Source organism: Kitasatospora sp. NPDC059146 (assembly GCF_042786665.1).
Taxonomy (GTDB): Bacteria; Actinomycetota; Actinomycetes; order Streptomycetales; family Streptomycetaceae; genus Kitasatospora.
This window is the reverse complement of record NZ_JBHZCY010000044.1, coordinates 13,904-64,506: the sequence shown is the minus strand read 5'-3', so window position 1 is coordinate 64,506 and position 50,603 is coordinate 13,904. Positions and strand designations below refer to the sequence as shown.

Genomic DNA, 50,603 nt, shown 5'->3' with positions numbered 1-50,603 from the left:
GCGGCGGGGAGTCCGGGCTCCGGGGGTCCGGCCTTCCGGGCCAGTTCGGCGTCCACGCCGTCCGCGCGGGCGGCGGGCGCGGCGGCGGCGGGCTCCGGCGCCTCGCGGCGGCCGCGGGCCCACATCAGCACCGAGAGGGTCAGGGCGACCGCCGTGGCGAGGGCGGCGGTGAGGGTGACGGCCCGGGCGTCGTAGCCGAGGTCGATGGTCGCGCCGCCGAGCCAGGCGCCGAGCCCGTTGCCCAGGTTGAACGCGGAGACGTTGGCCGAGAGGGCGAGGGCGGGCGCGGCGGCGGCCACCGCGAGGATCCGTGCCTGGAGCGCCGGGATGATGGAGAAGCCCGCGGCGCCGAACAGGAACAGCGCGATCGCGGCCGGGACCTGGTGGGGCGCGGCGAGCCAGAACAGCAGCAGGGCGACCAGCAGGGCGCTCTGGGCGCGCAGCACGCCGCGCATCACGTTGGCGTCGGCGGCCCTGCCGCCCAGGATGTTGCCGAGGACGGAGCCGATGCCGAAGACGATCAGCAGGATGCCGACCATGGCGGGCGCGAAGTGGCCGATGTCGCGCAGCAGCGGGGCCAGGTAGGTGGAGGTGGTGAAGACCGCTCCCTGGGCCAACACGGTGATCAGCATGGACAGTTGCAGACTCCCCTTGCGGAACACCTTCATCTGTTCGCGCAGCGACAGGCTCCCCTCCGCGCCCCCCTCGCCCTCGGTGGACAGCGCGCCGGGCACGAACCTGACGATCAGCAGCAGGCACAGCACGGCGAAGCCGGTGACGTAGCCGAAGGTGGCGCGCCAGCCGAAGTGCTGTCCGATGAAGGTGCCGATCGGGGAGCCGAGCACGTTGGCGAAGTTGAAGCCGAGCGCGATCTTGGCCATCGCGGTGGCCTGCTTGTCCGGCGGGGACATCAGGGCGGCGACGTGCCAGGCGACGGCGGCGAAGGTGCCGTGGCTGAGCGAGGTGAAGATGCGCGCGCCCATCAGCGTGGGGTAGTTGGGGGCGAGCACGGCGATGACGTTGCCGACGATGAAGACGCCCATCAGGGTGAGCAGCAGCCCCTTGCGGGACCACTTGGTGGTCAGCAGGGTGATGATCGGCCCCCCGATCGTCACCCCCAGCGCGTAACCGGTGACCAGCAGGCCGGCGGTCGGGATGGTCACGCCCAGATCGGCGGACATCTCGGGCAGGATCCCCGCGATGACGACCTCGGCGGTGCCGACGCAGAACACTCCGAGCATCAGGGCCAGGAGGGGCAGTGGCATGGCGACCCAAGCCTTTCGTAGGGAGCCAGGTTCAAGGATGATGTATGCGATTGCATATAGATAATGGACGAACGTGCCTGGGTGGTCAACTGCCGCAAAGAGTTACGCTGGAAAACAGTGGCGGACGGACAAGCAGAACGTTCCGAAGGACTCAGTGAGGGGCCGCGTCGATGGAGACATGGGGACCGGGGAGCGGGCGGGACGAGATCGCCATCTGGCGACAGCTCACCCGCCTGATGGAGCAGGTCAACGCGACCGCGGGCAGGCGGCTGACCCGCAGCCACGGGGTCTCCATGAACGAGTTGCTGCTCCTGCTCTCGCTCGCCGAGCAGCGCGACGGCACCCTGCGGATGTCGGACCTGGTGAAGACCCTCGGCGCCAACCAGCCCTCGGTCAGCCGGATGACCGCCCGCCTGGAGGACGCCGAGTGGGTGGTGCGGCGCAGCGCCCTGGACGACAAGCGCGGGGTGGACGTGCGGATCACCGAGGCCGGCCGGCGGCTGGCCGGGGAGGCCGAGCAGACCCTGCGCAAGGCCCTCGCCGAGGCACTCGACTCGGCCGCCCTGAGCGACTCCACCGCCTCGCTCGTCGCCCGGCTGCGGTACGCGCCCGCGGTGCCGATCGACTGAGCACCCCCTCCCCGCACCGGCCCCGGTCGCAGGCCACCACCCGCGACCGGGGCCGCTTCATGCCGCTTCACCTCCCCGCAACAGGACTCCATGCGAAGTAATAGTCCAGAAATATGCATTCGAATGCATCTACTGTGACCGCCATCACGTTGCCGTGTATACGGATCGAGCACTAGCGTTCGAGGCCGACAACAGGCGGACGGTCGACTCGTTCCCACCGCCCACTCCCCCGCTCGAGGACGCTCACGGAGGTTTCGTCATGTCCGGTACCCCACTCCCCGGCCCGACCACGCACCACCGCCCGACCGGCCTGAACCCGGTAGCGGATCTCCCCAAGCCGCCCGGCCTGCACTGGAACGTCCGGGCCGAACAGCCCGTCGCCTATAGCGTCAGCATGGTGCGCGGGCTGCTCGACCTCGACGACCCCACCCTCGCCCGCGCCGTCGGCGGCGGCCACGGCAGGCCCTTCCGCTGCCTGCTCGCGATCGACTCCGCCGTCGACGCGCTCTACCACGAGCGCTTCGCCGCGTACTTCGACCGCTGGCTGATCGACGCGACCTGGCAGGTCGTCCAGGGCGACGAGGACGCCAAGTCCCTGGAGCAGGCCGTCCTCGTCACCGAGGCCATGTCCCGGATGGGCATCCTGCGCCGCGCCGAGAAGGTCGTCGCCGTCGGCGGCGGCGTCGTCCTCGACATCGTCGGCTTCGCGGCGAGCATGTACCGCCGCGGCGTGCCCTACATCCGCGTCCCCACCACGCTGGTCGGCCAGATCGACGCCGGCATCGGCGTGAAGACCGGAATCAACCACGGCCACCACAAGAACCGCCTGGGCGCCTACTTCGCCCCCGAACTCGCCCTGATCGAACCGCACTTCCTGCGCACCATCGACCCCCGGCACGTCGCCAACGGCATCGCCGAGGTGATCAAGATGGCGCTGGTCAAGGACGCCGTCCTGTTCGACCTGCTGGAGGCCACCGTCGGCGACATCACCCCCGAGACCCTGGGCGGCTGCGGCTCGGCGGTCAGCGAGGTGCTGTCCCGGGCCATCTCCGGGATGCTCGACGAACTGGAACCCAATCTCTGGGAACAGGTTTTGGAACGTTCCGTCGACTACGGCCACACGTTCAGCCCCTCCCTGGAACTGCGCGCCGACCCGCCCCTGCTGCACGGCGAGGCCGTCGCCGTCGACATGGCCATCTGCCTCGCCCTCGCCCACCTCCGCGGCCACCTCTCCGCGCACGACACCGACCGGGCACTGAGACTCCTCCAGGGCTTCCGACTCCCCGTCGCCCACCCGATCTTCACCCAGGAGCTGCTGGAGGAGGCGCTCGCCGACGCGGTCAAGCACCGGGACGGCCTCCAGCGCGTCCCGCTCACCCGGGGCATCGGCTCCGTCGTCTTCGCCAACGACCTCACCCCGGCGGAGCTCGGCCGGGCCCTGGAGTTCATCGGCGCCTGGACGACGGATGCGCGGGCCGAGCTCGTCGGCGCGGCGGTATGAGCGCGGGCACCGTGCCCCAGGCCTCGCCGGACGCCTCTCCGGACACCTCGCCGGGCGGCGGCCGGGACACTCTGCCGGACGCCTCGCCGGGCGGCCAGGCGCCTGCGGACATCACCGTCTTCGACGTCGGCGGCACCCACATCCGCCGGGCCGTCTGGCAGCGCCGGGGCGGGCTGGGGACCCGCACCACGCACCCCTCCCCCAGCTTCAAGCGCTTCCCCTCGGCCACCGTCGCCGAGCTCCAGGACATGATGGTCCGCCAGCTGTGCGCCGGCGTGCCGCACACCCCGGCCCCCGTCGTCGGCATCTCCTTCGGCGCGGCCCTCGACCACCGCTCCGGGCTCGTCTACGCCTCCGCCCCGCTGTGGGGCGAGCACAGCGAGCCGTACGACCTGCGGGCCGCGCTGACCGCCCGGCGCCCGGACGTCCGGTGGCACATCGTCAACGACGTCACCGCCGCGCTGCTGCACGCCGCCGCGGCCGCCGAGCGCAGTGGCCACCGCAAGGTCCTGCTGGCGACCATCAGTTCCGGCATCGCCTGCCGGGTGCTCGACCAGCGGCAGCGCCGGATCCCGGTCGACGACAGCGGACTGCAGGGCGAGATCGGCCACCTACCGGTGCACGCCGAACTCCTGCGCAGCACAGTCGAGTTGACCTGCGACTGCGGCCGGCCCGGCCACCTCGCCGCCTACGCCTCCGGCCCCGGCATCGCCCGGCTGGCCGACACCCTCGCCCACCGGGAGCCCGCCCGTTGGGCGGCCTCCCGGCTCGGCCGGCTCACCGCTGGCGGCACCGCCTTCGAGACGGCACTGCGCCGGGCCCTGGACGAGCAGGACGAGCAGGACGGGACCGGCGCGCAGCGTGGGCAGGACGGACGCCCCGGGCCGGACACGCTCGCCGCCGACCTGCTCGACGCCGCGACCGCCCCCGTCGCGGCCGTCCTGCGCACCGCGCTCTGCCTCGACCCCGAGCTGGACGAGGTGGTGCTGACCGGCGGCGTCGTCCACGGCCTCGGCCACCACTACCGGCGCGCCCTGCTGGGCCACCTCACCCGCGAGGGCCTCTACCTGACCAGCGACCGCACCCCCGACTGGCTGCACCGGCGGATCACCGTCACCGCCCCCGGCGAGGCCGACAGCCTCGCCGGGGCCGGGATCGCGGCCGGAGCGTCGACGTGACGACGGCCGAACGCGTCCCCAGCCACCGCGCGCTGGTCCGCGAGCCCGGCGGCGTACGGCTGCGGCTGCGTCCCACCCAGGCCCCCGCCCCGGGCGAACTCCTCGTCGCCACCCAGGTCGCCGGGCTGTGCGGGACGGACATCCAGATGCTGCGCGGGCTGCGCGACGACCCGGCGCCGGTGATCGGCCACGAGGGCATCGCCCGGGTGGTCGCCGCCGGCCCGGGCGTCCCCGCCGCCCTGCGCCGCCCGGGCACCCCGGTGGTGGTCAACCCGACCCACCGGACGGACCCGTCCTTCCTGCTCGGGCACAACGTCGACGGCCTGCTCCAGGAACGCACCCTGATCCCGGCGACGGCCGTCCGGGACGGCCTGGTGGTGCCGCTGGCGCAGGAGCCCGACCCGGTGCTCGGCGCCCTGATCGAGCCGTTGGCCGCCGTCCGGTACGCCCTCGGCCTGCTGGCCGCCGGCCGTCCCCGGACCCTGGTGGTGTACGGCGACGGGACGATCGGGCAGCTCGCCGTCCGGGCCGCCCGCCGCCGGCTCGGCGCCGACGTCCGCGTCCTGCTCGTCCACCACACCCCGGACGGGCTGGCCTGGAGCGCTGAACGGGCCTTCCCCGGCGTGGAGTTGACGCTCGACCCGGTGCCCCCGGTGGGCTCCGGGCCGGTCGCGGCCCTGCTCGCGACCCCGCGCGACGGGACCCTCGCCGCGCTCGCCGCCGCCCTGCGGCTCGGCGGCCCCGGACTCTCGGACCACCTCGACGACGACGCGACCGGCGACCTGACCGTCGACCTGTTCGGCGGCCTCCCGCCCGGCGCCGCCGTCACCGAACTGCCCGGCGTCGACCTGGCCGCCGTCCGGGCCGCCAACTGCGCCGGGCACCCCGTCCCGTACGCCTTCACCACCACCCGCACCGCCGACGGCCGACGCGTCCGGCTGACCGGCCACCGCGGCGTGGGCAACGACCACCTCGCCGAGGCCGCCGCCGAGCTGTGCCACCACCCGGAGGCCTACCGCGACCTGGTGACGCACGTCGTCGGGCCGCCGGAGGCCGCCCGGATCATGACCGGGCTCTCGGCCGGCGGCGGACGCAGCGTCGCCGGGAGCCGGCTCGTCAAACTCGCGGTGCGCTTCGCCCCGGCGCCGCCCACACCCCTGGAGGCCCAGTGACCGCGCCCGACCGCACCCGCCGCCGCGCCCTGGTCGTCGGCGGGTCCACCGGCATCGGCCGTGGCGTCGCGGACGCCTGGGCCGAGGCCGGGCTGGACGTCACCGTGCTCAGCCGCTCGCGCCCGGCCGGCCCCGGGGCCGAGCGGCTGCGCTGGGCGGCCACCGACCTGACCGACACCGACCGGGTCGCCGAGAACCTGTCCCTGGCCGGCGCCGAACCGCTGCACGCCGTCTGCTACTCGGCCGTCCACTACGGCGACCGGCGGACCCTCTTCCGCGAGTGCACCGAGGCCGAGTGGCGCCGCCAACTCGACGTCAACCTGCACGGCCTCTGGCTCACCCTCTCCTGGACCGTCCCGGCCCTGCGCCGACCCGACCGTCCCGGGCTGTTCCTCGGCATCTCCTCCGAGGTCGTCTACAACGCCGGGCCGGGCCGCTCCGGCTACGCCGCCACCAAGGCGGGCGCCGCCGCCCTGCTCGACTCCGTCGCCCAGGAGGAGGCCGCCGAACCGCCGGGCACCGAGGCGCTGCGGATCGTCCAGGCCCTGCCCGCCGGCATGGTCGACACCCCCGGGATCCGGCGCCGGCGCCCCGACGGCTTCGACTACACCGCGTACATGCGCCCGGCGAGCTTCGCCCCGCTGGCCCGCGAGCTCGCGGCGACGGCCGGCGCCGGACTGCACGGCGCCCACCTGGTGGTGGACCCCGAGGGCGGCTGGCGCCCGGTCGGCGAGGGGCTGCCGCTCTCCCAGAGCCGCCCCGTCCCGGCCACCGCCACCGCCACCGCGAGGGCCGCGGCCGGCGCCGCCTCGTGACCGCCGCCCCGCTCCTCGGGCTGGCCGGCTGGCGCCTGCCCGGCGACCACCTCGACGCGGTCCGGCTCACCCACCGGGCCGGCGCCGACGGCCTCCAGCTCGACCTCGGCGGCCCCGGCCGTGGGCCGTGGCTCGACGCGCCGGGCACCGTCGAGCGGATCCTGGAGCACTGCGCCCGGCTCCGGGTCCGACCGCTCGCCGTCGCGGGCAACACCCTCAACGACATCGGCCTGCACGCCCCGCCGGGCGGCCGGGACGCGCTGCGCGTCCGACGCGTCCTGATCCGGGTGCTGGACGCCGCCCACGCCCTCGGTGCCCCGCTGGCCTTCGTCCCCAGCTTCCGCCGCAGCGCCGTCACCGACCGCGCGGAACTGGACCGCACGGCCGCCGTACTGGCCTGGGCGGCGGCGGAGGCCCGGGCCCGCGGGCTGCTGCTGGCCAACGAGAACGACCTCGACCCGGCACGCGCCCGCCGCCTGGTCGACCAGGTCGCGGCGGACGGCTTCCGGCTGCTGCTGGACACCTACAACCCGCGGGTCGCCGGGGTCGACGCGGTGGCCCTGGTCGAGGCCGTCCACCCCTGGCTCGCGCCCCACGTCCACCTCAAGGACGGCACCGGCGGCGTGGTGGCGCGAGACCTCCTCGGCGACGGGGACGGCCCGGTCCGGGAGTCCCTCGCCGCCCTCGCCGCGCACGGGTTCCGGCCCGAGGCGCTGGTCCTGGAGAACGACCACCGCGACGGCGACCCCGTCCGCCTCGCCCTCGACCTCGAACGCGCCCGCGACCTCGCCCGCACCCACCAGCCGTCCGCCTCCCACCTGCCGTCCGTCCCCCACGAGCCGTCCGCCTACCGCCCCTGAGGAGCCCCCGTGCCCCAAGCGCCGAACCTCCCGGCCGAGTACGCCACCACCACCCTGCGGGACGGCGTGGTGAGCCTCGGCACCCGCCCCTTCCCCCACGACGCGCTCCGCGCCGACACCGTCCTCATCAAGCCCCACCACCTGGGCATCTGCCGCGCCGACGCCAAGGAGGTCGTCGGCTCGCGCGACGTCCCCGAGGACCGCGGCCCGCTCTTCGGCCACGAACTCGTCGGCACCGTCGCCTTCGCCGGCGCGCGGACCGGCTTCCGGGAGGGCGAACTCGTCACCCTCAACCCCAACATCACCCCCACCCGCACCACCGGCTTCGCCGAGTACGTCTTCGTCCACGGCACCGAGGCGCAGCTGGACCAGGCCGTGGTGCGCGTCCCCGAGGCCGGCATCCGGGACGCCGTCTGGATGCCCGAGCCCTTCGCCTGCATCGTGCACGCGCTCCGCAGACTGCTCGAACTCACCGCTCTCACCGACCTCCGGGGCCGGCGCGTCGCCGTCCTCGGCGCCGGCTGCGCCGGCCTCACCTTCGCCCTGTACGCCCGCCACCTGGGCGCCTCGCCCACCGTCTTCAACCGCGGCGAGGCCCGGCGCGCCTTCGCCGTGCAGCAGGGCCTGCTCGCCGCCGAGGAGATCCACCCGCTGACCGACGCCAAGGCCCCGCAGCACCAGGACCGGTACCACGTGGTGATCGTGGCGACCACCGTATCGACCACCGAACTCCTGGACACCGCCAGCGACTTGGCCGCCGACGGCGCCGTCCTCTTCGTCTACGGCGGCACCCGCCGGGGCGACACCTACCCGCCCGGCCGGGCCGACGTCGACACCATCCGCCGCGCGGAGCTCATCGAGCCGGTCGAGCACCACGGCAAGCGGCTGCACCTCGCCGGCGCCTACGGCTGCCACCGCGAGGACTACGAGGAGGGCTTCCGGCTGCGCGCCGAACACCCGCTCGCCTTCCCCCTGGAGAAGCTGACCTCCCTGCGGATCGGCCTGGACGACTTCCCGCGCCGGGTGACCGACATCGCCGCCGAACGGGAGGACCACCCCGGCAAGGTGATCATCGACCTCGCGCCCTGACCCCGACCGGACGGGCGCGCGCACCGGCTTCGCACCCGGGGCCGGTGTACGCCCGGTGGCGTGACGCGGGGATCCGGCACCGCGTCGGACGGGCGCGGCGGGAAGCCGATCGGACACGATCCTCCCTGTCCCACCAGGCGATCCCGAGGAGCCGGCATGGCGGCGGAGCAGACCGCACCGATGACACCCCGAGTGGCGATGACCCTCGCCGCGATCGCGGCGACCGCCGCCACCCCGCGCCCGTCCGGGGAGACGGTGCCGGAGCAGTTGAACCGGGTGTTCCTGGGCATCACCCGGCAGTTGGCCGACACCGACCTCGCCACCGGCGCCGACTGGAGCCTCCGGTGGCTGGCGCTGGCCCCCGACAACGCCAACCTGGCGTACCTGGCGGCCGACCCCTCCTCCAGCAGCTTCGCCGTGGTCCTCCGCGGCACGGTCGGCAACGTGACCGACCTGCTGGAGGACCTCGACGTCGGCACGGTGGTGCCGTTCACCGCCGTCGGCGCACCGTCCGCCCCGGTGTCCGTGTCCCAGGGCGCGATGGCGGCCTTCACCCAGGTCCTGTCCATGAGCAGCGGGGGCGTGACCCTGGTGCAGGCGCTCACCGAAGCCCTCGCCGGGGCCGCGCAGACCCCCACGGTGTACGTGATCGGCCACAGCCTCGGCGGCTGCATCGCCACCATGGTCGCGCCCTACCTCCAGGCACGGTCCTGGCCCGGCGCCACCCCGCAGTTCGGCCTCTGCACCTTCGCCGCCCCCACCGCCGGCGGCCCGGACTTCGCCGACTACGTCGACTCCCTGCCGTGGATCGTCAACGCGCGCTACTACAACCCCTACGACGTCGTGCCGCTCGCCTGGACCTCGCTCGACGACGCCGAGGGCTGGTACCCGACTCCCTCCGGACCGGCGGCGAACGACGAGGTGGACGCCGTCATCTCGGTGATCGCCGGTCTGCCCGGTCCCCACCCATACGCCCAGCCCGGCCAGGCCGTGCCCCTGGCCATCGACTACGACCGGACCCACGACCCGGACTTCGTCAAGAGCTCACTCGCGGACTTCCTGGGCCAGGTCGCCTTCCAGCACGCCAACTCCACCTACCTGGGCCTGCTCGGCGCCCCCGACGTCCTGGCCGGCCCGGTGGTGCGGGCCCTCTCCACGAACTCCGGGGAGGGCGGCACCGCACTGGCCGTCGTCGGCAGCGGCTTCGGCCCGGGCGCGGCCGTCGACTTCGGCCCCGTCCCCGGCCAGGACCTCGCGGTCAGCGGCGACGGCCTCGCGATCAGCCTCCACGCGCCTCCCGGAGTCGGCGTGGTCGACGTCCGGGTCACCACCGAGCTGGGCACCTCGGCGGCCGTCCCCTTCGGCCGGTTCGCCTACGGCGGCCCCCCACCGGTGATCACCACCGGCCTCTTCCCGGCCACCGGCCCCGAGGGCACCTCGGTGACCGTCACCGGCGTCAACTTCGGCGCCGACGCCCAGGTGTTCTTCGGTACCAACCCCGCGGCGTCGCCGCAGGTCCAGCCGCCCTACGAGATCGTCGTCGACGCGCCCGCCCCGAGCACCGGCTTCGGCAGGCCCAGCACCGTCAACGTGACCGTGGTGTCCAACGGCTACTCGTCCCCGGCCGGGCCGGCCAACGAGTTCACCTACCTGAAATCGTCCCCGGAGTCATGACGGCCGAGTCATGACCGCCGAGTCATGACCGCCGAGCCCTGATCACCCCGCCGGCGGCCTGGTCGCCGGCGGCTGCCCGTCCTCCCGCACCCAGGCGCCGACACCCAGCCGCCCGGTGGTGCCCAGGTCCAGCTCCGGCACGACCGTCACCGGCGCGGCGCCCGGCATCACCCGGACCCGCACGTACGGGGCGTTCACCGCGTCACCCGCGCCCGCCTCGGTGGTGTTGCGCCACGCCAGCGTGGACCGTGCCCCCTCGCCCGGCTTCAACGCGAGCGGCCGCGGCGGGTCGTCCGCCCCGGTGCCGCTCGCGATCTGCGCACCCCCGTGCAGGAGCCGCACGCCGTCGACCGGCCGGTGCCCCACGTCGAGGAGTTGGAGGTCCGGGTAGCCGTTGAGGTTCACCGTGGCCGTCCCGCAGTTGCGCAGGTGCAGCCCCACCACCCGCAACCCCATCGCCGCATCCCCGTCGTCCGCGCTCACCCGCACCCCGGAGGCCGGGCACGGCCCGTCCGGGCGCGAGGCCTCGGCGCTCGGCACGCTCCGCACCTTGACGACCGTCAGCACCGAGCCCTTCCCGTCCAGTTCCACCCGCCCCTTCCCGGTCGCCCCCGGTGCGAGATCCCTGACCGTCCTCGTCTCGTTGCCCAGCACACCCCCGGCCGCCCCCGACCGGCCGAACACCACCGTCACATCGGCCGCCTCCGCGCCCGGGTTGGTCACCTCGTACTCCGCACAGGCCGCACTCGCCGCCGTGATCCGCACCCCGTCCTTCGCCACCGGCCCCGGCGAGGCCGACGCCACCCCGCACGGCCCCGCACTGCCGGAGCCGGCGACCGAAGGCCCCCCGCCCGCCCCGGCCGCCCCGGCCACTTGGCTCCCGCACCCCGCGAGCAGCACCACCGCCGCCGCCACCGCACCCACCGCACCGACCCCGCGCCTCACCGGCACCACCCCACCCGTCCCGAACTCACCCATCCGACCATCCGATCACGAACCACCCCACCCCACCGTGACCGCCGTCACTCCCCCTGCAACAGCCCCGCAACGCCGCCGCCGGTGGAGGATGATCTCCGGATGCCGGAACCCAGCCCTGCCCTCGAACGACTGGTCGCCGACGAGAACAGCTTGAGCGACCTGCTGGCCTTCCTGTTCGAGCGCGATCCCCAGCCCCTGATCGACCTGCTCGGCCTCGCCCCCGGCCCGTACCGGTGTCGACGCGAGGTCAAACAGCCTGCCGGCCGCCTGGACCTCGTGGTGTACCGGCGGTCGGACGACCGTCCCGTGGCCGTGCTGGAGATGAAGGGCGCCTCCGACGAGCACGGCGATCAGTTGAACCGCTACCGGGCCTGGGCCGAAACCCTCGACCCCGTACCGGCCCTGTTCTACTGCACCTTCGACGCCGCCCGGCCCACCGAGCCGTGGCGATCGCTGCGCCTCGTCACGCTCTTCCAGGCGTGGCACTCGGCCGCGGATCCGCACGCCGCGTGGCTCGCGCACGGGATCACCGACGTCCTGCACAGCTGGGAAACGGAGGCCGACGGTGCGATCGGGAGTTCCTCCGGCTGGTACGTGCCGGACGTGGTGAGCCGTCGTACGGCCCTCGCCCTCGACGACGCGCTGCGCCGCGACCATCCGGGCTCAGTCGAAGCGAGGGCCATGAGCACCAGCGGCGGAAACCCGATGGTGATGGCCTGGCGACACCACCCCTCCGGCTCCGACCACGCCTGGATCGCCGTGGACCTGCGCTGCCCCGGCCGTGGGATGCCCAGCCAGCCCTGGCTGTTCCGGCCGTGCGTCGACGTCCTCACCGGTGCCAGGCCGACGGTGGAAGCCGTGCTCGAAGCCCACGACCTGGCCGTGGAGCTGCAACCGGCGATGGCGCTGTCCTCGATCCAGGAGGGCCTTCGCCGGCGGGGCCGTCCGGAACTGGCCGCGGCGCTCCGCGCCGACAAGCACGACGGCCTGAACGGCCCCGCCGATCCCGAGGTCCTGGCCGGCTGGCGCGACCGGCTCGCCAGCGGCGCGAGCACACCCCGGCTGCATCCGGTCTTCTTCCACGACCGGCAGCGGCGCCTGGCGACCCAGTTCCGGCTCGACGTCGGCTCGCTCACGCGGACCGACCTCGCGGACCTCACCCTCGCGGTTCTCGACCACCTCGTGGAACGGGCGGACGCTCTCCGGTCCGACCGGGCCGTCTCGGCCCACGCGACAACAGGGCCGCACGACTCAGGGGCAGGCGACCCAGAGGCGGGCGACCCAGGGGCGGGCGACTCAGGGGCGGGCGAGGATCTGCCGTAGTACGTCGAGGAGTTGGGTCGCTTCGGCGGCCGGGTGCGGGGCCTGCCAGGCGATGTGGCCGTCGGGGCGGACCAGGGTGGCGCCGGTGGGTGGGAGGGTGAGCGGCCGCGTCAGGTCGGTGGGGAGGAGGTGGAGGGTGACGGGGAGGCCGGCGGCCGTGGCGGTGTCGGCGTGGCGCTGCCAGGCGGCGTCGGCGGTGAGGAGGGCGAAGCCCGGGCCGACCAGGTCGAGGGTGGAGCCGGTGGGGAGCGGCAGGTGCGGGAGGCGGGTGCCGGGGGCGGGGTCGGGGTGGGCGCCGTCCGGGTCGAGGGGTGGGCGCGGCGCCGGGGTGGCGGGGAGGACGGCGGTGGAGGTGTAGGCCGCGGTGAGCAGCAGTTCGTCGTCCATCCGGTAGCTGGTGCGGGCACGGGAGTTGGCGAGGGAGATGTCGATGACCTGGCGGGCCACGGGGCGGCGTTCGGCCTCGTAGCTGTCGAGCAGCGCGTCGCCGGCCGTGCCGGCCGTGACGGCGGCCAGCTTCCAGGCCAGGTTGTCGGCGTCGCCGATGCCGGTGTTCATGCCGTGCCCGCCGGTCGGCGGCGTCACGTGGGCCGCGTCGCCGGCCAGGAGCACCCTGGACTTCCGGTAGCTGTCGGCGAGTTGGGCGTCCATCCGCCAGGTGGTGGTGTCCAGGACGGTCACGGCCAGGCCCGGCAGCCCGGCCGCTTCGCGGATCAGCCGGGCCAGCCGCGGGTGGTCGGCCCGCAGGGCGGTGGTGTCGTCGCGGCCGGGGTCGTACGGGTGCTGGTAGATCCAGCGCCGGTCGTTGTCGACGGCGAGGAAGCCGCCCCGGCCGGGCTCGGTGAGGAAGTAGGAGGCGCTGGCCCGGTCGGCGACGACCTCGCCGAGGGGCGCCTCGAAGCGGACGCCGAGGAAGTGGCCGAGGCCGGTCGGCCCGGCCATGGCGATCCCGGCGGCCGCGCGGACGGTGCTCGACGCGCCGTCGCAGCCGATCAGCCGGTCGGCGCGGACGGTGTGCCGCTCACCGCTGCCGCGATCCTCCAGGACGGCTTCCACGCCGTCGGCGTCCTCCGTGTACGCCACGAGCCGGGTCGCGAACCGGACGGCCTGCGGGGCGAGTTCCCGGGCGCGCCGGGCGAGGACGGCCTCCAGGGCGTCCTGGGAGCAGATCAGCCCGGGGGACGGGGTCCGCTCGGGGCCGTCCGGCACGGCGACCCCGGTGCGCACGAAGTCCGGGTCGACCAGGGTGCGGCCGCGGTAGAAGTACACCTGGGAGGGCGGGAGGCCGGCCCGCCGGATCTCCGGCTCCAGGCCGCAGCGCCGGAACACCTCCATCGAACGCGCCGACACGCCACGGGCCTTGGGGTGCCGGGAGGTGTCGGGGTGCGCCTCGACGAGCAGGTGGTCCACGCCGTGGCCGGACAGCAGGAGGGACAGCGTCAGGCCGACGGGGCCCGCGCCGACGATGAGCACGGAGGTCGTTGCCGGGAATCGCATGCCACTCCTTCGTAACGGCTATTCGAGACTTTTGACGTTACCATGGTGGCGGCAGAGAGCACCCAGGAGACGAGGACACCCCGACCCCATGCCCCGGACCCCCGACCCGACACCCGAACCCCCCGGCCCCTCCCGAGGACCCGAGGACAACCCCCGCGGCCTCCACTTCCTCGCCGACCTCGCCAACACCGTCCGCGCGAACCCCGACACGGGCGCCGCCGAACTCCAGGCCCTCCTGGACCGCCACGGCGGCCCGCCGTTCCACCTCACCGAGGCCGACGCCCGGGAACTGTGCGAGGCCACCGCCCCCGTGATCGCCGTCCTCGACACCGACGACCCCGACCACGCCGCCGAGGCGATCAACGCCCTCCTCGACCGCTACCCGCCCCGCCCGCACCTCGTCCGGCTCCCCGGCCGCCCCTGGTCCCTGCACACCCGGGCCCCCGCCGACGCCGGCCTCACCCACTGGCTGCTCTCCACCGCCGCCCTCGCCCTCGGCCTGTGGCTCAGCGAACGCGGCACCTGCGCCTGGGGCCGCTGCGCCGCCCCGGGCTGCGGCCGCCACTACATCGACACCGGCCGCCGCACCCCCCAGCGCTACTGCACCCCCCGCTGCGCCACCCGCGTCCGCGTCGCCACCCACCGGGCCACCCGACGGACCGGCGCCTGAGCCCGCGCATCAGGCCTGCGGGGGCGGGCAGGTATCAGGGGTCGTCCGGCTTCGGGGCGGGACGACCGGGCCCGGCCCCGGAGGCGGCCGGGAGGGCGTGGGAGGGACGGCGGGCATGGGCGAGCTGGACGGCAGGACGGCGCTGGTGACGGGTGGGTCCCGGGGGATCGGGCGGGCGGTCGCACGGCGGCTGGCCGAGGACGGGGCGCTGGTCGCGGTGCACTACGGCGGCAACGAGGAGGCCGCCGCGGAGACCGTGAAGCTGATCGAGGGGGCGGGCGGCCGGGCGTTCGCGGTGCCGGCCCGGTTCGACCGGGGCGACGGGCCGGACCGGCTGTTCGAGGGCCTCACCGCCGGGTTGGCGGAGCACGGCGAGGACGGCCTGGACATCCTGGTCAACAACGCGGGCGTGCACCTGGCCGGTTCGATCGGTGAGATCACCGAGGAGGACTTCGACCGGGTGATGGCGGTCAACGTCCGCGCGCCGCTCTTCGTGATCCAGCGGACCCTGCCGCTGCTGCGGGACGGCGGGCGGATCGTGAACGTGGCCTCGGCGGCCGCCCGGATCGCCTCGCCGCTCCAGATCGGCTACACCGTCAGCAAGACGGCCCTGGAGGCGCTCGCCGCACCGCTCGCCAACGACCTCGGCCGGCGCGGGATCACCGTCAACACCGTCAACCCGGGCGTGATCCTCACCGACATGACCTCCGCGTGGACCAGCGCCCCCGAGGCGATGGCCGGGCTGGAGTCGATCACCGCCCTGGGCCGGATCGGCACGCCCGAGGACGTCGCGGACGTGGTCGGCTTCCTGGCGGGCCCGCGCGGCCGCTGGGTGACCGGCCAGACCGTCGACGCCTCCGGCGGCACCTACCTGGGGCCGATCCCGCCGGGCGCGCCTCGCGCTGCCGAGACGGACGGGCCCGGTCCGGCGGAGGCCTGACGGGCCGCACGGGCCGTACGGGCCGTAAGGGCCCCGGCGAGGCAGGAACGGGGGCGCGGCGGGAACCGGAGGTCGGCCGGACGCGTGATCATGGGGCATGAGCACACATCTCCCCGAGGAGCCGGCGACCCCCGCGCTGGTCGTCGACGCCGATGTCATGGAGCGCAACATCGCCCGGATGAGCGCGGCGGCCCTCGACGGCGGCTTCGCGGTGCGCCCGCACGCCAAGACCCACAAGTGCCCGGAGATCGCGCGGCGCCAGCTCGACGCCGGTGCGGTGGGGCTGAGCGTGGCCACCGTCGGCGAGGCGGAGGTCTTCGCCGCGAACGGCGTGTCCGACCTCTTCATCGCCTACCCCCTGTGGGTCGACGACGCCAAGGCCCGTCGGCTGCGCGCCCTCGCGGACTCGGTCGCCCTGCGGGTGGGGGCGGACTCCGTGGAGGGTGTCCGGCGGCTGGGGCGGGCGCTGCGGGGAGCGGCGGCCCCGGTGCAGGTGATGATCGAGATCGACTCCGGCCACCACCGGACCGGAGTCGTTCCGGCCGACGCGACCGAGATCGGCCTCGCCGCCGTCGACGCCGGGCTGGAGGTGGCGGGCGTCTTCACCTTCCCCGGCCACGGCTACGGCCACGACCCCCGCGCCCGCGAGCACGCGGCCCGCGACGAGGAACGGGCACTCGGCGAGGCCGCGGAGGCGCTGCGGGCCGTGGGCATCGCGGTGCCGGTGGTGAGCGGCGGGTCGACGCCGACGGCCGGGCAGTGGCGGTCCGGCGCGGTGAACGAACTGCGCCCGGGGGTGTACGTCTTCAACGACGCGACCCAGCTGGCCATCGGCAGCTGCACCGCGGACGACCTCGGGCTCTACGCGCTCGCGACCGTGGTGAGCAGCCCGGGCCCCGGTCGTTTCGTACTCGACGCGGGCAGCAAGGTGCTGGGCTCCGACGCCTCGCCCTGGGTCCGCGGTCACGGCTACCTCCCGGACCACCCGGATGCGGTGGTGGCCTCCCTGTCCGAGCACCACGCCACCGTCGTGCTGCCCGAGGGCGGGCCCACTCCCCGCCTGGGCTCCCGGGTCGCCGTCGTCCCGGTCCACGTCTGCACGCCGGTGAACCTGGCCGACACCCTGGAGGTGGTCCGGGCCGGGGAGGTCGTCGACCGCTGGACGGTGGCCGCTCGGGGCGCCAACAGCTGAACGGCGGCTGACCGACGACCGGGCGGGCGGGGTCGGGCGGGGTCGGCACCCTCCCGCCCGAACCCGCCCGACCCCTGCCGACCGGCGCCGGGCCCTGGTCAGAACTCGCCGTGGGCGAGCTGTTCCAGCGCCTCCCGGATCAGCGGTTCGTGCTGGTGCGCCGCGAGCCGGCGGTGGTACTGCCGGGCCAGGCCCGGCGGAAGGGTGCCGGAGACGCCGATGGCGCAGGACGTGGCACGGACGGCCTGCGCCGCCTCGCCGAGGGCGAGGTAGGTGTCGACGACGGACAGCAGCATCCGGCCGGTCAGCGGCGGGGCGAGCACCGGCTCGGGGCCGTCCAGCCAGTCGAGCAGCGCGGCGGCGTGGGGTTCGGCCCGCCGTGGATCGGCCGCGTGGAGCCAGGCGTCGGCCCGTACGGAGGTCAGGAAGCGGTCGTCGACGGTGAACGGGAACCCGGGCCGGTGCCGGTGCTTGTGGTCGGAGGCGACCGAGGTGTCGGCGGCGAGGGTGTCGGCGGCGAGGTCGAGCGCCCGCGCCGTGTCACCGGACCGGCCGAGGCGGGCGAGGGCCAGCGCCTCCCTGGTGTGCAGCACGACGGCCACGGCGGGGGCCGGCTCAGGGTCGGCGGCCCTGGCGGCCCGCACGATCATCCGCGCGTCGGCCGCGTCACCCACGATGAGGTGCCGGGTGGCCAGTTGCGCCATCACGACGCCCGCTGCGGCCCGGTCACCGGTGGCGACGGCGGCACGGAGTGCGGCGAGGTTGTGCCGCTCGGCTCCGGTCTCCTCGCCGAGGGCGCTGCTGAGCCAGGTGCAGAGCAGGGCGGTGCGGGCCGCGAGCGGGAACAGCCGCCGTGGTCCCGGACTTTCGACGCCGCCGCTCGTCCCGGCGCCGGTTTCGGTACTGGTGCGGGCACCGCTGAGCAGGTTGCCGACGACGAGCCGGTGTTCGGCGTACGCCACGCCGTACAGGGCCGCGGCGGGCATCAAGGTGCCGGCCTCCTGCTGTTCGAGAGCAGTGGTGCGGGCCTCGCTCCAGCGCAGGCGGTTCCCGACCAGGCCGGGAACGCACCCGGCGGCCGAGCGGGTGGTCCGGCGGGTCCAGCCGGTCCGGCCCGGGTCGGCGAGCTGTGTCAGGGCAGCACCCAGGTGGGATGCCAACTCACGCCCCCTCAGGGTGAGTTCAGGTGAATGCCGAGCCCCGGAGAGGTCCACGACGGCGCGCAGGGCGAGGACCGCACCGTGGTCCGTGTAGGGCTGGTCGAGCAGGGTGGCGTCCCCGGTGGCCAGGTGGAGCCAGTGCGGCCAGCCGAGTTGGTGGACCTCGCGGGCGGGGATCCCGTGGATGTGCGCCATGGCGAGCTGGGCGGTGTGCTCGGGGACGGAGCGGGCGGCCTCCCAGCGGGAGACCCTCTCCCGGCGGGCCGCCGTGTTCCCGAGCGCGAGCGCGGTGTGGGTGCGCGCGATGAGCTTGGCGTACTCGGACTGGGACAGGCCCATGCCCTCGCGCAGCCGGGTGAGGGGGTGGACGTGGACCATGTCGCCTCCGAAGGGGTCATCGCGTCATCGCCGTTACGGGATCGGCCGGTTGGAGCGGGAGCCCTCGTCCAGGCGCTCCAGGACCTGCCGGACGGCCGGCTCGTTCTCGTGCCGGGCCAGCCGCGCGCGGTACTGGAGGTCGAGTCCGGGCGGGAGCCTCCCGGTGACGTCGACGGCGCGGTGGACGGTGTCGGCGACACGGTCGAGCTCACCGAGCGCGAGGTGCGCGTCGGCCGCGTAGAGGAGCCAGACACCCGTCTGGGGCGACGGGACGGCGCTCTGCGGTGCCAGCAGGGAGTCGGCGAAAAGCTCGAAGTACGGCTTCGCGCCCTGCGGATCCCCGAGGAACAGCGCGGCCTGGGCCCGGCTGACGGTGACGCACCGCTCGACGACCCCGGGACCGACCCCGGCACCCACCCCCGTACCGGCCACTGGACCGGCACCCGCCGTGGCCGCGCTCGCGGCGGCCCGGTCCAGCGCCCTCGCCGCGCCGGTGGCGTTCCCCAGCCGGGCCAGGGCGAGGGCCTCCGCGCAGTGCAGGATGCTCTCCGGACCGTACGAGGACCCGCGCTGTCCGGACTGTCCGGGTTGACCGGACTGACCGGACTGCCCTGAGCGGACGGCGGCGGCTGCCCGGACGAGCGCCAGCGCATCGGCCGGGGAGCCGGCGGTGAGGTGGCGACGGGCGAGGTGGGCCATGGCCGCCGAGGCCGTCCCGGGCGCGGCAGCAGCGGCGGCGGCCCGGATCGCGGTGAGGTTGTGGCGCTCCGCCCGGGTCTCCTCGCCGACGGCGCTGCTCAACCAGGTGCAGAGCAGCGCCGTGCGGGCAGCGAGCCGGAAGAGCGGGCGGGCGGCCGGGGCGTCGCGGTCACGGCCGTTGAACAGGCCGACGACCAGCCGGTGTTCGGCGTGCGCCGCCCGGTAGAGGGCCTCGGCGGGTATCAGCGAGCCGTCCTCGTGCCGTTCGAGCGCGCCGGTGCGGGCCTCGATCCAGTGCAGCTGCTCGGCGAGGGCCTGGGACCGGCCCGGCACGTCACCCCGGCCGGGGCGGGCGTCCCGGCCGGCGCGGGTTCCCCCGCCGTCCGCCGCGATCTGGGTGAGCGCGGACCGCAGTTGGGCGGTGAGCGCCGGCCCCCGCAGCAGGAGCCGCGGGGAGCGTGGCGCCTTCGGCAGGTGGAGGGCGCTGCTCAGGGCGAGCTCGGCGCCGGCGGGCGTGTAGGGCTGCTCCAGCAGGGTGGTGTCGCCGATGACCAGGTGCAGCCAGTGGGGCCAGCCGAGACGGCGCACCTCGCGGGCGGCGACTCCGTGGATGTGCGCCATCGCCAGTTGCGCGGTGTGCTCGGGGACGGTCCGTCCCGATTCCCACCGGGAGACCTTCTCCCGACGGGCCGCCATCTGCCCGAGGCCGAGCTCGACATGGGTCCGGGCGACGAGACGGGCGTATTCGGGGTGGGAAAGGCCCTTCGCGGACCGCAACAGGATGAGTGGGTGCGCCATGGATGCAGTCTTGAGATGTCTCTGTAGATCGTGGGGGAACCGAGACCGGCTCCGGACCGGCTTCGGTACCGGATCCTAGAAAAACCGATACGGAATTCGCCAGACGCGGAGGCACTCCCCGAGGCACTGCCGACGGCATTGCCGGAACGGGAATTGGCGCTTTCAGTCGGACCGGGGCTCGAAGCTGCGCCCGGGCCCGAACCCGCCCCCGGGTTCGCGGCCGCCCCCGGATTCGAACCCGGTCCGACGCTGCGCCACGGACCGATCGTCCAGATGGTCGAGGAGCTCCCGCACGCCGGGGTGGTCGGCGTGCGGCGCGAGCCGGCTGCCGAACCAGTGGGCGAGCCCCGGCGGCAGGGTCCCGGCCCGGTCGACGGCGCCGCGGACGGTGGCGGCCGCCTCGTCGACCTGCCCGACCGCCAACTGGGCCTCCACCAGCGGGCGCAGCCGGGCCACGGCGTGCGGCGAGGGGGGCCGGGCCGTCGGCGCGCCGTCGGTGCGCAGGCTCCGGTAACTGTCCAGGGCCCGGGCCGGTTGCCCCAGACGCAGCCAGGTGTGACCGCGGGCGAGGGCGAGGTACTCCTCGTCGATGTTGCTGCCGGTGGGGTCGGCCTGTGCGTCCCAGCCCGGCGCGGCCGCCGACAGGGCGCGCTCGGCGTGCTCCAGCGCACGCAGGCCGGCGGCGGGTTCGCCGAGCCGGGCCAGGGCGCGGGCCTGCCGGGTGTGCAGGATGACGGCCAGCCTGGGGGTGGGGCGCGGGTCGACGGCCCGGGCGGCCCGGAGCAGGGCGAGGGCGTCCCGGGGGTCGCCGCGGCGCAGGTGCCTGATCGAGAGCAGCGAGAGGTAGGCGGCGGTGTGCCGGGGCGCCCCGGCGGCGGCCGCGGCCCGGATCGCGGCCAGGGCGTAGCGCTCGGCGCGGCCCTCCTCCCCCAGGGCGCCGCTGGTCCAGGTGCACAGGGCCGCGCTGCGTGCCGCGAGCAGGAACAGTCGGGTGCCGGTGGTCCGGTCGTACCGGTGGCGGGCCAGGAGGTCACCGACGAGCCGGTACTCGGCCCGGGCGGCGGCGTGGAGCGCGTCCTGCGGGATCGGGCTGCCGGCCTCCAGTTCTTCCAGGGTGCGGATGCGGGTCTCGGCCCAGCCGAGCGTTCCGGGGCCGATCCGGGGGCCCTCGTGCACGGGCGGGCACGGGCCGTCGGCGAGCGCCGCCACGGCGCCGCGGATCTGGGCGGTGAGCGAGGCGCCGGTGGCGATCAGCGCAGGGCCCGGGCCGGGATTCCCCGGCTCACCTGCGGCGAGCCGGGTGATGTCGACGGCGGCCTGCGGATTCCACGGCTGCCGCAGTAGTGCACCGTCGCCGCCGGCGACGAACAGCCACTGCGGCCAGCCCAGGCGCAGCACGATCTCCCGGTCCACCTGGTGGATACGGGCGATGGCGAGCTGGGCGCCGAGTTCCGGAGCGATCCGGCCCGATTCCCAGCGGGAGACCTTCTCGCGCCGCGCGGCCATCGGCCCGAAGCCGAGTTCCGCGTGCGTACGGGCGATCAGCTGGGCGTACGCGGACTGGGAAAGGCCGATCGCGATTCTCAGCACGGCCAGGGGGTGCGTCGTCATGTCATGGCTTCGATTCCTCCCAGCGGCCTTCCGTCGTTCTTCGCGACGGCATTCGCGGCGGTGGGGGGTTTTGTCGAATGATCAATCAAGACTCATTTGATCGTAACAGCGCGACTTCGCAGCGTCAAAGCCAGAAGCGAATTCCGCAGTTCCTGAATTCCGGCGGAATGTCATTTCCGCGAAGCCTCCCGCCGCCCCGGGCGTGTGCAGGCATGCGTGCTACGGCGCGAGGCGGTCCGGCAGCGGCACCGCGTGCAGGCAGGGGTGCCGCCCCGCGCCGTCCGGGGCGGACAGGACGGTGGCGACCTCGCCGATGATCTCCACCCGGAGGTCGCCGGCGCGGTTCGTCCAGACCGGTCCGCCGCCGGGGCCCACGGCCTCGGTGACGCGGACCACGACGACCGGCGGCGGAGCGTGCCCGCCGATCGACCCGGGCAGGGTCACCGCGTAGCGGCGTTCAAGGCTCTTCATGGCCGGCCTCCTCGTCGGACTCCCCGCCCGGTGGCGTCGATTCTCCTCCGAGGTCGGGCCGTCGCATACGAACGGTAACCGTCTTCGCAGCACCCTTCGGCCCGGCACGGTACCGGGCCCCGGAATCGATGGTCACCCGGGCACCTACCCGGCCGGGGCCGATGCACACGCCCGCACGCACCCGACGGACCGGGCGGACCGGCCGGACGGACCGGGCGGACGGACCGGCCGGGCGCAGGCCCTGGTGCGAGCGGTCCGGACCGGGCAGGCTGCTCCTGCCCGCTCCGGTCGTCCGGACCGGGCGCAGCCCCCCACTGCCCAGCCGTTCAGCCACCCCGCCGCCCCGCCGTACGAAAGCGAGACCGTGACCGTGACCATGAGCGACGACCCCCGAGCCGGCACCGTCGACGGACTGCTGCGCCGGAGCGCCCGCCGGGCCCCCGACCGCGTCGCCCTCACGTTCGCCGACCGCAGCTGGACCTACCGGCAGCTCGACGAGGCGGTCAGCCGCGCCGCCGGGCACCTGCTCGGGCTCGGGCTGCGGCCCGGCGACCGGGTCGCCGCGTACGGGCGCAACTCCGACGCCTACGCGATCGCCTTCCTCGCCTGCGCCCGGGCCGGACTGGTGCACGTCCCGGTCAACCACGCCCTCACCGGCGAGGAACTGCGCTACCTGCTCGGCCAGTCCGGCACCCGCGCGGTGCTCAGCGACCCGGCGCTCGCGCCGGAGGTCGAGCGGGTCCGGGACGGCCTGGCCGTCGAACACGTGCTACCGCTGCGGGAGGACCCGGCCGGGCTGCCGGGGAGCGGGCTCTCGGGGATCGGCCTGCTGGAGGCCGCGTCGGCCGGCCCCGTGCCCGATCTCGGCACCGGTCCGGCCGACACCGAGCTCGCCCAGCTGCTCTACACCTCCGGCACCACCTCCCGCCCCAAGGGCGCGATGATGCCCCACCGCGCCCTGGTGCACGCCTACCTGTCCGCCCTCCACGCCCTCGACCTGCGCGAGGACGACCGGCCGCTGATCTGCATGCCGCTCTACCACTCGGCGGCCCTGCACGTCTTCCTGCTCCCGTACCTCGCCGTCGGCGCCTCCGTCCTGCTGCTGGAGTCGCCCGACATCCCCGAGCTGCTCCGCCGGATCGAGGCCGACCGGATCGCCTCGCTGTTCCTGGCACCGACCGTGTGGGTTCCGCTGGCCAACCACCCGGACCTCGACCGGCACGACCTGTCCTCCCTGCGCAAGGCCCAGTACGGCGCCTCGATCATGCCGGTGGCGGTGCTCGACCGGCTCCGTGCCCGCTACCCGCAGGTCGGCTTCTACAACTGCTTCGGCCAGTCCGAGATCGGCCCGCTGTCCACGGTGCTCCGGCCGGAGGAGCACCTCGACCGCCCGGCCTCCTGCGGACGCCCGGTGCTGTTCGTGGAGACCCGCGTCGTGGACCGGACCGGCACCGAGGTGCCGCCCGGCACCCCGGGCGAAGTCGTCTACCGCTCACCACAGTTGTGCCTCGGCTACTGGGACTCGCCCGAGCAGACCGCCGAGGCCTTCAAGGACGGCTGGTTCCACTCCGGGGACCTGGTGGTCGCCGACGAGGCCGGCTACCTGACCGTGGTCGACCGGATCAAGGACGTCATCAACACCGGCGGGGTGCTGGTCGCCTCCCGGGAGGTCGAGGAGGCCGTCTACAGCCACCCCGCCGTGGCCGAGGTCGCGGTGATCGGCGTCCCCGACGAGAAGTGGATCGAGGCGGTCACCGCCTTCGTCGTGCTCCGCCCCGGCAGTCCCGCCCCCACCGCGGCGGAACTGATCGCCCACGTCAGGAGCCGGCTCGCACCGTTCAAGGTGCCGAAGAAGGTCCTCTTCGTCACCGAACTGCCCCGCAACCAGAGCGGCAAGCTCCTCAAGCGCGAACTCCGGGCCCGGGCCTCCGGGATCCGCTAGCCCGGCCGGCCCAGACGGCCGGGACGGCAGCGCTCACGGAGTGGTCCGGACCGGGAAGCCGGTGGCGCGGCCCTGGCTCTTCAACCAGGTGAGCACCTGGCCGAGGGCCTCGACGGTCTGCTGCCGGTCGCCGCCACCGTCGTGGAACAGGACGGTCGGGCCGAGGGCGAGCTCCTTCTTCACCGTCTCGACGATGGCCGCCGTGCCGGGCTTCTCGAAGTCCTTCGAGTCGACGTTCCAGCCGAGCGGGCGCATGCCGTTCGCGGCGGCGATCCGCCGGCTGTCGGGGGTGAACGAGCCGCCGGGGGCCCGGTAGTACATGACCTCGGCGCCGCCCGCGGCCTGCTCGATCATCTTCTTCGCGTCCAGGATCTCCCGCTCCTGGTAGGCGACGGGCTTCTTGTCCATCGTGGTGTCGTGGTCCACGGTGTGGTCGCAGAGCCGGTGACCGGCCGCCACCACCTGCTTGACCAGGTCCGGGTGGGCCTTGGCCTGCGGTCCGATCATGCAGAAGGTCGCCTTCACCCCGTACCGCTTGAGCACGTCGAGGACCTTCGGGGTCCACACCGGGTCGGGCCCGTCGTCGATGGTGATGTTGACGGCGTTGCCCCCGGCCTCCGAGGCGTGGGCTATGCCCTCGGGTATGCCGCCGGACTGCGCACCGCCGCCGCTGCCCCGGGCACCGTCCTGGCCGCCCTGCCCTTCGGCGGACCCGTCCTGCGCCTGGGCGACGTTCCGGTCATGGCCGGGGACCGTCGCGGTGACCGCGGGAACCGCCCAAGCCGTCGCCGCGGCGACGACGACCGCCACCGCGACGGCCGCCCGCGACCGGTTGCCCACGGTCCCCATGCGCGCCTTGATGTCCATCAACGACCCCTCCCCCGACTCCACCTGCGTGTTCTCCGAGGTCGAGGACGTCGACCACCCCACCGGGGTTCCCCGCTTCGACGCGCGTAGCAGACCGGTGACATTTCCCACCGGAACGCGCTGACGCTCAGTGGAGCGACAAGGCGGGCGAGGCCGGCGACGTCGGCACGGTCGGCGAGGTCACGGAGCCGGCTCCTGATCATCGGCCTCGTACTGGTTCTTCCAGGCGACGCAGCTCGGGCGCCGACCGCCCGTGAGCAGGAACTCCTTCACCGCCGCCCGCACCAGGTCGACGGGGACCTCCACCTGGTCCCGGAACTCGGTCCAGTGCCCCGCGAGGTAGTACGCGGGGGCGTTGCGCGACTCCGGCGGGCCTGCCGTCACGAAGTTCCCACTGCCGTCGATGAAGAGCAGCACCCCGACGTCCTGCTCGCGGTCGACTCCGACCTGGAAGTCGTGGTCAGGGACCGCCGGGAAGTCGTGGCCCGGAACTCTCGGCTTGACGATCCCCCTGGCCAGGTGGGTCAGCTGAGCCAGGTTCTCGTACGCCGAGCCGTCGAGGAGTTCGTCGATCAGGCGATCGACGTCCTCGACGGAGGTGAGACGGCCGGGATCCGCCATCTGGTCCGCCCGGTACCGGACCTCGACCAGTGCCGGTAGTGCCACCGATCCCCTCCAGACCCGGCGGCGACCGCCGGCGACGCTCCTACCAGCGGTCGTGCACCTGCGGCCGGATGCGGCGGTCGTACAGCTCCCGTACGGCGTCGAGCGTGGCCGCGGGCAGCGGGGCCTGCTCGGCGGCCGCGGCGTTGGAGCGGGCCTGCGCCACGTTGCGGGCGCCGGGGATCACCGTCGTGACCCCGGGCTGCTGGATGATCCACCGCAGGGCCGTCTGCGCCGCCGTGGCGCCCTCGGGTGCGAGCGCGGCGAACTCCCGGGCCGCCTCGACGCCCGTGGCGAAGTCCACGCCGGAGAAGGTCTCGCCCTGGTCGAAGGCCTCGCCGTGGCGGTTGTAGGTGCGGTGGTCGTCCGGGCCGAAGACGGTCCGCTCGCTGTAGCGGCCCGAGAGCAGCCCCGAGGCGAGCGGCACCCGCGCCAGGATCCCCACCCCGGCCGCCTCCGCCGCGGGCAGCACCCGCTCCAGCGGCTTGAGCCGGAAGGCGTTCAGGATGATCTGCACACTGGCGACGCCCGGACGCGCGATCGCGGTCAGCGCCTCCGCGCAGGTCTCCACGCTCACCCCGTAGGCCGCGATCCGCTCCTCTGCCACCAGGGTGTCCAGGGCGTCGAACACCTCGTCCGAGGAGTAGACCGGCGTCGGCGGGCAGTGCAGCTGCACCAGGTCCAGCCGCTCCACGCCCAGGTTCTCCCGCGAACGGTCCGCCCAGGCACGGAAGTTGGCGAGGCGGTAGTGCTCGGGCCGCTGCTCGACCCGGCGGCCGAACTTGGTCGCGACGAACACCTCCGCGTCCGGCCGCTCCTTCCGGAACCGGCCGATCAGCCGCTCACTGCGGCCGTCCCCGTAGACGTCCGCGGTGTCGAAGAGCGTGACCCCCGCCTCCACCGACGCCTCCAACACGGCCAGGGCGTCCTCCTCCCGGACGTCACCCCAGTCCGCACCGAGCTGCCAAGTGCCGAGTCCGACCACCGAAACGGGACGGCCGGTCCGGCCGAGTACGCGCTGTTCCATACCAGGAGCCTCTCACGCCACCCCACCCGACGCCGCCCGGGCCCGGTCCCCGACGAAGATCCTCAGCCGCCGAGGAGAACCTCCCGCCAGAGGGAGTGCCGCTGGGCGGCGACATCGGCGTCGCGTTTGACGATGAATTCGAACAAGTCCCTCAGGCACGCGTACCGGTCGATACTGTCCGCGGAATTGATGATTCCCGAGATCCAGTACCAGCGCCATGCCGAGTCGATGAGGCCGCTGATCGACGAGTTGACGAACACATCGCTCTGGCGCCACTGGGTCAGCGGGATTCCCCAGACCTGACCCGACGGGACAGCCGCCGCCAGTTCCAGGTCGAGCCAGATACCGAGCCCGTAGTAGCCGCGCCCGTCCTCCAGCTCGTCCGGACGCTCACCCGCGTGGATGTTCGAGACAAGGCCGTACCGCTCGATCAGCGGCAACCCCCACCGTTCCAGAGCCGCACGGTCGCGGGCCGGAACGAGCCACCGGTTCAGGGCCAGCGGATCCTCGACCGCCGTCCGATCCGTGGGGACCACGAGTTCCGCCTGCGGGCGGGCGAGGATCTCGCGCGCCCGATCACGCATGGAGCCCAAACTCGGCCGTCCCTTTTGTGTCAAGAGCATTGCCGCAGGAGGGGCAGCGGCACAGCCTAACCCGCCTTCCGTGATCACCTGACGGGCTCACGGCGCCAGCGGATCAGCGCAGTCAGGAGAGGGTGGCCGGCCGTCGAGAGTCCCTATCGGCGACGGTTGGGCGCTCGGTCGTGGCGGTCACGGCCGCGGGATCGGGACGACAACGCCCAGGCGCCGCAGCAGATGGCGGATTGCCCTGCTGGAGAAATCAGTGCTCGGAGTGCTCGTGGCCGGCCTCGCGTGCGGGGTCCGTCACGAACCGGCTCAGCCGGTAGGTGGTCGGCTGCACCAGACGGCCGCAAAGCGTGTCGATCCGGATCATCGATCCGTCGACTCCCGCTTCCCGAAGACGGCGCAGGTGTGCGCGCAGCTCCGCCTCGTCCAACGTTTCGAGGACCACGTCCCACCGCCCGGCGTCCGGCGCAGTGCGAGCGGCAAGGCGCTGCCTCTCGGCCTCCTGCCGCCGTTTCCTCTTCGCCTGTCCTGGCACCGGCCCAGAATCGCGGGTCGGCGTCAGGACGGCAAGGCCATTGAAACGGGCGCCGTGTCCGCTCTCGGTGAGCCTTGGTCAGGCCGGCGCTACCGCGGCTGCGCGCTCGGATTGTCGGGCAGTGAGGCGAGGTGGGCGAGCAGGGGGGCGGCGCCGTCCTTGGTGGCGAGTCCGCGGGCGAGGTGGGTGGCGCGGTGGTGGTGGGTCGGGTCGGTCAGGCAGGTGGTGATCGCGTCGGCGAGGGCTTCGGCGGTGAGGTCCTGGAACGGGACGGGGCGGGGGGCGACGCCCAGGGTGTGCAGCCGGGCCGCCCAGAACGGCTGGTCGGCCATGACGGGCACGGCGACGGCGGGCACCCCGGCCCGTAGGGCGGCCGCCGTGGTGCCCGCTCCGGCGTGGTGGACGACGGCGGCGGTGCGGGGGAACAGCCAGTCGTGCGGGACGTCACCGACGGTCAGGACGTCGTCGCCGCAGCCGTTCAGCCCGGCCCAGCCCGCCTGCACCACCGCCCGTACGCCCGCCCGCTCGACCGCCGTGGCGACCAGCCCGCTGAGCCGCTCCCCCTCCCCGACCGCCATGCTGCCGAACCCGATGAACACCGGGGGCGGGCCGGCCCGGAGGAAGTCGAGCAGGTCGGCCGGGGGCTGCCAGCCGGCCGGCCGCGCGGGCCACCAGTAGCCCGCCACCCGGGCCCGGGACGGCCAGTCGGCGGGGCGCGGCAGCACCAGCGGACTGTAGCCGTGGAAGACCGGACGGGTTTCGGCCGTGGGCGGGTCGGCGGGCAGTCCGAGCCGGGCACGCAGCCTGGTGACGGCGTCCACGAAGAGCCCTTCCGCGCGCCTCAGGACGTCCCGGCCCGCCGCGAGGTTGCCCTCCGGCCCCAGGTCGTCCGCGTTCCGGGCGTTGGGCAGCGCGAACTCCCGGGTGGCGAACGACGGGGCCAGGTAGGTGCCGACGACGGGGACACCGAGCGCCTCGCCCGCCGCCCGGCTCAGCGGTGCCGGGCCGAAGGCGGTGAGCACCACGTCGGCTCCGCCCGCCGCCGCCTCCGCGACCCCGTCGGCCAGCCCGTCCGTGTAGGCCCGCAGCGCCGCCCGGGAGAACTCCCGGACCAGCTCGTTCGGGTCTCCCGGCACGGGCCGGTGTTCGAGTCCGCAGTCGGCGAGGAGCCCGGCGAAGGACGCGTGGGCGGCCACGGCGACCTGGTGGCCCGCCTCCAGCAGCCGCCGCCCGAGCCCGGTGAAGGGCGCGACGTCTCCGCGTGAACCGGCTGTGACGATCAGAATGCGCATGGCACGATTCTGCCGCCTCCCGCCGCAACTCCGTGCCCACGCGCTGCCGTTGCTCCTGACTCGCGGACACCGGCCGGTCGAGGGATCAGAACGGGGGTGCCTGCGCGGTTGCGCCGACACCGGCCCAAGGGTCGTCCTGCTCCCCCTGCTCGGTTAGTTCACGCTCCCGCCGTTCGGCGGCCGCGCGTGCCTCCGCGATCGTCGGGACGGCGGCGAGGGCCTCCTCCGGGCGGCCCAGTCTGATCAGCGTCTCGGTCAGGTCGAAGTCGACCCCCTGCTGGGCGGACGCCCGGAGCAGCGCGAGGGCCTCCTCCGGGCGGCCGTCCCGCTCCAGCAGCCGCGCCACCACGGTGTCCCACTCCCCGGGCTCCCGCTCGTTGAGGGCGGTGGCCTCCGTGAGACCCTCGGCACAGCGGCCCGCCTCGCCCAACAGCCAGAACCGCAGCTGGAGGATGCTCTCCGGATGCCCCTCGGCATACGCACCGGTGAGCCCCTCCAGCAGTTCGAGCGCCCGGTCGGGGCGGCTGTCGTCGACGAGCAGTTCCAGCGCCCAGTGGAGGAGGTTCCCGCAGTCGTAGTAGTCGTACGTGGGCCGGCCGGTCTCCACGGCTTCGTCGACCCTCCCCTGCCCGACGAGGAGGCGCATCAGCGCCGCACGGTCGTTCGGGTGGTCGTGGGCCTCGATCGCCTCGCGCAGCAGGCTCTCGGCCTCGCCGGCCCGCCCGGCGTCCTCCAGTGCCTTCGCGTACACGGCGAAGGCGGAGTAGCGCTCGCTGACGGCGAGCGCCGCCAACTCTTCGATCAGGCCCTGCCGGGCGAGGAGCTCCGCGTAGTACTGCGGAAAGTTGACGGGGTGACGGCGGCCCGAGGCGATCTCGGTGCGCAGGACCTCGACGGCCTCGTCCGTGCGCCCAGCGCGTTCCAGGACCCGGGAGATCAGGAGCAGCACGTGCCACCGCTCGCTCCGGTCAGCCCCGCACGACTGACCGCAGCTCGCGCACGGCACGCCCTCCGTGCCCTCCATGCGCGCCGCAGCTTGCGTGAGGACGTCCAGGACCCGGTCGTCACGGCCCTGGCCCTCGGTCACCTCGACCAGGTGCGACCGGAGCCAGTGCTCCCCGAGGTGCGGTACCAGCAGGTCGACGGCCTCGTCCGCCCGCCCGGCCCGCACCAGCAGTTCCGCGTAGCGTGCGCTCACGTGGCCGTCGCCCTGTTCGGCCGCGTCCGGGCGCACCATCGCGAGCGCCTCGTCGCCCTCGCCGCGCCGGATCATCAGCTCCGCGGTGAGCCACTCGGCGGCCCGCCAGCCGATGTCGGTGAACGGGTCCATCAGTGCCAGCGCCCGGTCGAACTCCCCGGCCGCGCAGAGCTCCCGCGCCGCCGCCTCCGCGCAGTTCCAGTCGCCGCGTTCCTGCGCCGCCCGGATCACCAGGTCCAGCCGCCCCAGGTCGAGGAGACTGCGCACCATCCGCGGGTAGACGCCGCCGTGGCGTCGCTTTTGCCAGAGAAGATCATCGATGTTCACGAGGGCAACCTACGAACCGCCACTGACACCCCCGCGCCGGTGGGGGTGTGCTGGGATGGTGCGGCGGGGTGTCGGGGCAGACGGAGGGACAGTTGCAGGGGCGGGGGACGGTGCGGGAGATCGTGGTGGACGAGGGGCGGGTGCGGGGACTGGTGCTCGGAGCGGCCTGGCTGGTGTCCCGCTGCCTCGCCGAGGACGACCCCTTCCGGCTGGTGACGGCCGGGCCGCGGCCCTACGGGTGAGGCGTCAGGGGGTGGCTGTGAGGAGGGCCGTCTGGAAGACGAAGCGGTTCCACGGGGTGCGGGGGTCGCGGCCGGTGGTGGTGGCGAGGCGGCGGAGGCGGTAGCGGACGGTTTGGGGGTGGAGGTGGAGGCGGGCGGCCGCGCCGGCGGCGCCGTCGGCGTAGATGACCGCGTCGAGGGTCCGGCGGGTGTCGTCGTCCTGGGCGAGGTGGCCGAGTACGGCCTCGGTGACCCGGGCGGGGGCGGCGTCCGGGTGTCCGGTGACCAGGGCCACCACCTCCAGGTCGCCGCGGTCGAGCACCCGGCGTTCGGTCCGCGCCGGTGGTGGGGCGTGCCGGAGGCCGTGGAGGGCCAGGCGGTAGTCGCGTGGGGCGGTGGCGGCGGTGACGCCGGTGAGCCGGGCGCCGGTGAGGGCGTGCGCGCCGGTCAGGCGCTCCAGCGCCGCCGGGTCGACGGCCTTGAGCAGGACGACCCCGACGCCGTCCATGACGGTGTGCAGCGAGGTGAGTTCGAGGTCGCCGGCCCGGTCGGCTGCGGTTCGGGCGTCGAGGGCCGTGGCCGCCAGTGCGGCCGCCCGTGCCGCGTCGTCGGCGGAACCGGCGGCACCGGCGGCACCGGCGGCCGGGGAGACCACCAACAGGTCGAAGGTGGCGGGCAGTTCGGCGTCGAGTTCGCGCAACCGCGCGCGCAGGGTGCCGGCGTGGCTCTGCCGGCCGAGCAGCAGGTCCGCGAGGAGGCCGCGGAGTGCGCGTTCGCGGTCCTCGCTGAGGATGCGGCCGGTGGACTCGTAGCCGTCGAAGACCGCCTCCGAGGACTGGTCGAGCACCGTCAGCCAGACCCGGGCCAGCGCGCTGAGGTCGCGCGACGGGACGGTGTCGGGGAAGCGTTCGCCGATCCGGTCGAAGAAGGCCAGCGCCGCCACCCGGTAGGCGCGCAGTACGGCCGCCAGCGGGCGGGCGTCCCGGGCCCGGACGGCGCCGACGCCGCGGAACATCCGGAGGTCGTCGGCGTCCAGGGCGCCGTCCACCGACCACAGTTCGAGCACCCGGCGGAGGGTCCAGACGATCAGGGAGCGGACCTCTTCGAGCTGGCGGGCGTCGAGGTTGGCGTAGGCGGGGATCTCCCGGGTGACGGCGGCCAGGGCGGCCTCGACCATGCCCGGCTCGTCCGCCAGGATCCGCGCCACGGCGGCGGAGCGGTCGGCGGCGGACCGGGCGGCCGACGACGCGCCCCCTACCCGGGTGCCGTGCTCCGGTGGCACAGTCTTCTTCATCACCATCTGACAAACCTAGCGCCCGCCCCCGCGGCCCGCCGGAGCATGGGGACCGTACGGCCATGGGGACCGTACGGCCGTCGCGCCCGGGCGACGGCGGATTCCCCCGAGGGAGAGCTGCATGCCGTTCCAGCCTGAGGTGATCGTGGTCGGGGCCGGCCTGGCCGGACTGGTGGCGACGCACGAGCTGGCCAAGGCCGGCCGGCGGGTGCTGGTCGTCGAGCAGGAGAACCGGCGCAACCTCGGCGGCCAGGCGTTCTGGTCGCTCGGTGGGCTCTTCTTCGTCGACAGTCCGGAGCAGCGGCGGGCCGGGATCAAGGACTCCCTGGAGCTGGCCCGGCAGGACTGGCTCGGTTCGGCGGGCTTCGACCGCCCGGACGACGAGGACGTCTGGGGCCGGCGGTGGGCCGAGGCGTACCTGGCGTGGGCGGCGGGCGGCAAGCGCGGCTACCTGCGGGAGCTGGGCCACCGGGTGGTGCCGCTGGTGGGGTGGGCGGAGCGGGGTGCCGGTTCGGCCACCGGCCACGGCAACTCGGTGCCGCGCTTCCACATCACCTGGGGCACCGGGCCCGGTGTGGTGGAGGCCTTCCTGCGCCCGGTGCTGCGGGCGGAGCGCGCCGGGCTGGTGCGGTTCGCCTTCCGGCACCAGGTGGACGAGCTGCTGACGGAGGAGGGCGGGGGCGGCGCGGTGGTCGGCGTCCGGGGCTCGGTGCTGGCGCCGGACGACTCGGCGCGCGGGGTCAAGTCCTCGCGGGAGGTGACCGGCCCGTTCGAGGAGCGGGCGGCGGCGGTCGTGGTGACCTCCGGCGGCATCGGGCACAACCATGCGCTGATGCGCGCCAACTGGCCGACCGAGCGGGTCGGTCCGGCGCCCGAGCACCTGATCTCCGGCGTGCCCGCCCACGTCGACGGCCGGATGCTGGCCATCACCGAGCGGGCGGGCGGGCGGGTGGTCAACCGCGACCGGATGTGGGCCTACACCGAGGGCGTGCACAACTGGGACCCGGTCTGGCCGGACCACGCCATCCGGATCCTGCCCGGCCCGTCCTCGATGTGGTTCGACGCCGAGGGGCGCCGGCTGACCGGGATGTCCGGCGTGCCGGGGGCCGACTCTATCGGCGCGATGAAGCAGATCCTGGCCACCGGCCACGACTACTCCTGGTTCGTCCTGACCCAGTCGATCATCGAGAAGGAGTTCGCACTCTCCGGCTCGGAGCAGAACCCCGATCTGACCGGCCGCGACCTGGGGTTCGCGCTGCGGAGCCGGTTGGCGAAGGGCGCTCCGGGCCCGGTGGAGCGGTTCAAGCAGCACGGCGAGGACTTCGTCGTCGCCCGGACCCTGCCCGAGCTGGTCGCGGCGATGAACGGGATCGCCCGCGGCCCGAAGCTCGACGCCGCCATGATCGAGCGTCAGATCGTCGCGAGGGACAGGGAGTTGGACAACAATTTCAGCAAGGACGTGCAGGTGATGGCGATCCGCAACGCCCGCCGGTCGCTGACCGACCGGATCGCCCGGGTCGCCAGGCCGCACCGGATCCTCGACCCGGCGCACGGCCCGCTGATCGGCGTACGGCTCAACATCCTGTCCCGCAAGACCCTCGGCGGCCTGCAGACCGACCTGGAATCGCGGGTGGTCGGCGCCGACGGGGCACCCGTCCCCGGTCTGTACGCCGCCGGGGAGGTGGCCGGCTTCGGCGGCGGGGGCGTGCACGGGTACAACGCCCTGGAGGGCACCTTCCTCGGCGGGTGCATCTTCTCGGGGCGGGCGGCCGGCCTCGCCATCTCCCGTACCCGCTAGCGCACTTGATGTTTCGTCAGCTGGTCAGCCAGGGCGCCTCGGGGAGCTTGGCGTCGGCGTTGCGGCCGGCGAACTCCACGGTGGCCGGCGTGCCCAGGCCCGCCATCCGCATGGTGACCCGGCGCAGCGAGCCGTCGCCGTCCACCCAGTAGGTGAGCGGCGAGCGGTTGCCGTCCGGTGCGGCGCCCTGGGCGCGCGGGCCGGAGAAGCGGTCGTAGCTGCGGCCGTCGATCCGGTCCTTGCCGAGCCAGCGGGCGCCGGACTGGGCGAGCAGCACCGGGTTGTCGGGGCGGTCGGCGCCGAGCTGGGTGAGCAGTTGGAGGCCGGCGTCCAGCGGGTCGGCGGTGTACGAGCGCGGCGACCAGCCGGAACGGGGGACGTGTTCGGCCTGCTGCCAGGGCGGGCTCTGGTCGCCCGCGGGTTCGGGGGCGAGGCCGAGGCCGCCGGTGTCCCAGACCACCAGCCCGTGGTCGAGCGGTCCGCCCGCTCCGGTGGACGTGTAGCGGCCGGCGCCCCGGTGGGTGCGGTAGTCGACGACCCCCTCGACCCGGATCCGCACTCCCCCGCCCTCGTCCGCGGTGAGCACCACGTTCACGGGGCTGGCCTGGTAGAGGTTCAGCCGGGACAGTGCCAGCCGGGCGGCCTCGTCGCTGCTGACCGGCCGTTCCGAGGCCTGGTCGGAGGCCGTCCGGTACGCGGCGACGCCGCCCGCGACGGCGGCGCACACCGCGCACGCGACCAGCGCCGTCAACCAGCGGGGGCGGCGGCGCCGGGGCGGTTCGACGGCGGGGGCCTTCGTCTTCCGGGCCATGCGGGGGTGTGCTCCGATCGGTCGTTGCGGGCGGACGGCAGGAAGCCGGCGGGTGAGAAGGCGAGCCGGCCGGGTACGGGAACCGGGCGGGTCCGCGGTCCTCTCGGTCCGCGTACCCGCCCGGTCCGGGCCTCACCCCGTCAGGCCGGGGTGGATGGCCGACAGCAGGGCTACTGGTGCTGGCCCCGGCGTCGGCGCACCACCAGGAACAGTCCCGCGCCGAGGGCGATCAGCACCGCGCCGCCGGCCGCGATCAGCGGCATGCCGCTGCTGGCTCCGGTGTGCGGGAGTTCGCCGCCGGGAGCGGGCGCCGGTGGGAGCGGCGTGCTCGGCGGGGTCGTCGTCGGGGTCGGCGTCGACGAGGCGGTGGGCGTCGGGGTGGGGATCAGCTTGTTGACGGCCGTGACGCCGACCCCGTCCTCCAGGTTGTCGGCGGTGAGCACCAGCGGTCCGAAGACCGTGTTGTCGGGCGCCGAGTAGCCGTCGGGCGGGCTCAACTCCTGCCAGTAGTACGTCCCGGGCACGCCGGTGCCCTGGCAGATGCCGTCCTTGCCGGTGGTGCACGGGTCACCGACGGGCGTGTCCGGCTTGGCCCCGGTGGCCTGGAGGCCGTCGGTGCCGTTGGTCTCGTGCCAGAGCTGGAACTTGGCGCCGGCGAGCGGCTTGCCGTCCTGGTCGTTCTTGACCAGCTTGAGCGCGCCCTCCTGCTGGCGGTAGCCGAAGTCGAAGGTGTGGTCGTTCTCGCCCGGTCCGCCGGTGGTCAGCGCCCGTTCGGGGAACTTGGCGCCGGCGGGGACGATGCCCTTCGAGTCGATGAAGTGGTTGTCGCCGACGTCGTGGTCGGTGGGCACCCAGTGGTACAGCGGGCCGCCCTTGGCGTAGTCGGCGGGGTTGTCGATCCGGATGGTGTACTTGGTGTGGGGCTTGAGGCCTCCGGGGACGTTGCTGTTGTCGAAGTAGTACTCGCCGCGCGCCGTGGTCTTCGTGGTGCCGAGGACCTTCCCCGACTCGTCGTAGAGGTTGACGGTGGCGCCCTTGACCGGGGTCTGGCCCGGGTTCTGGATGCCCTTGCGCTCGGGGTCGTACCAGACCCGGTTGCCGATCTGCAGCGGCGCCTGGTCGCAGAGCACTTCCAGGTCACCCATGGCCGCGCCCTTGCCGAACGGGGAGCCGGTCCCCGCCGGGGTCAGCCGCAGGCCGAACTTCGGGTCGTGGCTGCCGTCCGCGCGCTCCATGAAGGAGGTGCCGTAGCCGACCGCGGTGTGGTCCGGGTCGAAGGCGGAGCCCGCCACGGTGCTCTCGACCTTCGAGAGCGCGATGCCGGCGAACACCGTGTTGTGGTGGCCGACCGCGTCCCAGCCGGTGGAGAAGAACCGGGCACCGCGGACGGTCTTGCCGCAGCCGAGGTTGACGTCCATCACGTACGTGCCGTTCGACGGGCAGGCCTTGTTCAGGTCGCCGCCGGACATCACGGTGGCCGAGTTGGGCGCCGGGGCGCCCGGTCCGCGGTCGGCGAAGCGGTCCTTGAAGGCCAGCAGCATCGAGCCGTCGGTCTCGAACAGGATCTCGCCGAGCTCGGGCTCGGGGAACGCGATGGTGCTGTTGCCGCAGACCATGCCGTTCTGCGAGGCCGGGAAAGTGCTGGTCCAGGCGAACCAGCCCGCGCCGTCGCACGGGCCGCTGCCGACCGTGGACTGCCGCGGGTAGTCCATCGGCTGGTCGAGCACCGGCTTGCCGAACGCCCCGGTGCCCAGGTCGAACGGCAGCACCAGGGCGCGCACGTCCGTGAGCTTGCCGGTGGACTCGCCGGAGCAGACCCCGCCGAGGAAGCCGGTGCCGTCCTGCAGCCCCAGACCGTAGGGGCGCCAGTCCGCAGCCGACGGGCAGCCCGGGTCCGGGATCGGGTAGGCGGCCTTCGGCGCCGAGGCCGTCGGCGCGGTGGCGTCGTAGCGGTAGAGCTTGCGGTCGTTCAGGTTGACGACGAACAGGTCCTTGCCGTCGTCGGTGATCTTGATGCCGCCCAGGCTCTCCTTCCCGGGGACGTCGAGGAAGGCGTCGTCCGTCCCGGCCCCGTGCGCGGTGCCACCCGCGTTCGGGACGGTGGTGAAGACGCTGGTCCTCCCCGGCTTGGTGGGGTCGCTCATGTCGGTGACGTAGATCCCGCCGGAGCCGGCGGGGCCGTAGTCGGTGGTGCGCTTGGCCGTCGCCGCGGAGAACACCCGCTTGTCGGCCTTGTTCCAGGCGATGCCGAAGATCGTCCCGGTGTCGGCGTCGGTGGCGACGTTCGTCGCGACGACGTCCTTGCCCGGGCCCTCCTGACCGCGCGAGTCGTACGGGAAGGAGACCAGGGTGCGCTGGGACTTGCCCTGGTAGGTGGGCGTCTGGCAGGCGGTCACCAGCGGCGCGTTCTTCTGGCAGTAGTCCGCCGGGTTCCACAGCCCGGTGGTGTAGGAGACGCTCTTGCCCCCGCTGAGGTCGACGAACTCCTCGTTGGAGCTGAGCTGGTTGGGCGCGCCGTCCAGGCCCTGGCGGGAGGCGAAGGCCGGGAACAGCACGCCCGGCTTCGGATTCACCACCTGGACGCGGTACTTGCCGCCGGTGGCCTTGCTGGTCGCGGGCGCCAGGGTGACCGTGCCGTCCGCCGCCGTGGTGCCGTCGATCGACACCCCGGCGTCGTCGGTGAGCGTCACCTTGACGCCCGCCATGTTCGGCTCCAGCGCGGGCGTCCAGGTGCCGGAGTCGTCCACGGCCCGGATCACCCGGACCGTGACCGTCCCGTCGCCGGTCTGCGAGACCGCCGCCGGGACCGCCGCCAGCGAGCTGCTGCCGACGACGACGGCGAGCGCCGCGATCCGGCCCACGACGCGGCGTCCGGAGCGGCCCGGCCGTGACCGGTCCGGGCCGCGCGCGGCGCCGTTCATCAGTTCATTCGTTGTGTTCATCCCTGCTCTCATCGTCCAAAGAGCCCAAATGGCCCGACTTCATGAGGGAGCCCACAGCGTGGCCTGAATCCGCCGTGGTTAACGTGAGCTTAAAGGGAATTCACCCAACCGGGTGGTCGATCGTGGAACTTTGATGACCTGTCAGACGTATCCACCACGACTCCCCTGACGGCTCGTCACGTCTCACCCTCTCCCACCAGCGGGAATCCGGACCCGGACAAGCTCTCGACACGGAATGAGCGCCATGTCGACAAAGCCGCCCGACCACGGAGGGTGACCGAACCTCGAACGGCACTACGAATGCCCCGGGAATTCGGCACGGCCCGCACAGAACTGTCCACGATTCATTCCAACCCACCAGTCCCAGGAGCAACGTTTGCCCGCGCTCGACCTCCCCCACGGTCCGGCCGCGAACGGCACCGTCCACCCCTGTCCTGCGTCAACATCGCTGACATAACCTGCGGGGCATGAGCGAACGCGTGGTCCCCGAGCCCCAGCGCCGTCGACGGCGACCCACCAAGCAGGGCGTCGTGCTCTCCCGGGAGCTGATCATCGACACCGCGCTGCGGCTGGTCGGGCAGCACGGCGCCGAGGCGCTCACCGTCCGCCGGCTCGGCACCGCGCTCGGCGCCGACCCCAGCGCCGTCTACCGCTACTTCCACAGCACCGACGACCTGCTGCTGGCCATCGCCGACGAACTCATCGGCCGCGCCCAGGCCGGCTGGCGCCCCACCGGAGACTGGCGCACCGACCTGCGCGCCATCGGCCTGCGGATCCACACCGCCTACCTCGCCCACCCCCAGGCCGCCCTGCTCGCCGCCCACCGCACCACCGGACGCGGCCACGAGACGGCCGCCGTCGAGACGATCCTCGGCGTGCTGCGCACCGCCGGCTTCCCCGACCCGGAGGCCGTCGCGATCTACCACGCCTTCGTCGACCAGAGCCTCGGCTTCGCCGCCCTGGACGCCGCCGCCCTCGCCCTCCCCGCCGCCGCGGCCACGGCCGACCTCCAGGTCTGGCAGGCCTCCTACGCCCGCCTCGACGCCGCCACCCACCCCCACATCGCCGCCACCGCCCACCTGCTCTCCACCGACATGCGCCGCAGCGGCTACCCGTACGCCCTCGACCTGCTGCTCGACGCCGCGGCGGCCCGGCTGGCGGCCGACTGAGGGAGCACGAGGCCGACGGCCGGCCCGGCGGGCACCGTCAAAGCGCCCGGCCGGTGCCGGTCAGCCGAACCAGCGGGCGAGGGCCGTGTCCAGCGGCGTGCCGTCCCGGTCGGTCCAGGCGAGGTAGCCGTCGGGGCGGATCAGGAGGGCCCCGGCCCCGTCGACGTCCTCGTCGGTCTTCGCCAGGACGTGCTCGACCCGGTCGGCCCGGTCGCCGACCGACCGCCGGGTGCCGTCCAGGGACAGCAGCAGGCCGCGGCCGGAGCCCATCAGGGAGCTCGCCCGCACCGGCCCGGCCTCGGTGGTCAGCTCCAGGTCGATCAGCCGGGGGCCGACCCCCGGGTACTGGAGGTCCAGGCCGGACATCATGCCCGAGACGTACCGGTGGGCGTCGGGCAGCCGCAGCAGCTCGGTGACGAACTCGCGGACCGTGGCGAGCTCCTCGTCCCGCCCCGGGTTCATGATCACGTTCTGTGCCCGGGTGTGGCGCAGCACCCGTGCGGCGACCGGGTGCCGCTCCTCGTGGTAGCTGTCGAGCAGCCCGGCGGGGGCCCAGCCGTTGATCGTGCCGGCGAGCTTCCAGCCCAGGTTGACGGCGTCCTGGACGCCCAGGTTGACGCCCTGTCCGCCGATCGGCATGTGGATGTGCGCCGCGTCCCCGGCGAAGAACACCCGGCCCTCGCGGTAGCGCTCGACCTGGCGCACGGCATCGCCGAAGCGGGAGGCCGCGCGCAGTTCGCCGAGCTGCGTCCCGGGCCCGTAGACGGCGTGCAGGGCCTCCTGGACCTCGTCCGCGGAGACCGGTGACGCGTGGTCCGGGCCGTCGCCGGAGAGCTTGCCGAACAGCATCCGGTACAGGTCCGGGCCGATGGGGTGCAGGATCGAGTGGAAGCCGTTGGCCGACTTCGCGAACGCGCTGAAGTGCCCGGGCTCGGTGCGGACTTCCGCCGAGCGCGCGGCGAGCGTGAGGTCCGCGGCCACGGCGGACATCCGCCGCTCCCGGCCGGGGAAGTCCACGCCCAGCAGTCGGCGGACGGAGCTGTGCCCGCCGTCGCAGGCGACGAGGTAGCGGCCCCGGAGCTCGCCGCTGCCGCCGTCCTCGGCCCGCCACCCGACGGTCACGCCGTCCGCGTCCTGGGCGATCGCCGTCACCTCGCGGCCGCGCAGCACGGGTACGCCCCGCTCGGTGAGGAGCCCTTCGAGGAGGGCCTCCAGCGCGGCCTGCGGGACGGCGACCGGGTGCGGGTAGCGGGTGCGCCACGGCGTGCAGTCCAGCTCGACCGGCAGGGTGGCGAAGTGCCCGCCCGAGCTCTTCCGGGGCGGCAGCTCCGCGAGCAGCGGCTCCAGCAGCCCCCGCAGGTCCAGCACTTCGGCGGTGCGCGGCTGGAGGCTGCCGGCCCGGGACTGGGTGCTCCGGGTGAGCAGCTTCTCCGTGACGACGACCGGGATCCCGGCCAGCGTCAGCTCGTTCGCCAGCATCAGCCCGGTCGGGCCCGCCCCCACGACGATGACTTCGGTCTGCACAGCAACCTCCGCGAGAAGAACCAGGTGCAATTCTGCACTCAGTCTACCACGAGGTAGACTGAGTGCATGAATCAGCAGATGGGCCTGCGGGAACGCAAGAAGGAACGCACCCGGGAGACGATCGGCGCGACGGCGATCCGGCTCTTCCTCGACAAGGGCTTCGACCAGGTGTCGATCACCGAGATCGCCGAGGCGGCGGACGTCTCCCGGCGCACCCTCTTCGCCTACTTCCCCACGAAGGAGGACCTCGTCCTCCAGCGCTTCGCCGACCACGAGGACGAGGCGGCCCGCACCGTCCGCGCCCGCCCGGACGGCCTCCCCCCGCTGGAGGCGCTGCGCGCCGCCCACCTCGACGCCCTGGCCCGGCGCGATCCGAACACCGGCCTGTGCGACGACCCCGAGGTGATGGCCTTCCTCCACCTGATCAGCGACACCGAGAGCCTGGCCGCACGGCTGGCGCGCTACTCGGGACGCGGCGCCGAAGCCCTGGGCGCGGCCCTGCGGGAGGCGGGCGTCGACCCGCTCGCCGCCCGCCTGGTGGCCGCCCAGGTGATCGTGGTGCAGCGGGAGCTCGCCACCGTGAACCAGGAGCACCTGGCCGCCGGCACCTCCGCCGACGACCACTACCCGGCGGCGGTCCGGGCGGCGGAGCTCGCCTTCGACCTGCTGAGCGGCGGGCTGGACCGGGGCGTCGACCCGGCCTGAGCGGGCGGCCGCCCGCGCTCACTCGGCCGCGTGGACGAGTTCACCCCCCACGTAGGTGCGCAGCACCCGGGCCTCGGCGATCTCCTCCGGAGGGCCGGTGAGGATGTCGCGGTCGAGCACGACCAGGTCGGCGAGGTGCCCGACGGCGAGGGTGCCGGCGTCGTCGTGGCCGTTCACGTGGGCGGATCCGGCGGTGTAGGCGGCGAGGGCGGAGGCGAGGTCGAGGCGCTGCTCGGGCAGGAAGACCCGGCCGTGGGTGGCGCCGGGCTCCATCCGGTGGACGGCGACGTGCAGGCCCGCCAGCGGGTCGGGGCTGCTCACCGGCCAGTCGCTGCCCGCCGCGAGGGTGGCGCCCGCCCGCTGGAGCCCGCCGAAGGGGTACTGCCGGGCGGCGCGTTCGGGGCCGAGGAAGGGGATGGTGAGTTCGTCCATCTGCGGTTCGTGCGCGGCCCACAGCGGCTGGATGTTGGCGACGGCGCCGAGCCGGGCGAAGCGGGGCAGGTCGTCCGGGTGGACCACCTGGAGGTGGGCGAGGTGGTGCCGGGTGTCGCGTCGGCCGTTCTTCGCCCGGGCGGCCTCGACGGCGTCCAGCGCCTCGCGGACGGCCCGGTCGCCGAGGGCGTGGAAGTGCACCTGGAAGCCGAGCGCGTCGAGTTCGGTGACGTATCCGCACAGCGCGGCCGGATCGACGAAGCTGAGGCCGGAGTTGGCGGTGGCGCAGCCGCAGCCGTCCAGGTAGGGGCTGGTCATCGCGGCGGTGAAGTTCTCCGCGATGCCGTCCTGCATGATCTTCACCGAGCCGGCCCGGAACCGGCCGTGGCTCAACTCGGCGCGGCGCCGGACGAGTTCGGGGATCTGTTCGGCGCCGCGGGCGCGGTCCCACCAGAGCGCGCCGGTGACCCGGGCGGTCAGTTCGCCGGAGCGGGCGGCGGCGAGGTAGGCGTCGGACGGGTCCGGCTGGCCGTTGAACTCGCCGAGCAGGGCGTCCTGCCAGCCGGTGATGCCGAGCGAGTGCAGCAGGCGCTGGGCCCGGAGCAGGCCGGCCAGCCGCTGGGCGGCGGTGGCCGGCGGCACCAGGCGGGCGACCAGCGTGGTGGCGCCCTCCTGGAGGGTGCCCGCCGGGGTGCCGTCGGGTTCGCGTTCGATCCGGCCGTCGGCCGGGTCGGGGGTGTCCCGGGTGAGGCCGGCCAGCTCCAGGGCCCGGGTGTTGGCCCAGGCGCCGTGGTGGTCCCGGTTGGTCAGGTAGACCGGGCGGTCGGGGACGGCGGAGTCGAGCAACTGCCGGGTGGGCAGGCCGCCTTCGAAGCTCTCCAGGGACCAGCCGCTGCCGGTGATCCACTCCTGGTCGGGGTTGGCCCCGGCGTAGGCGCGGATCCGGTCCAGGTACTCGGCCACGCCGACCGTGCCGGTGAGGTCGCAGGCGGCCAACTCGACGCCGCCGTAGACCGCGTGGACGTGGGCGTCCTGGAAGCCGGGCAGCAGCAGCCTGCCGGTGAGGTCCACGACCTCGGTGCGCGGCCCGATCAGTTGGTGGACCTCGTCGTGGCCGACGGCGGTGATCCGCCCTCCGGTCACGGCCAGGCTGCTCGCCCGGGTGCGGGCGGCGTCGCCGGTGTGGACGGGGCCGTGGGTGAGGACGAGGTCGGCCTCGGTCATGGGTGGTGCTCCTTCGTGCCGGTGCGGCAGGGCTGTCGGGTCGGGCGGTGGGGTCGGGCGGCCGGGTCGGGCAGCCGGGTCAGACGGTACGGCTCAGGCGGCCGGGTCGAGGAAGTACGGCGAGCGGCGCCGCCAGCGGGCCCAGGCCGCCGACGGGAGGCCGGTGACGATCATCAGCGCCACCACGGTCAGTTCGAACCAGCCGTTGTCCGCGGCGAGTTCGAAGTGGTCGGTGGAGTCGTAGAAGGTCCAGGCCAGGTAGCCGCCCACGGCGAGCAGTGTCGCCGCGCCGAGCAGCGGGCCGACCACCGCGCGCAGGCCCTGCACCGGGTCGGTGCGCAGCAGGCCGCGGAAACGGACGGCGGAGGCGACGGCGGTGAGCGCGTAGTAGAGGGCGACGATGATGCCGATCGCGTTGACGGCGGCCGAGATCAGGTCGTTGACGGTCGGAATGGCGATCGAGGCGAGGGCGAGCAGCGCGGCGAAGCCGGTGACCAGCAGGGTGCCGACGGCGGGGGTGGCGTGCCGGGGGTGCAGCCTGGTCCAGACCGGGCCGAGCACGCCGTCGCGCCCCATCGCGTACATCCCGCGCGCGGTCGGGATCACCGAGGCCTGGAGCGAGGCCACCGCGGAGAAGGTGAGCGCGATCAACGGCAGTGCGGCGAGCGGCTGGTGGGCGAGGGCGGCGCCGAAGTAGGTGAGTCCGTGGGCGCCGTTGTCGGCCAACTCGCCGAGCGGGAGCACTCGTTGGAAGGCCGTCCCGGCGAGCAGGAAGAGCAGCATCATGACCACCAGGGCCAGGAAGCCGCCGCGCGAGGCGTCCCGCGGGTCGCGGACCTCCTCGCCGACGCTGAACACCGACTCGAACCCCCAGTAGCAGAACACCGCGAGCACCATGCCCTGGGCCAGGGCGCCGAAGGAGGGCAGGTCGAAGGGGTTGAACCAGTGGAGCGAGAAGGGCTGGTCGCCGGCGAACAGGCCGTAGCCGCAGAAGCCGAGCAGCACGGCGTACTCGAAGACCAGCAGGGCCTTCTGGAGCCGGGCGGCGAGGTCGAGGCCGCGGACGGCGACCAGGGCGGCGCCGATCAGGACGGCCAGGCCGAGCAGGGTGCACTGGACGGTGGAGTCGGCGTCCAGGCGCAGCCCGGCGATGCTGCGCAGGTGGGCCAGGTCGAGGAGCTGGATGACGGCCGAGCCGGTGACGGTGGTGGTGTAGGCCATGAAGACCACGGTGCCGACGGTGTTCACCCAGCCGGTGAGGAAGCCCAGCCAGGGGCTGAGCGTGCGGCCGACCCAGCGGTAGCTGCTGCCGGCGTCGGGTTCGACGGCGTTCAGGCGTCCGTAGCCGCCCGCGATGGCGAGCACGGGGAGGAAGGCCAGCAGCATGATCGCGGGCAGGTGGAGGCCGACGACGCCCGCCATCAGGCCGAGGCCGATCCCGATGCTGCTGGTGGCGGCCGTGCTGGAGGCGGCGATGGCCGCGCCGTCCAGCAGGCCGATGGACCTGTGCATGGCGCCGTGCTGCGCGCCGGTTCTCGGGCCGCTGCCCGTGTCGTCCCTCAGCGTCGATGCCAACGGATCACCGCCTTGCTCGTGGGGGGTGGGGGCGGGCGCGGATGTTCGGGGGGCGCCCGGGGGTGGGGGAAGTGCGAGCCATGAAACCGGCGGTGTCGTTTCACGTCAATGCTGTTGTCATAAGCGCTCGGGCCCGACTCCTCGAACGGAGTCGGGCCGGGAACGGTGGGTGCCTACCAGTAGTGGCGGCGGCCGCCGACCTCGCGACCGACCGTGCCCATGACCAGCAGGACGAGGCCGATGAGGAGCAGGATGACGCCGACGGTCCACAGGATGGAGATGCCGCTGACGAATCCGATGACGAGGAGGATGACTCCGAGGACGATCACGACGAGCTCCGTTCTTTCGCCCTCCCGGTGGGTTCCTCCGCTGGTGCGGAGGCATGCTGCGCCTTCCCCGTTCTCGGGTTTCGATTCAGGAATCCCGGAATTTCCTCGGCGACCACCGCCGGACGCCCACGGGCCGGGTTGGCCGGGTGGGCCGGGGCGACGAGATCGACCGGGTCGACCGGGTCGACCAGCGCACGGTGCGTGGTCGCACCCCGCTCCACCCTGCGCCCGCTCCACGCTGCGACCGATCCCCCTGCGACCGGCCCACGGGCCTCGTCCCGGACGGTGGTCTTGACGTACCGTCAACAAGCCCTGCCCCCGTCACCCTCACCGGAGCATCCGTGACACCCCTTCGAAAGGCCCGCACCGCCGTGCTCGCGGTGGCCGGCCTGCTGGCCGCACTCCTCAACGCCGCCCCACCCGCACAGGCGGCTGCCCCCGCCGCCCCGACCGCCTCCGCCGCCGCCGCGCCCGCGTCGAGCGGCGCCCGGCTGGCCGCCTCCTGGACCGGCCCGCTCAGCACCCGGGGGCGGTACGTGGTCGACGCCAACGGCGACCGGTTCAAGCTCAAGGCCGGCAACTGGGCCGGAGCACAGGGGACTTGGGAGGGCAGCGGCTCGACCACGGACCCCGCGGACAACCAGGCCGGCCAGGTCTCGTACAACATCCCGCTCGGGCTGGACCGGGCCCCGATCGACCGGATCCTGGCGGGCTTCCACGGCCTGGGCCTGAACGCCGTCCGGCTGCCGTTCGCCAACGCGATGATCCACGACACCGCCGCCGTCCCGGACGCCGCCGTCGCGGCCAACCCGCAGCTCCGGGGCAGCACCCCGCTGCAGGTCTACGACGCCGTGGTGGCTGCGCTGACCGCCGACGGGTTCGCGGTCGTCCTCAACAACCACACCACCAGCTACCGCTTCTGCTGCGGCCTGGACGGCAACGAGCGCTGGAACAGCGGTCAGAGCACCCAGCAGTGGGAGGACGACTGGGTGTTCATGGCGAACCGCTACAAGGCCGACAAGCGGGTGGTCGGCGCGGACCTGCGCAACGAGGTGCGCCGCGACACCTGGGACGACCCCAACTGGGGCCTGGGCGACGCCCACGACGAGTACGCGGCCTTCGAGGAGGCGGGCAACCGGATCCTCCAGGCCGACCCTGACCTGCTGGTCGTCATGGAGGGCATCAACTGGTACGGCATCCCCGCCGCCGGGTTCTCCCACGGCCGGCCGATGCTCACCCCGGTGGCGAACCTGTCCAACACCCTGATCCGGTCCGACAAGCTGGTCTACGCGGCGCACTTCTACGCCTACACCGGCCCGGCCAACACCGGCGCGGGCAGCGGCCCGGGCTCGACCTCCGACCCGCGCTACGAGGACTTCACCCCCGAGCAGCTCGCCCAGGTGGTGAACCAGGAGGCGCTGTTCGTCACCCAGGACGGCCAGCACTTCACCGCCCCGGTCTGGGTCAGCGAGTTCGGCGCCGGCGGGCGCGGCTCCACCGACGCCAAGGAGCAGGCCTGGTTCGACCGCTTCACCGACGTGCTGGCCGCCAACGACACCGACTTCGCGGTCTGGCCGCTGGTCGGCTGGCAGCACGACGGCGTCCCGAACGACAGCTGGGCGCTGCTCTCCTACGACACCGCCGGCCGGGAGCTCGGCCTGAACGACCCGGGCGACTGGCGGGCCGCGGACTGGAACAAGCTGGTGAACGCCCCGTCGTACACCGGGCCGGTCGCCCCGGTCGCCCGCTGGAACATGCTCGACCTCGACCACGGTGACCAGAACGTCTCGGCCCGGATGCTGGCCCGGCCCGACTGGAGCCCCGGCAACCGCAAGGGCGACTGCCCCGACGGCCAGCGGCTGGCCGGCCTCGGCCGCGGCAGCAGCCGGGGCCTGTGCACCGACGCCGGGCAGCCGCCGCTCGGCACCGGGGACTGGGTGACCGTCACCGACCAGCGCTACGTCACCGGCGGCGACTGGGCCTCCGGCTACGACAAGCTCCAGTGCCCGGACAACACCTTCGCCGTGGGCTACGGCGTCCACGACAACGCGATGTCCGCACTGCTCTGCGCCCCGGCCACCACCGCGCTGCCGAGCACCGGTCGCACGGTCTGGTTCGACCGCGGCGACAACCGGCCGGCGAACGGCGGCTCGCTCGCCGGTGACTGGGCGCCCGGCTCCTACAAGGGCCAGTGCGCCGACGGCGAGTACGTCGCCGGTGTCGCCGACACCTGGCGCGGGCTCCAGTACGGCGTCCCGGACGCGCTGCTCTGCCGCCCGCTGCGCTGACCACCGCGGCGAGGGGCACGTGCCCGGCGGATGCGCCATCCGCCGGGCACGTGCAAGGTGGTGGAGTACGAAACGCCCGGCCGGCGACCGTCCGTGGCCCCGCGGACACCGTCCGCCGGGCGAGCGGCCCCCAGCCGCCCCTCGACCGAAGGAGGCGCCATGCCGTCCAGGACGATCCCCCGTCGGGCTCTGGTGCTGACCGCCGCCGCCCTCGCCGTCCTGCCCGCCACGGCGCTCACGGCGCCCGCGCGGGCGGCCTCCGGGCCCTCCGCGCCCCCGGCGGCCACGGTCGCGACATCCGGTCCGGCCGCTGCCGTGCCGGTGCGCTTCGTGGACCTGCCGGACTCCGCGCTGCCGACCGACCGGGCGCCGCACCGGATCACCTTCCGCTACCGCAACGACACCCCGAAGGATCAGACGGTCGCCCCGCAGATCCTGGTCGAGTCGCCCCAGCGGGGCCCGTTCCTCAGCCCCTCCGACGTCCGGCTGGAGATGCGCGGGGCGGACGGCAGCTGGCACACCGTGCCACTGGCCAGCCAGACCGGCACGCTGTACACCGCGCTGGTCCCGGCGAAGATCGTCCTGCACTCCGGCCACACCCTCACCGAGAGCTACCGGCTCACCGTCCTGCACGCGCCCGCCCGGGGCACCGTCGAGCCGCGGATCGCGGTCTACGCCTGAGCGGTCCCCCCGAGGGGCGCTCCGGATCGGGCCGGTCCGGGGTGCCCCGGCTGTGCGCCTCCGACCGCCCCCCGTGCTTCCAAGCCGTGCTTGGGGAAGCATCGGTGCCCGTTATAGGAAACTCACTCGATCGAGTGAGTTTGGCGGCCATGAGTCGCTCATTCGTGCAGCGGCGTGTCCGCTATCCGGTGCCCTCAAACGTGCCCACGGCACTCCGTTGCAGCGGCAAGAATCGGCGAGGCGGTCCGGCACCGGTCGGACCCCGTCCTCCCACACCTGCCGCAGAGGGGACCAGCCGTGACCACCGAGGCCGTTCCGCAGAACCAGCCCAGCCAGCAGAGCCTGAGTACCTCCGCCGCCCGCAACCTCGCCACCACCACCAAGACCGTGCCGCAGATGCTCGGGATCACCCCGCGCTACCTGCTGCGGGTGCTGCCCTGGGTCGACCTGGAGGCGGGCGTCTTCCGGGTCAACCGCCGCCGGGGCTTCATCCTCGGCGACGGCCTGGTCGGCACGTACGTCGACGGCTCCGGCGCCGCCCGGGTCATCCCCGAGGACCTGCGCGAACTGGCCTTCCTCAGCCAGGTCGACGGCCCGGTGCTCACCGCCCTGGCCGCCGGGTTCGCCGAGCGCGAGGTCGCGCCCGGCGAGCTGATCGTCGATGCCGACGCCCCGGCCGAGCAGCTGCACATCATCTCCTCCGGGCGGGCCGAGAAGCGCGCCACCGGCGAGTACGGCCAGGACGCCCTGCTAGGCATGCTCGGCGACGGCGACTTCTTCGACGCCGCCGCCTGGGCGGCCGGCACCGCGATGCCGTACCGGGTGAAGGCCGTCAGCTCCTGTACCGTGCTCACCCTGGACCGCCGCCTGCTCACCGAACTCGCCGCCCGGGAGCCCTCGTTGCGCGCCCAGCTGGACGAGTTCGCGGCCGCCCGGGGCCAGGTCGACGCCGAGCACCCGATCGACCTCAGCTCGGGCCACTCCGGCGAGCCGTACCTGCCGGAGACCTTCGTCGACTACGACGAGGCCCCGCGCGAGTACGAGCTGAGCATCGCCCAGACCGTGCTCAAGGTGCACACCCGCGTCGCGGACATCTACAACTCCGACATGGACCAGGTCCAGGCCCAACTCCGGCTGACCGTCGAGGCGTTGCGCGAGCGCCAGGAGTGGGAGATGCTCAACCACCCCGAGTACGGCCTGCTCAACAACGTGGTGCCCACCCAGCGGGTGCGCACCCGCGGCGGCGCGCCCACCCCGGACGACCTGGACGAGCTGCTCGCCCGGGTCTGGAAGCAGCCCGCCTTCTTCCTGGCCCACCCGCGGGCGATCGCCGCGTTCGGCCGCGAGTGCACCCGGCGCGGGGTGCCGCCGCAGATCGTCGAGCTGTTCGGCAGTCCGTTCCTGACCTGGCGCGGCGTGCCGCTGCTGCCCTCCGACAAGCTGGACCTCAAGGGCTCGGCCAACTCGGCGCCCGGCACCACCAACATCCTGCTGATGCGGGTCGGCGAGGAGCGCCAGGGCGTGGTGGGCCTGCGGCCGGCCAAGGTCCCGGACGAGGTCGAGCCCGGGCTGGCGGTGCGCGCGATGGGCGTCGACCGGCAGGCCATCACCTCCTACCTGGTGACCAGCTACTTCTCGACCGCCGCGCTGGTGGACGACGCCGTCGCCGTGCTGCAGAACGTCGAGGTGTCCAACTACCATGACTACTCCTGACGGATTCGGGCGCGGCACCGGCGTCAACGCGGCCCCGGGCGCACCGGCCGTTCCGGGAGCCCGGACCGCTCCGGGAGCCCAGGCCGCACCGGCCGCACCGGGCGGACTCACCGCCTCCCCCGCCGCCGCGCCCCCGTTCCCGCTCCCCGAGGCCCTCGCCCACGCCGCCGGCGGCCCGCGCTACTGGCTTCCCACCCGGGCCGACCGGACGTCACCGCCCACCGCCCCCGCCGCGGGCTTCGACGTCGAGGCCGTCCGCCGCGACTTCCCCCAGCTGCACCGCGAGGTGCACGGCCGCCCGCTGGTCTGGCTGGACAACGGCGCCACCACCCTCAAGCCCCGCCAGGTGGTCGAGGCGGTCGGCGAGCACTACTCGGCGGGCACCTCCAACGTCCACCGCGGGGCGCACACCCTCGCCAAGCAGGCCACCCAGATCTACGAGGAGGGCCGCGCCGAGGCCGCCAAGCTGCTCGGCGCCCCGGACCCGGACGAGATCGTCTTCGTCCGGGGCACCACCGAGGCCGTCAACCTGGTGGCCCAGACCTGGGGCCGGGCCAACCTCGGCGTCGGCGACGAGATCCTGGTCTCCGCCGCCGAGCACCACTCCAACCTGGTGCCCTGGCAGCTGATCGCCAAGGAGCGCCGGGCCCGGGTCGTCCCGATCCCGCTGCTGCCGGACGGGCGGCTGGACCAGGACGCCTACCGGGACCTGCTCGGCTTCCGGACCAAGCTGGTGGCCCTCACCCACGCCTCCAACGTGCTGGGGACGGTGCCGCCGGTGGCCGAGATGACGGCGCTGGCCCACCGCTACGGCGCCAAGGTGCTGATCGACGGCGCCCAGGCGGTGGCCCACTTCCCGGTGGACGTCACCGCGCTGGACGCCGACTTCTACGCCTTCTCGGGGCACAAGATCTTCGCCCCGACCGGGATCGGCGCGCTCTACGGGAAGCGGGAACTGCTGGAGGCCATGCCCCCGTGGCAGGGCGGCGGCAACATGATCGACTCGGTGAGCTTCGAGGAGACCAGCTACGCCCCCGTCCCGCACCGCCTGGAGGCCGGCACCGGCCACATCGGCGGGGTCGCCGGGCTGCGGGCCGCCCTGCGGTACGTCGCCGGACTGGACCGCGCGGCCGCCACCGCGCACGAGGAGCAGCTCACCGCGTACGCCACCGCGGCGCTGCGCACGGTGCCCGGGCTGCGGCTGATCGGCGAGGCCCCGGGCAAGATCGGGGTGCTCACCTTCCTGCTCGCCGGGACGGACCCGATCGCCCTCGCCGGGGCCCTCGACCAGCAGGGCATCGCCATCCGGGCCGGCCACCACTGCGCCCAACCCGCCCTCGCCGCCTACGGGTTGCAGAGCGCGGCCCGGGCCTCGCTGGCCCTGTACAACACCGTGCAGGACGTCGACGCCCTGGTCGCCGCGCTCCAGGGCGTCCAGGCGGAGTCCGCGGCGGCCGGAGCCTGACCCGACCGGGGGCGGGCGCCCCGACCACCCCCGCCCCCGGAACGGTCCCGGCCCCATCCCGATCCCCGGCCCCGGCCCCCCGCCCCCCCCCCCC

General features: G+C 74.1%; 42 protein-coding genes. 21 read left to right on the top strand and 21 right to left on the bottom strand.

From position 1 onward, the window contains the following. Positions 1-1,265: MFS transporter (locus ACFXPX_RS20320; RefSeq protein WP_380642580.1), on the bottom strand; the 1,265-nt coding region annotated here is incomplete at its 3' end. 170 nt (positions 1,266-1,435) lie between these two features. On the opposite strand from ACFXPX_RS20320, the gene ACFXPX_RS20315 reads away from it, so the two are divergent. From ACFXPX_RS20315 to ACFXPX_RS20280, 8 genes are all read left to right on the top strand, one after another. Beyond that, positions 1,436-1,894 carry a MarR family winged helix-turn-helix transcriptional regulator gene (locus tag ACFXPX_RS20315; protein ID WP_380522969.1) on the top strand — a complete coding sequence of 153 codons (459 nt, stop codon included), beginning with the start codon at positions 1,436-1,438 and terminating at the stop codon, positions 1,892-1,894. A 259-nt stretch (positions 1,895-2,153) separates the two neighbouring features. Beyond that, positions 2,154-3,395, top strand: coding sequence for a sedoheptulose 7-phosphate cyclase (locus ACFXPX_RS20310; protein WP_380642578.1), 1,242 nt, complete (start codon positions 2,154-2,156; stop codon positions 3,393-3,395). Beyond that, positions 3,392-4,573 carry an ROK family protein gene (locus tag ACFXPX_RS20305; protein WP_380642576.1) on the top strand — a complete coding sequence of 394 codons (1,182 nt, stop codon included), beginning with the start codon at positions 3,392-3,394 and terminating at the stop codon, positions 4,571-4,573. Before ACFXPX_RS20310 ends, ACFXPX_RS20305 begins: the two co-directional genes overlap by 4 nt. Further along, a complete protein-coding gene (locus ACFXPX_RS20300) occupies positions 4,570-5,745 on the top strand; it encodes an alcohol dehydrogenase catalytic domain-containing protein (protein WP_380593081.1) in 1,176 nt (391 codons plus the stop codon). Before ACFXPX_RS20305 ends, ACFXPX_RS20300 begins: the two co-directional genes overlap by 4 nt. Next, on the top strand, positions 5,742-6,560 hold the full coding sequence (locus tag ACFXPX_RS20295) for an SDR family NAD(P)-dependent oxidoreductase (protein WP_380642574.1): 819 nt from the start codon (positions 5,742-5,744) through the stop codon (positions 6,558-6,560). Before ACFXPX_RS20300 ends, ACFXPX_RS20295 begins: the two co-directional genes overlap by 4 nt. Then, a complete protein-coding gene (locus ACFXPX_RS20290) occupies positions 6,557-7,420 on the top strand; it encodes a sugar phosphate isomerase/epimerase family protein (protein ID WP_380642572.1) in 864 nt (287 codons plus the stop codon). The genes ACFXPX_RS20295 and ACFXPX_RS20290 overlap by 4 nt, the downstream gene beginning before the upstream one ends. A gap of 9 nt (positions 7,421-7,429) precedes the next feature. Next, positions 7,430-8,509 (top strand): alcohol dehydrogenase catalytic domain-containing protein, encoded by a 1,080-nt coding sequence (locus ACFXPX_RS20285; protein WP_380642570.1) that lies wholly within the window; start codon positions 7,430-7,432, stop codon positions 8,507-8,509. Positions 8,510-8,665: 156 nt separating this feature from the next. Further along, the gene (locus ACFXPX_RS20280) at positions 8,666-10,183 is read left to right on the top strand and encodes an IPT/TIG domain-containing protein (RefSeq protein ID WP_380642568.1); all 1,518 of its coding nucleotides are present in this window, start codon (positions 8,666-8,668) and stop codon (positions 10,181-10,183) included. Between the two features lie 42 nt (positions 10,184-10,225). Here ACFXPX_RS20280 and ACFXPX_RS20275 read toward each other — a convergent pair whose 3' ends face one another. Beyond that, complete coding sequence (locus ACFXPX_RS20275) at positions 10,226-11,161, bottom strand: DUF4232 domain-containing protein (RefSeq protein WP_380642566.1); 936 nt, start codon at positions 11,159-11,161, stop codon at positions 10,226-10,228. A 99-nt stretch (positions 11,162-11,260) separates the two neighbouring features. Here ACFXPX_RS20275 and ACFXPX_RS20270 point away from each other — a divergent pair, with 99 nt between their 5' ends. Beyond that, positions 11,261-12,484 (top strand): hypothetical protein, encoded by a 1,224-nt coding sequence (locus ACFXPX_RS20270; protein WP_380642564.1) that lies wholly within the window; start codon positions 11,261-11,263, stop codon positions 12,482-12,484. Here the strand turns inward: ACFXPX_RS20270 and ACFXPX_RS20265 are convergent. Further along, a complete protein-coding gene (locus tag ACFXPX_RS20265; protein WP_380642562.1) occupies positions 12,458-13,981 on the bottom strand; it encodes an FAD-dependent monooxygenase in 1,524 nt (507 codons plus the stop codon). The two genes, ACFXPX_RS20270 and ACFXPX_RS20265, sit on opposite strands and share 27 nt — an antisense overlap. 88 nt (positions 13,982-14,069) lie before the next feature. On the opposite strand from ACFXPX_RS20265, the gene ACFXPX_RS20260 reads away from it, so the two are divergent. From ACFXPX_RS20260 to ACFXPX_RS20250, 3 genes are all read left to right on the top strand, one after another. After that, the gene (locus ACFXPX_RS20260; RefSeq protein ID WP_380642560.1) at positions 14,070-14,651 is read left to right on the top strand and encodes a CGNR zinc finger domain-containing protein; all 582 of its coding nucleotides are present in this window, start codon (positions 14,070-14,072) and stop codon (positions 14,649-14,651) included. Between the two features lie 115 nt (positions 14,652-14,766). After that, complete coding sequence (locus tag ACFXPX_RS20255; protein WP_380642558.1) at positions 14,767-15,591, top strand: SDR family NAD(P)-dependent oxidoreductase; 825 nt, start codon at positions 14,767-14,769, stop codon at positions 15,589-15,591. A 97-nt stretch (positions 15,592-15,688) separates the two neighbouring features. Continuing rightward, on the top strand, positions 15,689-16,783 hold the full coding sequence (locus ACFXPX_RS20250; protein WP_380400372.1) for an alanine racemase: 1,095 nt from the start codon (positions 15,689-15,691) through the stop codon (positions 16,781-16,783). Positions 16,784-16,881: 98 nt separating this feature from the next. Here ACFXPX_RS20250 and ACFXPX_RS20245 read toward each other — a convergent pair whose 3' ends face one another. The 4 genes from ACFXPX_RS20245 to ACFXPX_RS20230 form a co-directional block, all read right to left on the bottom strand. After that, a complete protein-coding gene (locus ACFXPX_RS20245; RefSeq protein ID WP_380642556.1) occupies positions 16,882-18,321 on the bottom strand; it encodes a hypothetical protein in 1,440 nt (479 codons plus the stop codon). A 33-nt stretch (positions 18,322-18,354) separates the two neighbouring features. Further along, complete coding sequence (locus tag ACFXPX_RS20240) at positions 18,355-19,818, bottom strand: hypothetical protein (RefSeq protein WP_380642554.1); 1,464 nt, start codon at positions 19,816-19,818, stop codon at positions 18,355-18,357. Positions 19,819-19,980: 162 nt separating this feature from the next. Continuing rightward, positions 19,981-21,429 carry a hypothetical protein gene (locus tag ACFXPX_RS20235; RefSeq protein WP_380642552.1) on the bottom strand — a complete coding sequence of 483 codons (1,449 nt, stop codon included), beginning with the start codon at positions 21,427-21,429 and terminating at the stop codon, positions 19,981-19,983. 219 nt (positions 21,430-21,648) lie between these two features. Further along, positions 21,649-21,900: a DUF6296 family protein gene (locus tag ACFXPX_RS20230; RefSeq protein ID WP_380642550.1), complete on the bottom strand. Its 252-nt coding sequence runs from the start codon at positions 21,898-21,900 to the stop codon at positions 21,649-21,651. 376 nt (positions 21,901-22,276) lie between these two features. Here ACFXPX_RS20230 and ACFXPX_RS20225 point away from each other — a divergent pair, with 376 nt between their 5' ends. Further along, positions 22,277-23,842 (top strand): acyl-CoA synthetase, encoded by a 1,566-nt coding sequence (locus ACFXPX_RS20225; RefSeq protein WP_380642582.1) that lies wholly within the window; start codon positions 22,277-22,279, stop codon positions 23,840-23,842. 33 nt (positions 23,843-23,875) lie between these two features. Here ACFXPX_RS20225 and ACFXPX_RS20220 read toward each other — a convergent pair whose 3' ends face one another. The 7 genes from ACFXPX_RS20220 to ACFXPX_RS20190 all read right to left on the bottom strand — a co-directional run bounded on the left by ACFXPX_RS20220 (position 23,876) and on the right by ACFXPX_RS20190 (position 30,338). Beyond that, on the bottom strand, positions 23,876-24,709 hold the full coding sequence (locus ACFXPX_RS20220; protein ID WP_380642548.1) for a polysaccharide deacetylase family protein: 834 nt from the start codon (positions 24,707-24,709) through the stop codon (positions 23,876-23,878). A gap of 180 nt (positions 24,710-24,889) precedes the next feature. Beyond that, a complete protein-coding gene (locus tag ACFXPX_RS20215; RefSeq protein ID WP_380642546.1) occupies positions 24,890-25,375 on the bottom strand; it encodes an Imm1 family immunity protein in 486 nt (161 codons plus the stop codon). A gap of 40 nt (positions 25,376-25,415) precedes the next feature. After that, the gene (locus ACFXPX_RS20210) at positions 25,416-26,399 is read right to left on the bottom strand and encodes an aldo/keto reductase (protein WP_380642544.1); all 984 of its coding nucleotides are present in this window, start codon (positions 26,397-26,399) and stop codon (positions 25,416-25,418) included. Between the two features lie 62 nt (positions 26,400-26,461). Continuing rightward, complete coding sequence (locus ACFXPX_RS20205; protein ID WP_380642542.1) at positions 26,462-26,983, bottom strand: SUKH-4 family immunity protein; 522 nt, start codon at positions 26,981-26,983, stop codon at positions 26,462-26,464. Positions 26,984-27,239: 256 nt separating this feature from the next. Next, positions 27,240-27,431: a hypothetical protein gene (locus ACFXPX_RS20200; RefSeq protein ID WP_380642540.1), complete on the bottom strand. Its 192-nt coding sequence runs from the start codon at positions 27,429-27,431 to the stop codon at positions 27,240-27,242. Positions 27,432-27,610: 179 nt separating this feature from the next. Further along, positions 27,611-28,813 (bottom strand): glycosyltransferase, encoded by a 1,203-nt coding sequence (locus tag ACFXPX_RS20195; protein ID WP_380642538.1) that lies wholly within the window; start codon positions 28,811-28,813, stop codon positions 27,611-27,613. 85 nt (positions 28,814-28,898) lie between these two features. Further along, positions 28,899-30,338: a hypothetical protein gene (locus ACFXPX_RS20190; RefSeq protein WP_380522945.1), complete on the bottom strand. Its 1,440-nt coding sequence runs from the start codon at positions 30,336-30,338 to the stop codon at positions 28,899-28,901. A gap of 68 nt (positions 30,339-30,406) precedes the next feature. Here ACFXPX_RS20190 and ACFXPX_RS20185 point away from each other — a divergent pair, with 68 nt between their 5' ends. Further along, positions 30,407-30,580: a hypothetical protein gene (locus ACFXPX_RS20185; protein WP_380522944.1), complete on the top strand. Its 174-nt coding sequence runs from the start codon at positions 30,407-30,409 to the stop codon at positions 30,578-30,580. Positions 30,581-30,584: 4 nt separating this feature from the next. On the opposite strand, the gene ACFXPX_RS20180 is transcribed toward ACFXPX_RS20185, so the two are convergent. After that, positions 30,585-31,859: a helix-turn-helix domain-containing protein gene (locus ACFXPX_RS20180; protein WP_380642536.1), complete on the bottom strand. Its 1,275-nt coding sequence runs from the start codon at positions 31,857-31,859 to the stop codon at positions 30,585-30,587. A gap of 115 nt (positions 31,860-31,974) precedes the next feature. Between ACFXPX_RS20180 and ACFXPX_RS20175 the strand changes: the two genes are divergently transcribed. After that, positions 31,975-33,651 (top strand): FAD-binding dehydrogenase, encoded by a 1,677-nt coding sequence (locus tag ACFXPX_RS20175; RefSeq protein ID WP_380642534.1) that lies wholly within the window; start codon positions 31,975-31,977, stop codon positions 33,649-33,651. Between the two features lie 16 nt (positions 33,652-33,667). On the opposite strand, the gene ACFXPX_RS20170 is transcribed toward ACFXPX_RS20175, so the two are convergent. Both ACFXPX_RS20170 and ACFXPX_RS20165 read right to left on the bottom strand, forming a co-directional pair. Then, positions 33,668-34,462, bottom strand: coding sequence for a hypothetical protein (locus ACFXPX_RS20170; protein ID WP_380642532.1), 795 nt, complete (start codon positions 34,460-34,462; stop codon positions 33,668-33,670). A 170-nt stretch (positions 34,463-34,632) separates the two neighbouring features. Continuing rightward, positions 34,633-37,404, bottom strand: coding sequence for an SdrD B-like domain-containing protein (locus tag ACFXPX_RS20165; protein ID WP_380642530.1), 2,772 nt, complete (start codon positions 37,402-37,404; stop codon positions 34,633-34,635). A 467-nt stretch (positions 37,405-37,871) separates the two neighbouring features. Between ACFXPX_RS20165 and ACFXPX_RS20160 the strand changes: the two genes are divergently transcribed. Further along, entirely contained in the window at positions 37,872-38,573 is a 702-nt protein-coding gene (locus tag ACFXPX_RS20160; protein WP_380642528.1) for a TetR/AcrR family transcriptional regulator, read from the top strand. 60 nt (positions 38,574-38,633) lie between these two features. Here the strand turns inward: ACFXPX_RS20160 and ACFXPX_RS20155 are convergent, their stop codons facing one another. Further along, positions 38,634-40,097 carry an FAD-dependent monooxygenase gene (locus ACFXPX_RS20155; RefSeq protein ID WP_380642526.1) on the bottom strand — a complete coding sequence of 488 codons (1,464 nt, stop codon included), beginning with the start codon at positions 40,095-40,097 and terminating at the stop codon, positions 38,634-38,636. Between the two features lie 66 nt (positions 40,098-40,163). On the opposite strand from ACFXPX_RS20155, the gene ACFXPX_RS20150 reads away from it, so the two are divergent. Next, positions 40,164-40,802 (top strand): TetR family transcriptional regulator, encoded by a 639-nt coding sequence (locus tag ACFXPX_RS20150; RefSeq protein WP_380642524.1) that lies wholly within the window; start codon positions 40,164-40,166, stop codon positions 40,800-40,802. 18 nt (positions 40,803-40,820) lie between these two features. Here ACFXPX_RS20150 and ACFXPX_RS20145 read toward each other — a convergent pair whose 3' ends face one another. From ACFXPX_RS20145 to ACFXPX_RS20135, 3 genes are all read right to left on the bottom strand, one after another. Further along, the gene (locus ACFXPX_RS20145) at positions 40,821-42,458 is read right to left on the bottom strand and encodes an amidohydrolase (protein ID WP_380522935.1); all 1,638 of its coding nucleotides are present in this window, start codon (positions 42,456-42,458) and stop codon (positions 40,821-40,823) included. Between the two features lie 93 nt (positions 42,459-42,551). Beyond that, the gene (locus ACFXPX_RS20140) at positions 42,552-43,970 is read right to left on the bottom strand and encodes an APC family permease (protein ID WP_380642522.1); all 1,419 of its coding nucleotides are present in this window, start codon (positions 43,968-43,970) and stop codon (positions 42,552-42,554) included. Between the two features lie 236 nt (positions 43,971-44,206). After that, positions 44,207-44,362 (bottom strand): DUF6131 family protein, encoded by a 156-nt coding sequence (locus tag ACFXPX_RS20135; protein WP_380522933.1) that lies wholly within the window; start codon positions 44,360-44,362, stop codon positions 44,207-44,209. A gap of 341 nt (positions 44,363-44,703) precedes the next feature. Here ACFXPX_RS20135 and ACFXPX_RS20130 point away from each other — a divergent pair, with 341 nt between their 5' ends. The 4 genes from ACFXPX_RS20130 to ACFXPX_RS20115 all read left to right on the top strand — a co-directional run bounded on the left by ACFXPX_RS20130 (position 44,704) and on the right by ACFXPX_RS20115 (position 50,509). Beyond that, positions 44,704-46,650, top strand: coding sequence for a glycoside hydrolase family 5 protein (locus ACFXPX_RS20130; protein ID WP_380642520.1), 1,947 nt, complete (start codon positions 44,704-44,706; stop codon positions 46,648-46,650). Between the two features lie 159 nt (positions 46,651-46,809). After that, positions 46,810-47,331 carry a signal peptide protein gene (locus tag ACFXPX_RS20125; protein ID WP_380642519.1) on the top strand — a complete coding sequence of 174 codons (522 nt, stop codon included), beginning with the start codon at positions 46,810-46,812 and terminating at the stop codon, positions 47,329-47,331. 297 nt (positions 47,332-47,628) lie between these two features. Further along, on the top strand, positions 47,629-49,044 hold the full coding sequence (locus ACFXPX_RS20120; protein WP_380642517.1) for a family 2B encapsulin nanocompartment shell protein: 1,416 nt from the start codon (positions 47,629-47,631) through the stop codon (positions 49,042-49,044). After that, positions 49,031-50,509 carry a SufS family cysteine desulfurase gene (locus ACFXPX_RS20115; RefSeq protein ID WP_380642515.1) on the top strand — a complete coding sequence of 493 codons (1,479 nt, stop codon included), beginning with the start codon at positions 49,031-49,033 and terminating at the stop codon, positions 50,507-50,509. The genes ACFXPX_RS20120 and ACFXPX_RS20115 overlap by 14 nt, the downstream gene beginning before the upstream one ends. Positions 50,510-50,603: the final 94 nt, after the last annotated feature.

What these genes read in the sequence shown, in the direction of transcription:
- ACFXPX_RS20275 (WP_380642566.1), bottom strand. Translation starts at nt 11,161, where the DNA reads ATGGGTGAGTTCGGGACGGGTGGGGTGGTGCCGGTGAGGCGCGGGGTC.
- ACFXPX_RS20225 (WP_380642582.1), top strand. Translation starts at nt 22,277, where the DNA reads ATGAGCGACGACCCCCGAGCCGGCACCGTCGACGGACTGCTGCGCCGG.
- ACFXPX_RS20150 (WP_380642524.1), top strand. Translation starts at nt 40,164, where the DNA reads ATGAATCAGCAGATGGGCCTGCGGGAACGCAAGAAGGAACGCACCCGG.
- ACFXPX_RS20180 (WP_380642536.1), bottom strand. Translation starts at nt 31,859, where the DNA reads ATGGTGATGAAGAAGACTGTGCCACCGGAGCACGGCACCCGGGTAGGG.
- ACFXPX_RS20220 (WP_380642548.1), bottom strand. Translation starts at nt 24,709, where the DNA reads ATGGACATCAAGGCGCGCATGGGGACCGTGGGCAACCGGTCGCGGGCG.
- ACFXPX_RS20205 (WP_380642542.1), bottom strand. Translation starts at nt 26,983, where the DNA reads ATGCGTGATCGGGCGCGCGAGATCCTCGCCCGCCCGCAGGCGGAACTC.
- ACFXPX_RS20315 (WP_380522969.1), top strand. Translation starts at nt 1,436, where the DNA reads ATGGAGACATGGGGACCGGGGAGCGGGCGGGACGAGATCGCCATCTGG.
- ACFXPX_RS20240 (WP_380642554.1), bottom strand. Translation starts at nt 19,818, where the DNA reads ATGGCGCACCCACTCATCCTGTTGCGGTCCGCGAAGGGCCTTTCCCAC.
- ACFXPX_RS20250 (WP_380400372.1), top strand. Translation starts at nt 15,689, where the DNA reads ATGAGCACACATCTCCCCGAGGAGCCGGCGACCCCCGCGCTGGTCGTC.
- ACFXPX_RS20115 (WP_380642515.1), top strand. Translation starts at nt 49,031, where the DNA reads ATGACTACTCCTGACGGATTCGGGCGCGGCACCGGCGTCAACGCGGCC.
- ACFXPX_RS20175 (WP_380642534.1), top strand. Translation starts at nt 31,975, where the DNA reads ATGCCGTTCCAGCCTGAGGTGATCGTGGTCGGGGCCGGCCTGGCCGGA.
- ACFXPX_RS20170 (WP_380642532.1), bottom strand. Translation starts at nt 34,462, where the DNA reads ATGGCCCGGAAGACGAAGGCCCCCGCCGTCGAACCGCCCCGGCGCCGC.
- ACFXPX_RS20145 (WP_380522935.1), bottom strand. Translation starts at nt 42,458, where the DNA reads ATGACCGAGGCCGACCTCGTCCTCACCCACGGCCCCGTCCACACCGGC.
- ACFXPX_RS20310 (WP_380642578.1), top strand. Translation starts at nt 2,154, where the DNA reads ATGTCCGGTACCCCACTCCCCGGCCCGACCACGCACCACCGCCCGACC.
- ACFXPX_RS20280 (WP_380642568.1), top strand. Translation starts at nt 8,666, where the DNA reads ATGGCGGCGGAGCAGACCGCACCGATGACACCCCGAGTGGCGATGACC.
- ACFXPX_RS20265 (WP_380642562.1), bottom strand. Translation starts at nt 13,981, where the DNA reads ATGCGATTCCCGGCAACGACCTCCGTGCTCATCGTCGGCGCGGGCCCC.
- ACFXPX_RS20245 (WP_380642556.1), bottom strand. Translation starts at nt 18,321, where the DNA reads ATGGTCCACGTCCACCCCCTCACCCGGCTGCGCGAGGGCATGGGCCTG.
- ACFXPX_RS20210 (WP_380642544.1), bottom strand. Translation starts at nt 26,399, where the DNA reads ATGGAACAGCGCGTACTCGGCCGGACCGGCCGTCCCGTTTCGGTGGTC.
- ACFXPX_RS20230 (WP_380642550.1), bottom strand. Translation starts at nt 21,900, where the DNA reads ATGAAGAGCCTTGAACGCCGCTACGCGGTGACCCTGCCCGGGTCGATC.
- ACFXPX_RS20160 (WP_380642528.1), top strand. Translation starts at nt 37,872, where the DNA reads ATGAGCGAACGCGTGGTCCCCGAGCCCCAGCGCCGTCGACGGCGACCC.
- ACFXPX_RS20195 (WP_380642538.1), bottom strand. Translation starts at nt 28,813, where the DNA reads ATGCGCATTCTGATCGTCACAGCCGGTTCACGCGGAGACGTCGCGCCC.
- ACFXPX_RS20235 (WP_380642552.1), bottom strand. Translation starts at nt 21,429, where the DNA reads ATGACGACGCACCCCCTGGCCGTGCTGAGAATCGCGATCGGCCTTTCC.
- ACFXPX_RS20270 (WP_380642564.1), top strand. Translation starts at nt 11,261, where the DNA reads ATGCCGGAACCCAGCCCTGCCCTCGAACGACTGGTCGCCGACGAGAAC.
- ACFXPX_RS20125 (WP_380642519.1), top strand. Translation starts at nt 46,810, where the DNA reads ATGCCGTCCAGGACGATCCCCCGTCGGGCTCTGGTGCTGACCGCCGCC.
- ACFXPX_RS20255 (WP_380642558.1), top strand. Translation starts at nt 14,767, where the DNA reads ATGGGCGAGCTGGACGGCAGGACGGCGCTGGTGACGGGTGGGTCCCGG.
- ACFXPX_RS20305 (WP_380642576.1), top strand. Translation starts at nt 3,392, where the DNA reads ATGAGCGCGGGCACCGTGCCCCAGGCCTCGCCGGACGCCTCTCCGGAC.
- ACFXPX_RS20260 (WP_380642560.1), top strand. Translation starts at nt 14,070, where the DNA reads ATGCCCCGGACCCCCGACCCGACACCCGAACCCCCCGGCCCCTCCCGA.
- ACFXPX_RS20140 (WP_380642522.1), bottom strand. Translation starts at nt 43,970, where the DNA reads ATGCACAGGTCCATCGGCCTGCTGGACGGCGCGGCCATCGCCGCCTCC.
- ACFXPX_RS20165 (WP_380642530.1), bottom strand. Translation starts at nt 37,404, where the DNA reads ATGAACACAACGAATGAACTGATGAACGGCGCCGCGCGCGGCCCGGAC.